This is a genomic window from Rhodococcus shunpengi (genome assembly GCF_048381395.1).
Classification (GTDB): domain Bacteria; phylum Actinomycetota; class Actinomycetes; order Mycobacteriales; family Mycobacteriaceae; genus Rhodococcus.
Genome location: NZ_JBLWIU010000015.1, coordinates 1 through 57671, shown reverse-complemented (window position 1 = coordinate 57671; position 57671 = coordinate 1). Strand labels below are relative to the sequence as shown.

Annotated in this window: 52 protein-coding genes and 1 pseudogene (1 of these 53 running past the window's edge); 35 read left to right on the top strand and 18 right to left on the bottom strand. The window is 63.5% G+C overall.

Going from position 1 to position 57671, the window contains the following annotated elements:
* The 4 genes from ACNJ7K_RS10810 to ACNJ7K_RS10795 all read right to left on the bottom strand — a co-directional run.
* Nucleotides 1-946 carry the 5' portion of a thiolase family protein gene (locus ACNJ7K_RS10810; RefSeq protein ID WP_487041668.1) on the bottom strand. Its footprint begins 197 nt before the window's first position, so 946 of the gene's 1143 nt are visible here — the first part of the coding sequence; its start codon is at nt 944-946; the stop codon falls past the left edge of the window.
* 44 nt (nt 947-990) lie between these two features.
* Complete coding sequence (locus tag ACNJ7K_RS10805) at nt 991-2778, bottom strand: acyl-CoA dehydrogenase (RefSeq protein WP_487041667.1); 1788 nt, start codon at nt 2776-2778, stop codon at nt 991-993.
* Nucleotides 2779-2842: 64 nt separating this feature from the next.
* Nucleotides 2843-3490 (bottom strand): TetR/AcrR family transcriptional regulator, encoded by a 648-nt coding sequence (locus tag ACNJ7K_RS10800; protein WP_487041666.1) that lies wholly within the window; start codon nt 3488-3490, stop codon nt 2843-2845.
* A gap of 235 nt (nt 3491-3725) precedes the next feature.
* Nucleotides 3726-4241 carry an enoyl-CoA hydratase/isomerase family protein gene (locus ACNJ7K_RS10795; protein ID WP_487041665.1) on the bottom strand — a complete coding sequence of 172 codons (516 nt, stop codon included), beginning with the start codon at nt 4239-4241 and terminating at the stop codon, nt 3726-3728.
* A gap of 442 nt (nt 4242-4683) precedes the next feature.
* Here ACNJ7K_RS10795 and ACNJ7K_RS10790 point away from each other — a divergent pair, with 442 nt between their 5' ends.
* On the top strand, nt 4684-4902 hold the full coding sequence (locus ACNJ7K_RS10790; protein WP_487041664.1) for a hypothetical protein: 219 nt from the start codon (nt 4684-4686) through the stop codon (nt 4900-4902).
* Between the two features lie 22 nt (nt 4903-4924).
* On the opposite strand, the pseudogene ACNJ7K_RS10785 reads toward ACNJ7K_RS10790, so the two are convergent.
* Both ACNJ7K_RS10785 and ACNJ7K_RS10780 read right to left on the bottom strand, forming a co-directional pair.
* Nucleotides 4925-5272: pseudogene (locus ACNJ7K_RS10785) on the bottom strand (transposase); the annotation flags it as partial.
* Nucleotides 5273-5474: 202 nt separating this feature from the next.
* Nucleotides 5475-6437, bottom strand: a complete 963-nt coding sequence (locus ACNJ7K_RS10780) for an alcohol dehydrogenase catalytic domain-containing protein (protein ID WP_487041663.1) — start codon at nt 6435-6437, stop codon at nt 5475-5477.
* A 302-nt stretch (nt 6438-6739) separates the two neighbouring features.
* On the opposite strand from ACNJ7K_RS10780, the gene ACNJ7K_RS10775 reads away from it, so the two are divergent.
* Entirely contained in the window at nt 6740-8020 is a 1281-nt protein-coding gene (locus tag ACNJ7K_RS10775) for a PucR family transcriptional regulator (RefSeq protein ID WP_487041662.1), read from the top strand.
* A 222-nt stretch (nt 8021-8242) separates the two neighbouring features.
* Nucleotides 8243-9904: an FAD-binding protein gene (locus ACNJ7K_RS10770; RefSeq protein WP_487041661.1), complete on the top strand. Its 1662-nt coding sequence runs from the start codon at nt 8243-8245 to the stop codon at nt 9902-9904.
* Between the two features lie 270 nt (nt 9905-10174).
* Here ACNJ7K_RS10770 and ACNJ7K_RS10765 read toward each other — a convergent pair whose 3' ends face one another.
* A complete protein-coding gene (locus tag ACNJ7K_RS10765) occupies nt 10175-11284 on the bottom strand; it encodes an ABC transporter substrate-binding protein (protein WP_487041660.1) in 1110 nt (369 codons plus the stop codon).
* A gap of 381 nt (nt 11285-11665) precedes the next feature.
* Here ACNJ7K_RS10765 and ACNJ7K_RS10760 point away from each other — a divergent pair, with 381 nt between their 5' ends.
* Complete coding sequence (locus tag ACNJ7K_RS10760) at nt 11666-13234, top strand: class I adenylate-forming enzyme family protein (RefSeq protein WP_487041659.1); 1569 nt, start codon at nt 11666-11668, stop codon at nt 13232-13234.
* A 51-nt stretch (nt 13235-13285) separates the two neighbouring features.
* Entirely contained in the window at nt 13286-14116 is an 831-nt protein-coding gene (locus tag ACNJ7K_RS10755) for an amidohydrolase family protein (protein WP_487041658.1), read from the top strand.
* A 217-nt stretch (nt 14117-14333) separates the two neighbouring features.
* Here the strand turns inward: ACNJ7K_RS10755 and ACNJ7K_RS10750 are convergent, their stop codons facing one another.
* The 6 genes from ACNJ7K_RS10750 to ACNJ7K_RS10725 form a co-directional block, all read right to left on the bottom strand.
* Nucleotides 14334-14459 carry a hypothetical protein gene (locus tag ACNJ7K_RS10750; protein ID WP_487041657.1) on the bottom strand — a complete coding sequence of 42 codons (126 nt, stop codon included), beginning with the start codon at nt 14457-14459 and terminating at the stop codon, nt 14334-14336.
* 1412 nt (nt 14460-15871) lie between these two features.
* A complete protein-coding gene (locus ACNJ7K_RS10745) occupies nt 15872-17050 on the bottom strand; it encodes a CaiB/BaiF CoA transferase family protein (protein ID WP_487041656.1) in 1179 nt (392 codons plus the stop codon).
* Nucleotides 17047-17793, bottom strand: coding sequence for an SDR family NAD(P)-dependent oxidoreductase (locus tag ACNJ7K_RS10740; protein ID WP_487041655.1), 747 nt, complete (start codon nt 17791-17793; stop codon nt 17047-17049). Before ACNJ7K_RS10740 ends, ACNJ7K_RS10745 begins: the two co-directional genes overlap by 4 nt.
* Entirely contained in the window at nt 17790-19040 is a 1251-nt protein-coding gene (locus tag ACNJ7K_RS10735) for an acyl-CoA dehydrogenase family protein (RefSeq protein ID WP_487041654.1), read from the bottom strand. The genes ACNJ7K_RS10740 and ACNJ7K_RS10735 overlap by 4 nt, the downstream gene beginning before the upstream one ends.
* Entirely contained in the window at nt 19040-20098 is a 1059-nt protein-coding gene (locus ACNJ7K_RS10730) for a phosphotransferase family protein (RefSeq protein WP_487041653.1), read from the bottom strand. The genes ACNJ7K_RS10735 and ACNJ7K_RS10730 overlap by 1 nt, the downstream gene beginning before the upstream one ends.
* A 7-nt stretch (nt 20099-20105) precedes the next feature.
* Entirely contained in the window at nt 20106-20879 is a 774-nt protein-coding gene (locus ACNJ7K_RS10725) for an SDR family NAD(P)-dependent oxidoreductase (RefSeq protein ID WP_487041652.1), read from the bottom strand.
* Nucleotides 20880-21083: 204 nt separating this feature from the next.
* Between ACNJ7K_RS10725 and ACNJ7K_RS10720 the strand changes: the two genes are divergently transcribed.
* Complete coding sequence (locus ACNJ7K_RS10720; RefSeq protein ID WP_487041706.1) at nt 21084-21683, top strand: TetR/AcrR family transcriptional regulator; 600 nt, start codon at nt 21084-21086, stop codon at nt 21681-21683.
* A 270-nt stretch (nt 21684-21953) separates the two neighbouring features.
* Here the strand turns inward: ACNJ7K_RS10720 and ACNJ7K_RS10715 are convergent, their stop codons facing one another.
* A complete protein-coding gene (locus tag ACNJ7K_RS10715; protein ID WP_487041651.1) occupies nt 21954-22403 on the bottom strand; it encodes a nuclear transport factor 2 family protein in 450 nt (149 codons plus the stop codon).
* A 360-nt stretch (nt 22404-22763) separates the two neighbouring features.
* Nucleotides 22764-23057: an FAD-binding protein gene (locus tag ACNJ7K_RS10710; protein WP_487041705.1), complete on the bottom strand. Its 294-nt coding sequence runs from the start codon at nt 23055-23057 to the stop codon at nt 22764-22766.
* Between the two features lie 89 nt (nt 23058-23146).
* On the opposite strand from ACNJ7K_RS10710, the gene ACNJ7K_RS10705 reads away from it, so the two are divergent.
* The 24 genes from ACNJ7K_RS10705 (at nt 23147) to ACNJ7K_RS10590 (ending at nt 47633) form a co-directional block, all read left to right on the top strand.
* Nucleotides 23147-24382, top strand: coding sequence for a CaiB/BaiF CoA transferase family protein (locus ACNJ7K_RS10705; protein WP_487041650.1), 1236 nt, complete (start codon nt 23147-23149; stop codon nt 24380-24382).
* A 12-nt stretch (nt 24383-24394) separates the two neighbouring features.
* Entirely contained in the window at nt 24395-25984 is a 1590-nt protein-coding gene (locus ACNJ7K_RS10700; protein WP_487041649.1) for a long-chain-fatty-acid--CoA ligase, read from the top strand.
* Nucleotides 25985-25998: 14 nt separating this feature from the next.
* A complete protein-coding gene (locus tag ACNJ7K_RS10695; protein ID WP_487041648.1) occupies nt 25999-26778 on the top strand; it encodes an SDR family NAD(P)-dependent oxidoreductase in 780 nt (259 codons plus the stop codon).
* Complete coding sequence (locus ACNJ7K_RS10690; RefSeq protein WP_487041647.1) at nt 26771-27937, top strand: acyl-CoA dehydrogenase family protein; 1167 nt, start codon at nt 26771-26773, stop codon at nt 27935-27937. Before ACNJ7K_RS10695 ends, ACNJ7K_RS10690 begins: the two co-directional genes overlap by 8 nt.
* A gap of 15 nt (nt 27938-27952) precedes the next feature.
* The gene (locus ACNJ7K_RS10685) at nt 27953-28723 is read left to right on the top strand and encodes an SDR family NAD(P)-dependent oxidoreductase (RefSeq protein ID WP_487041646.1); all 771 of its coding nucleotides are present in this window, start codon (nt 27953-27955) and stop codon (nt 28721-28723) included.
* Between the two features lie 46 nt (nt 28724-28769).
* Nucleotides 28770-30461 (top strand): FAD-binding protein, encoded by a 1692-nt coding sequence (locus tag ACNJ7K_RS10680; RefSeq protein WP_487041645.1) that lies wholly within the window; start codon nt 28770-28772, stop codon nt 30459-30461.
* A complete protein-coding gene (locus tag ACNJ7K_RS10675; RefSeq protein WP_487041644.1) occupies nt 30454-31263 on the top strand; it encodes an enoyl-CoA hydratase/isomerase family protein in 810 nt (269 codons plus the stop codon). Before ACNJ7K_RS10680 ends, ACNJ7K_RS10675 begins: the two co-directional genes overlap by 8 nt.
* Nucleotides 31260-32528: an acyl-CoA dehydrogenase family protein gene (locus tag ACNJ7K_RS10670; RefSeq protein WP_487041643.1), complete on the top strand. Its 1269-nt coding sequence runs from the start codon at nt 31260-31262 to the stop codon at nt 32526-32528. The genes ACNJ7K_RS10675 and ACNJ7K_RS10670 overlap by 4 nt, the downstream gene beginning before the upstream one ends.
* Nucleotides 32525-33406, top strand: coding sequence for a 3-hydroxyacyl-CoA dehydrogenase family protein (locus ACNJ7K_RS10665; RefSeq protein ID WP_487041642.1), 882 nt, complete (start codon nt 32525-32527; stop codon nt 33404-33406). Before ACNJ7K_RS10670 ends, ACNJ7K_RS10665 begins: the two co-directional genes overlap by 4 nt.
* An 11-nt stretch (nt 33407-33417) precedes the next feature.
* Nucleotides 33418-34155 (top strand): 3-hydroxyacyl-CoA dehydrogenase family protein, encoded by a 738-nt coding sequence (locus ACNJ7K_RS10660; RefSeq protein ID WP_487041641.1) that lies wholly within the window; start codon nt 33418-33420, stop codon nt 34153-34155.
* Nucleotides 34152-34931, top strand: a complete 780-nt coding sequence (locus ACNJ7K_RS10655) for an enoyl-CoA hydratase-related protein (RefSeq protein ID WP_487041640.1) — start codon at nt 34152-34154, stop codon at nt 34929-34931. Before ACNJ7K_RS10660 ends, ACNJ7K_RS10655 begins: the two co-directional genes overlap by 4 nt.
* Nucleotides 34928-35956 (top strand): acyl-CoA dehydrogenase family protein, encoded by a 1029-nt coding sequence (locus ACNJ7K_RS10650; protein ID WP_487041639.1) that lies wholly within the window; start codon nt 34928-34930, stop codon nt 35954-35956. Before ACNJ7K_RS10655 ends, ACNJ7K_RS10650 begins: the two co-directional genes overlap by 4 nt.
* A 41-nt stretch (nt 35957-35997) precedes the next feature.
* Entirely contained in the window at nt 35998-36258 is a 261-nt protein-coding gene (locus ACNJ7K_RS10645) for a hypothetical protein (protein WP_487041638.1), read from the top strand.
* Between the two features lie 161 nt (nt 36259-36419).
* A complete protein-coding gene (locus ACNJ7K_RS10640; protein WP_487041637.1) occupies nt 36420-38318 on the top strand; it encodes a flavin-containing monooxygenase in 1899 nt (632 codons plus the stop codon).
* A 69-nt stretch (nt 38319-38387) separates the two neighbouring features.
* Complete coding sequence (locus tag ACNJ7K_RS10635) at nt 38388-39278, top strand: alpha/beta hydrolase fold domain-containing protein (protein WP_487041636.1); 891 nt, start codon at nt 38388-38390, stop codon at nt 39276-39278.
* A gap of 164 nt (nt 39279-39442) precedes the next feature.
* On the top strand, nt 39443-40444 hold the full coding sequence (locus tag ACNJ7K_RS10630) for a Rieske 2Fe-2S domain-containing protein (protein ID WP_487041635.1): 1002 nt from the start codon (nt 39443-39445) through the stop codon (nt 40442-40444).
* Between the two features lie 37 nt (nt 40445-40481).
* Entirely contained in the window at nt 40482-41492 is a 1011-nt protein-coding gene (locus ACNJ7K_RS10625; RefSeq protein WP_487041634.1) for an acyl-CoA dehydrogenase family protein, read from the top strand.
* A 2-nt stretch (nt 41493-41494) separates the two neighbouring features.
* On the top strand, nt 41495-42643 hold the full coding sequence (locus tag ACNJ7K_RS10620; protein ID WP_487041633.1) for an acyl-CoA dehydrogenase family protein: 1149 nt from the start codon (nt 41495-41497) through the stop codon (nt 42641-42643).
* Nucleotides 42640-42855, top strand: coding sequence for a hypothetical protein (locus ACNJ7K_RS10615; protein ID WP_487041632.1), 216 nt, complete (start codon nt 42640-42642; stop codon nt 42853-42855). Before ACNJ7K_RS10620 ends, ACNJ7K_RS10615 begins: the two co-directional genes overlap by 4 nt.
* 29 nt (nt 42856-42884) lie before the next feature.
* On the top strand, nt 42885-43931 hold the full coding sequence (locus ACNJ7K_RS10610; protein ID WP_487041631.1) for a 2Fe-2S iron-sulfur cluster-binding protein: 1047 nt from the start codon (nt 42885-42887) through the stop codon (nt 43929-43931).
* 78 nt (nt 43932-44009) lie between these two features.
* A complete protein-coding gene (locus tag ACNJ7K_RS10605) occupies nt 44010-44768 on the top strand; it encodes a 3-hydroxyacyl-CoA dehydrogenase (protein WP_487041630.1) in 759 nt (252 codons plus the stop codon).
* On the top strand, nt 44765-45550 hold the full coding sequence (locus ACNJ7K_RS10600; RefSeq protein WP_487041629.1) for an enoyl-CoA hydratase-related protein: 786 nt from the start codon (nt 44765-44767) through the stop codon (nt 45548-45550). The genes ACNJ7K_RS10605 and ACNJ7K_RS10600 overlap by 4 nt, the downstream gene beginning before the upstream one ends.
* 101 nt (nt 45551-45651) lie before the next feature.
* Nucleotides 45652-46827, top strand: coding sequence for a thiolase family protein (locus ACNJ7K_RS10595; RefSeq protein WP_487041628.1), 1176 nt, complete (start codon nt 45652-45654; stop codon nt 46825-46827).
* A gap of 5 nt (nt 46828-46832) precedes the next feature.
* On the top strand, nt 46833-47633 hold the full coding sequence (locus ACNJ7K_RS10590) for an enoyl-CoA hydratase/isomerase family protein (protein WP_487041627.1): 801 nt from the start codon (nt 46833-46835) through the stop codon (nt 47631-47633).
* A gap of 108 nt (nt 47634-47741) precedes the next feature.
* Here ACNJ7K_RS10590 and ACNJ7K_RS10585 read toward each other — a convergent pair whose 3' ends face one another.
* The 3 genes from ACNJ7K_RS10585 to ACNJ7K_RS10575 form a co-directional block, all read right to left on the bottom strand.
* Nucleotides 47742-48572 carry a mycofactocin-coupled SDR family oxidoreductase gene (locus ACNJ7K_RS10585; RefSeq protein WP_487041626.1) on the bottom strand — a complete coding sequence of 277 codons (831 nt, stop codon included), beginning with the start codon at nt 48570-48572 and terminating at the stop codon, nt 47742-47744.
* Between the two features lie 795 nt (nt 48573-49367).
* Nucleotides 49368-50882: a 3-hydroxyacyl-CoA dehydrogenase gene (locus tag ACNJ7K_RS10580; RefSeq protein WP_487041625.1), complete on the bottom strand. Its 1515-nt coding sequence runs from the start codon at nt 50880-50882 to the stop codon at nt 49368-49370.
* A 125-nt stretch (nt 50883-51007) separates the two neighbouring features.
* Entirely contained in the window at nt 51008-51742 is a 735-nt protein-coding gene (locus tag ACNJ7K_RS10575; RefSeq protein WP_487041624.1) for a FadR/GntR family transcriptional regulator, read from the bottom strand.
* Nucleotides 51743-52187: 445 nt separating this feature from the next.
* On the opposite strand from ACNJ7K_RS10575, the gene ACNJ7K_RS10570 reads away from it, so the two are divergent.
* The 5 genes from ACNJ7K_RS10570 to ACNJ7K_RS10550 form a co-directional block, all read left to right on the top strand.
* Nucleotides 52188-53855: an AMP-binding protein gene (locus ACNJ7K_RS10570; RefSeq protein WP_487041623.1), complete on the top strand. Its 1668-nt coding sequence runs from the start codon at nt 52188-52190 to the stop codon at nt 53853-53855.
* Between the two features lie 241 nt (nt 53856-54096).
* On the top strand, nt 54097-55080 hold the full coding sequence (locus ACNJ7K_RS10565) for an NADPH:quinone oxidoreductase family protein (protein ID WP_487041622.1): 984 nt from the start codon (nt 54097-54099) through the stop codon (nt 55078-55080).
* Nucleotides 55081-55386: 306 nt separating this feature from the next.
* Complete coding sequence (locus tag ACNJ7K_RS10560; RefSeq protein ID WP_487041621.1) at nt 55387-56046, top strand: histidine phosphatase family protein; 660 nt, start codon at nt 55387-55389, stop codon at nt 56044-56046.
* Nucleotides 56047-56322: 276 nt separating this feature from the next.
* On the top strand, nt 56323-57432 hold the full coding sequence (locus ACNJ7K_RS10555; RefSeq protein WP_487041620.1) for a Re/Si-specific NAD(P)(+) transhydrogenase subunit alpha: 1110 nt from the start codon (nt 56323-56325) through the stop codon (nt 57430-57432).
* A gap of 144 nt (nt 57433-57576) precedes the next feature.
* The coding region (locus tag ACNJ7K_RS10550) for a proton-translocating transhydrogenase family protein (protein WP_487041704.1) at nt 57577-57671 on the top strand (95 nt) is incomplete at its 3' end.

Here is a 57671-nt window from a genome sequence, read left to right as displayed (position 1 = left end):
CGGCCCAGGCGAGGGTGACAGAAGCGAAGGCCTCGTTGACCTCGAACACACCGATGTCGTCGATGCTCAACCCGGACTTGGCCAGTGCCTTGTGGGTGGCGGGGATCGGGCCGGTGAGCATCGGCATCGGCGCGGAGCCGGCGACAACGGCGGTGTGGACACGCGCGAGGGGGGTCAGTCCGGCGCGGGCAGCGGCCTCGCTGGTCATCATCAGCAGAGCCGCGGACCCGTCGGAGATCTGGGAGGCGTTGCCGGCGGTGACGGTGCCGTCGTCGAGGAAGGCGGGCCTGAGGTTCGCCATCTTCTCGAGGGTGCCGCCGCGGCGGATGCCTTCGTCGGTGGAAAACAGAGTGCCGTCGACGTCGATAGGGGCGATCTCCTCGGTGAACAGACCGGCGTCGGTGGCGGCGGCGGCGCGGTCGTGGGAGGTCAGGGCGAACTCGTCGAGCCGGGTGCGGGTAAGGGCCCATTTGTCGGCGATCTGCTCGGCACCGAGACCTTGATTGGGGGTGTCGGGTCCGTAGCGGGCGACGTAGCGGGGCCCGAACGGGTTGCCGGTGGCCTGGGCCGAGCCCATGGGGATGCGGGACATCGATTCCACCCCACCGGCGACGGCGATGTCGTACTGGCCGGCGATCAGGCCGGCGGCGGCGAAGTGGATGGCCTGCTGGGAGGAGCCGCACTGGCGGTCCACCGTGGTGCCGGGCACGGATTCGGGCCAGCCGGCGGAGAGCACGGCGGTGCGGGCGATGTCGAAGGTCTGTTCCCCGACCTGGCTTACGCACCCCCAGACGACGTCGTCGACGATGACGGGGTCGATTCCGGTGCGTGCGACGAGCGCGTCGAGGACGTGGGCGGACAGGTCCGCCGGATGCACGGTGGCCAGGGTTCCGTTGCGCTTGCCGAGGGGGGTGCGGACGGCAGCGACGATGACAGCATCGGTCATGGCAGGTTCTCGCGTTTCTGAAGATGCAGGGATAGGAGAGGAGGTCAGAGGCAGTCGGGGTCGAGTTCGAGCAGCTGGGTGTCGAGGGCGACCAGCAGATCGAATTGTGTGTCGACCTTGGGGAGTTCGTAGGTGTAGAAGTAGCGGGCTGCGGCGCGTTTGCCGTCGAAGAACGCTCCGGTGCGTCCGTGTGCGGCGAGGATCTGGTCGAGCCAGATCCAGGCGAGGACCACATGTCCGGCTGCTTCGAGGTAAACCGTGGCGTTCGCTAGGGTGACCTCGGAATTACCGTGGTCCCAGAGTGTTTCGGTTACCTCGACGAGTCGGTCGAGTCGGACGGTGAGGTGGTGTGCCCAGGGCCGGTAGATCTCCGGGGTGCGGTCGATGGTGTCGCGGATGGTGCCGGCGAGCAGGTCGAGGCCGGCGCCGTTGTCGATGACGACCTTGCGGCCGAGTAGGTCCAGTCCGTGGATACCGTGGGTGCCCTCGTGGATGGGGTTGAGGCGGTTGTCGCGGTAGAGCTGTTCGACGTCGTGATCGCGGGTGTAGCCGGCGCCGCCGTGAACCTGGATGGCCAGGTCGTTAGCGACCAGACACCACTGTGACGGCCAGCTCTTGACGATCGGGGTGAGCACATCGAGCAATATCTGGGCGTTCGAGCGGGTGATGTCGTCGGCTGCGGTGGTGCTCTCGTCGAGCAGTTTCGCCGCGTAGAGGACCAGGGCCATCGATCCTTCGGCGTAGGCCTTCTGCGCGAGCAGCATGCGCCGTACATCGGCGTGTGCGGTGATCGCGACCTGCGGTGTCGCCGGGTCTTTCTGGCCGGGGCGGCGACCCTGGGGACGGGTGCGGGCGTAGTCGAGAGACTGCAGGTAGCCGGTGTAACCGAGGGCGGCAGCGCCGGCACCGACGCCGATGCGGGCCTCGTTCATCATGTGGAACATGTACTCGAGGCCGCGGTTCTCCTCACCGACGAGATAGCCGACCGCCCCGGCGCCACCCGCAGGGGTGTGGACACCATCGCCGAAATTGAGCATCGTGTTGGTGATGCCGCGGTAACCCATCTTGTGGTTCAGGCCCGCCAATGCGACGTCGTTGCGTTCGCCGAGTGAACCATCCTCGTGCACCAGGTATTTCGGGACGATGAACAGCGACAGTCCCTTCACACCCGGACGCGCGCCCTGTGCGCGCGCGAGGACGAGATGGACGATGTTCTCGCTCAGTTCGTGCTCGCCGCCGGAGATCCACATCTTCCGGCCGAAGATCCGGTAACGACCGTCGCCGTCGGGAACGGCGCGCGTGGTCAAATCGGAAAGGGACGATCCGGCGTGCGGTTCTGACAGGCACATGGTGCCGAGGAAGCGGCCCTCGAGCATCGGGGCGGCGTAGGTGGCGATCTGTTCGTCGCTGCCGTGGGCGAGGAGCAGATTCGCGTTCGCCATGGTCAGCATCGGGAAGCTGGCGGTAGCAATGTTCGCGGCCTGGAACCAGGCGAAGCACGCACGGTGGATTACGCGAGGGAGTTGGATGCCGCCGACCTCGTTGTCCATGGTGCCGGCGAGCAGTCCGGTCTCGGCGAAGGCCGTCAGGGCTTCGCGTACTTCGGGGATGATGTGGACTTCGGTGCCGTCGAAATGTGGTTCGTTCAGGTCGCCGGTGCGGTTGTGGGGGCGGAAGTACCGGGCGGCGATCGTCTCGGCGAGTTCGAGGGCGGCATCGAAGGTTTCCTTCGAATGGTCTTCGAAGCGAACGTTTTTCGTCAGCGATTCGACGTCGAGCCAGTCGTAGAGAAGGAAGGTCAGGTCGTCACGCGACAGTAGGATGGAACTCAATGCAGGGGACTCCTTGCAGGTGGCCCGACGCCGGCAGGGCGGTCGAGCGAGGCACCTCGGAGCGTCAGGACGGGCGGACGATGCCTGCCGTCCAGATCGCTGCGAGAGTGCGTGCAGCTTCTTCATGGGATACGTCCTTGGTCACGCCGTCGGACAGAACGAAACGTTGGAAGGCATAGAACTCGGTCATACTGCCCATCATCTCTGCGGCCACGTCGACATCGAGATCCAGACGCAGACGGTCGGATTCGATACCCCGCCGCAGCGCGTGGGCGATGCGGGCGTAGAACGCCCGGCGGGAGGTGGCCCAGATTTTTTTGACCTCCGGGTCGGTCTGGCCGAGTTCGACGAGGACCCCGAACAGGGCGCGGTGGGACTCGTAGAACGTGAAATACAGCTGGGTGGATCGCAGGACCGAATCCATCGGATCGGTTTGATCCCAAGGAACCCGGACGAAATCGAATGCTTCGTCGGTCAGTTGCCGGAGTAGGACCAGCATGATCTCGCGGCGGTCGGTGAAGTAGCGGTAGAACGCGCCGGCGGACAGGCCGGCGGCCTCGGTGATGTCGGTGATCCTCACCCCGGCGTAGCCGTGTTCGGCGAACAGGGCTGTCGCCGCCGTCAGGAGGCGGGAGCGGGTGTCTCGTCCTTTGGGGGTGGGGGGCCGTCGTGCGGCCCCGGTGGCCAGGTTGGTCGACTGTTCGTCGCTCATCTGGCCTCCTTGCCGTGGTGGGACGAGTGATCATCTGCCGCGTACGGATCTTACGTTAGTGCCTCGCGGCGGTTTTGTAAATGTGGCGTCACTTTTATTTCGTTGGCCCTGCCACTTCGGTGTGTGCTTCTCGACGAATGCGCGGGCTCCTTCACGGGTATCGTCGCTGGTGACGACGGCTTCGAATTCGGGGGCGTTCATCTGCCACATCTGCTCGCTCCAATCCGATCCGAAGTCACGGCGGCGAGCCATCACGCGTTTGCTGCCGCCACGGGAGGGGTGCGTTGGCGGCGATCTTTTCCGCGAGGCGGATCGCTTCGTCGAGAGCCTGATCCGCCGGAACGCAGGCGTTGACCAGGCCCCACTGCAACGTTGTCGAGGCAAGGATGGGCTCTCCCGTCAGGATGGCTTCGGCGGCGAGCTTCTGTGGGATCTGGTCGGGCAGCCGGAAGGCGCCTCCGGCGCCGGCGAACAATCCTCGTTCGACCTCGGGCAGTCCGAGGCCGGCGTCCTCGTTTATCACGGCCAGGTCGCATGCCAGGACGATCTCGGTGCCGCTGCCGAAGGCCGGTCCGTTGACGGCGGCAATCACGGGGATGTCGATGGGGTGGTGGACGATTCCGGCGAAGCCCCATTCGGGGTTGTCCGGTGTCAGGAACGAGAGGTTGTCGGCGAGTTCTGCGAGATCGGCACCGGCGCAGAAGGCGCGTCCGCTGCCGTGACCGCATAGGCGCGTACCTGGAATCGGCATCGAGTGCCTGCAGGGCGTGCCCGCTGCTGCCGAGAGTGCGCCGTTGAGGACGTCGGCCTGTTGAGCGTGAGGATCCCGGCCGGACCGGACCTGCGGACGAGGGCGGGGGAAGTATCGATGGTCTCGGTGGTCACTGGAGAACCCTTCGGAAGTGCCCAGTGCGTGCAGGGTGGGTGCAAGTGCTTCCAGCGTGCAAGAAAGAAAAGTGGCGCAGTATTTACAAAATCAGGAACGGTCGCTACCGTGTGACGCGACATTCTCCGCCAAGGAGTTCCGCCGTGCTTGCTCGGAGACTCGAATGCCCTACGGCAGATGGACCGCTACACAACAGATTCGAGTTCGGTACCTACGCGGATCCGTCGGCGGCGGTTCGGCTGCCCAGGTGGGTGCCGGGGCGGAATTCGCGGCCGATACGGTGTCGCCGGCGTTAACGTAGCGGGCGGTGGAGACGATGACCGAGCGGTTCGATGACCTGCCAGGAACGCGGAAGATCTTCACTCTGCTCGTGGACCGTTACACGATGAGCGAGGCTGTGGCGTCGCTCCGGAAAACGCCTGAGGACCCGACTCTATCGGCACGAGGCCCGGCGACCGGCGCGCAGCATTTACGGGTCGCGGTGGAGAAAGACGGGGTCGTGGTCAGCCTCGATCTGGCTGCTTGACTCTCGAGCCCCTGAGATGTCTTTTTTTCGCCCGCACGTGCGCGGCGTCGAGGATCGAGGCGGACCAGTCCAGGTCTCCGCGGGCACCGAGCCGATCGAAGACCTGGCGGTGCAGCTCGTCGAACACCCCGGCCCGAGTCCAGGTGGTGAAGCGACGGTGCGCGGTCGGGACGCTGACTCCGAACGATGGCGCCAGGTGCCGCCACGCGCACCAGCTGGTAAGCAAGTAGACGACCGCGGTGAGCACGTCTCGATCATCGATCGCTGCCCGTCCGCCACCCTGCGACCGGGGCGAGAACCCAGGTAGTAGCGGTTCGGCGATCTCCCACGACGCATCCGGCACCAGCGGTAAAGACAACGCATCGACCAGGATGGTGCATCATGCCGCACAGAAGATCCCAACCATAAGAGACATGCTCTTAGCAATTCGTGATGAGTTGACGAACCGGGCGAGTTCAGACGGTCGCCATGAACTCGCCGCGGCCCCAGACCAGCAATCCGGGGCCGCCGTACCGACGCCGTCAATTCGAGTACATCCACTATCGAGAATCGCTGTGGAAGCGGAGTAACCCTTACGCGTCCATCGTTGCGACGAGTCGACTACTGACGTTACCGCGCTGCAAGCGGTCCAGCCCGTTGCCGATCTCGTCGAAAGCGATGCGCTCGGTGCGCAAACCGACGCTGCCATTCGCCATCATGGCCATCACATTGGCGACGTCCTCAGCGGTACCGCCCGAAGTTGTCCTGATTTCGATCATCTTGGTCACCATCTGGACGACATCGATCGTTGAATACTGCTCTCCCAGTCCAGCACACACGATGCGACCGCCCTCCAGGGTCTCGTACGAGCCCGCCTTGATGGCTTCGACAGCACCGGCGAGGGTGTCACTGAAGCCGGCGAAGTCGATGATGACGTCCAGTTCGTAGGGCGCCAGGTCCTTGGCCCGCTTGACCGTCTCTGTGATACCGAGGTGGCGGGCGTTAGGCCAGACTGCTTCATTGATTTCTGCCGCGTAGACTTCGGCACCGCGCGCCTTGGCAATCTGCGCCCCGAGTAACCCGATACCGCCGAGTCCGACGATCCCGACCTTCATGCCGGCTTCCACGCCTCCGGCGACGACAACACCGCGGTAGGCGGTGCGACCACCGCATGTCGCAATGGCAGCCTGTTCGAAGGACAGGTCACCGGGAATGGGGATGAGGTCGCGAGTCGCTGCCACGGTGTACTGCTCGTAGCCGCCATTTCTGAAGGAACCGTATCCGCCCATGTTGTCCACAGCGACGCGGTCACCCGGGGCAAAACCGTCGACACCGTTGCCTACCTCGGTGACCACACCTGAGAACTCGTGGCCGAGGACAACGGGGAAATCGCGCAAGATTCCCGTAAGTGTGCCATCCAAGAAACCCACGTCCGTGTGGCAGAGTCCCGCGGCGCGAACCTGTACGACCACCTCACCCTCACCCGGACGGGGATCGGCGGCATTATCCTCGAGCCGAATCGGGCTGAGAGGGCTGTCATAGAACCACGCTCGCATTTGAATTCTCCTGACATGCACCGAAGCCGAAGTATTCACCAGTAGTGGGCAAGACGGCGACGGTCGTTTCAAACCTGCTGACGTGCGCCAGACTAACCGAACCATTGACAGTCACTCGACCGGGTTGTCGTGCCGCCCGGGTTTGCTCGGCAAGAACCGAACCCGTCCGTTGCAGGGAACCGGATTGCTACCTGCCTTCGAAGGGAAGGATGGCGGCATGGTCCGCGCCATCGTTCCGGCCCCCGGCATCGGGCTTGTGTGCCAGTTCTCGGTCACACCGAGAAATGAAGCAGAATCGACTTATGCCTCAGTTCGAGAACCCTCAACCCGTCGCGGCGCAACTCGAACCGGAAGACCACCAGCTTCTCGTGGACGTTGCCAACCGCCTCGTACCACGAATGGACGCGATCACTCAGAACATGACCGCGGTCTTGATGCGATTGGGACCGCTCGGTGAAGATCCGCCGTTGAAGGCACTGCTCGAGTCGAGCATCCACGCCAATCTCGGCATGATCCTGCATCTGTGGACCGAGGACCTGGAAATCGACGACCTGCGCCCGATGCCGGCATCCGTGACGTACGCCCGACGCTTGGCGCAACGCGGTGTCCCGTGGAATCTGCTCATTCGCGCGTATCACGTCGGGCACAATCGTCTCTGCGATCAACTCTGCCAGGAACTGCTCACCGTGAAGTTCCAGGAGAGTGGGCAGCTCCGTGTCCTGCAGTACGCCACAGATACTGCGTTCGCCTACGTCGACGCGATGACCAGCCAACTGCACGATATTTATCAACGGGAGATACGTCGAAGCAGCAGCTCATCCGTCTCCCGAGCTGGTGCGTTGGTGCACGCTGCACTGTCCGGCAGTGACGAGACCGATATCTTCGACCGGTTCGGCTATCCGATCAGGGCATTTCATATCGGACTCGTCATATGGAATCCGGAGCCGCAAGCTAATGCAGGACGTGCGCACGTCGAGCGCGAAGACGTCTGTCACTCGCTTGCCGCTGCACTCGACGGCGAGCATGTCCTTGCGGTGGACACGGACGAAGGAACCACCACGGCGTGGATTACGCGGAATGAACCGGCAGTACTGACAGCAGACCAGCTCTGCGCTGCACTCGGTGAACTGCCCCGGCTCCGTGTCGTAGCCGGGCAATCTCTGGCGGGCAGCCGTGGTTTCCGTGCGTCGCACCGCCAGGCATTGGCGGCGTACCGATTGGCCGGAGTCGCCGACCCTGCTCCCAGTGTCCTTTCTTTCTCTGATCCCGGTGTTGCGGTGGCGGCGATGGCAGCTCACGACGTCGAGTCTCTCCGGACTTGGATCGGAGCAGTACTGGGTCCGCTCGCGGCGGATGACGAGACGTCGGCGCGTCTTCGGGAGACAACCCTGGCGTTTCTTCAGGCATCAGGTAGCCATACCGTCGCCGCCGAAAATTTGTTCCTACATCGCAATACCGTCCGGAATCGGCTCGAGCAGGTCGCGCGGTTGCGTCAGCGATCTGTGGACGAGGACAGGCACGATCTCGAAACCGCGCTGCTCTGTGCCCGATGGGTGGGCCGTCCCGTGCTCGCTTCGGCATGAGTTCCACATGTAAGGCCTGCACAAGCGCAGGTGCTGCGCCTGTGCAATCGAGACATAGTTTCAGGCGTACGGGGTCGAGGGCAGGTCCATTCTGAGAAATATCCCTAAAGTGGCGCACGGTAGGTGATTTCCTGCCTTCGTCGATACCGCCACTGCGCACGTGTTCTGAGCGGCCATACCGTTCGGGACACTGCGCTGCGTCGGCGTGGAAAGGTGCGATTCGTGACCGACTGGGACCATGTCACAGACCTCCTCGTAATCGGCAGTGGTGCCGGCGCGGTGGGCGCCCTGCGGGCGAGTGCACTCGGCAAGGAGGCCCTCGTCGTCGAGAAGACAGACCTTTTCGGAGGTTCTACCGCTATGTCGGGCGGCGTCGTATGGATGCCCAACAACCCGTTGATGCAACGTGAGGGCATCTCCGATTCCTTCGACGAGGCCCAACGCTACTTCGAGACACTGGTGGGCGACGCGGGCCCGGCGTCCTCCCCGGAGCGTCGCACGGCATACCTCACCGACGGCAACGAGATGATCTACTTCCTCGAGTCCGAGGGAGTGGAGTTCATCCGGTGCCCCGGAATGAGCGACTACTACGCCGGCATGCGCGGCTTCGAAGGCGGATCACTGCCCGGCCGGTCACTCGAACCGAAGGTCTTCGATCGTAAGAAGCTCGGGGCATGGCGCAACAAGATGCGCCCCGGTTTCTCACCCGGTCTCAACATCTACACGGGTGAAGCTGCACACTTGCAGGCACTGCGAAGCACAGGTGGATACTCCACGGCGGCGCGCGTCGGTCTACGCACAGCCTGGGGTGTCGTCAGCGGCAAGAAATACGTCACCAACGGCGAGGCCTTGATGGCCCGGGTGCTGCATGCTCTGCTCCGGCGTCGCGTGCCGGTGTGGTTGAACTCGCCAGTGACCGAACTGATCGTCGATAACTCGCGTGTCATCGGTGCTGTGATCGCCAAGGACGGTCGTGCCGTGCGGGTGCGTGCCCGGGATGGTGTCCTGGTCGCCAGCGGGGGTTACGCGCGAAATATTGAAATGCGCAAGCGGTTTCAGGCCGACCTCGGGCCGGTGAGTGACCAGTGGACCTCGGCGAACCCAGGGGAGACCGGCGAGATGCTCCAGATGATGCTGGACCTGGGGGCCGCTACCGACTTGATCGACGAGGCCTGGTGGATGCCGACATGGTTCGCCGGAGGCAAAGCGATGATGTGCATGTCGGAGCGGAGCAAGCCGCACTCGATGATCGTCGACTCCTCGGGGGAGCGTTTCTTCAACGAATCGATCTCCTACCAGGAGGCCGGCCAGCAGATGTACAAACGAGAACGTGAGACCGGCGGTGCTATACCTGCATGGTTGATCATCGACACCGATCACCGCCGCCGCTACACCTTCCTCATGGCTCCGCCGGGGATGACTCCTCGGAGTTGGCTCAAGTCCGGCGCGTGGAAGAGCGCGGACACTATTGATGCTCTCGCTCGCGATTGCGGTATCGATCCTCAGGGACTGCAGAAGACGGTCGAGCGCTTCAACGGCTTCGCCAGGACAGGCGTCGACGAGGATTTCAATCGCGGGGAGGGTGGTTTCGAGCAGTTCTACGGCGATCCGGATCACGGCCCCAATCACTGCCTGGGGGAGATCGCCAGAGCACCGTTCTACGCTATTCCACTCTATCCCGGCGACATCGGTACGAGTGGCGGCGTGCTCTCCGATGAGCACGGACGGGTGCTGGACCGCGATGGCGCTCCCATCGAAGGGCTCTATGCCACAGGTAACGTGACTGCCTCGGTAATGGGACGGCGCTACCCGGGAGCAGGTGCCACCATCGCCGCCTCTGCAGTCTTCGGTTATACAGCTGCCAATCACGCCGGCAAACGCTGACGTTGCAATGCTTGCTCGGCTGGATGCTTCATCGACCGGTGTCGCATCCGGCCCTCTGAGATAAGTCGACGTCGCATCGCGTATAAAGAGTCGAACCGGGCGATCGGGTCGGCGGGGCACGCACGAACCGGCTGCACAACAGCCGAATACTCCTATAGGGGGGTCCGCGCCGTCGGGCGTCAGTCGATCGAAATGCCGAGGAACCCCGAGCCTGCACATGCAGGTTCGGGGTTCCTGTTCCGGGACGTGTTGTGTTTCAAAACGTTCGCGTTACTGAGCGCGAGTCAGCGTCCCGTCTGCGGCGGACATGACGAACGCATTCTCGGGCGCAGCCAGATAGCGTGAGTCGTTGGATGTGTAGTTGCCGCAGACACCCTCGTACTCCAGGGACGAATCGATGTATTCGATCCGCTCTTCGGGTGAATCGGCACTGGTCGCGATCTGCGCGGAGATGTTGACTGCGTCGAAGAATCGCGGTGCCAGGGGACTCTGGACGAGCCCGTCGCCGAACTCGTTCGAGAACGCCTCCAGATACGCCTTCGCTTTCTCGTTGTCCTGGGCTTCGAGCGGGACGGACGCAGCACAAATGGAGTTGATGTAGACATTGGCAAGTTGATCAGCCGGCGTGAGCTGGCTGGTTACCTGAAAGATGCCACCCAGGGACAGAATGACCGGGATGTCGATCGCATTCTGAGTCATCGTCCGGATCGTGATCGTATCGATGGCCGGCACTGCGGTCTGGAGGACGACATCGACATCTCTCATGTTCCGGACCTGCGGGGTGATGTCCGTGGCGGTGGGCGCCACGTTCTGGTCGACGGTGATCGGAAGACCGGCCTTCTGCGCTGCGTCGAGGATGTCCTTGGCATTGCTCATGCTGCCCTCGTCGCTGGTGGTGAGTGCTGCCGCATTTTGTGCCTTCAAGACGTTCTGTGCGAATCTCACGGTTGCGTCGGCCGAGGCCGTCTGGGGGGGATTGAGGTTGTAAGCGGTGTCGCCCGCCACGTTCGCCAGGTGCAAGTGCGGGATTTTTGCTCGCGCGATGATGGGCTCGATCGCCTTGAGTTGGGAAGTGGTGATGCCTCCCACCACGACGTCGGCCCGGTCGGAGACGGCGCGGTTTGCTGCATTCAGAGCTGTCTGAGGTTCGCTGCCTGCGTCGTATATGGTGACCTTCACTTGCTTGCCGGCGACACCGCCGTCGGCTTCGATCAGCTTCTCTGCCAGCTCGATTGCCTTGGGGTTCGAATCGGCGGCATAGCCCCCCGTCAAGGGGGCGAGCATGGCGATCTGAATCGTGGAGTCGTCGTCGGTTCCTGAACTACCACCGCAGGCCGTCAGGCCTGCCGTCAGTAGAACCGCCGCAGACGCCTGGGCCATGCGTGTGACGAAAGTGCTCGCCCGCCCAGTCTTTGAGGCCCGATCATCCATGGCACATCTCCCTCGAAGTTGTTCGCCGCGCTCTCATCCCAACGGGAGAGATCCTGATCACATGATCAGGTTATTTTGATCAGTCGGTTACGAATATGTCAACGGTGCAGATTTGTTCACCAGGTGTGGAGTAGGTCGGTGCATGCCGTTTCGTTGGGGCAGCCGCAGGCGGACGTGCGCGCTTCTCCTCTCGCCCCTCGCTCTGTCCTGCCAGGTGAGAGAAGAGGTAAATGACACGAATTGACAGCGTGTTAATATATGCGCCGATCGTGAATTTAGTGGCGGAGGTATGGCATGGTGTTGGCGCAGACTGACGGCTCGGACGCACCCGTGACGATCCCTGCTGCGGTGGCTGACGCTGCTGCAGCGTGGCCGAACGGTTTCTGGCTGGGACGGCCGGGTGAGGAGATCACCTTCGGGGAACTGGCCGAGCGGGTCGAAGTCACCGCACGTGCACTCGCGGCCCTGGGGGTCGAGCGGGGTTCACGGGTCGGGCTCTTCATGGGGAATCGTGCCTTGTGGCTGGAGATCGAGTACGCCGTGACCTCGCTGGGCGCCGTTCTGGTCCCCCTGAACACCATGCTGACTGCGCCGGAAGTGATCAATCTGCTGAACCACTCGCAGGTCTCGACTTTGGTCTGGGCGGATACGGTGGTGGGACGCAATACGATCGACAAGCTCGAACAGGTCCTGCGGTCGGTCCGAGTCGAACGACTCGTCGGCGTCGGTGACGGTCCGTGGCCGACGGATGTGCGCACCTGGGACTCGGTGCTCGAGGCTGCCGACACCATCGATCCGGACGATGTGGCCCGGCAGGTCGCGGCAGTACGACCCGACGACGTCGCGTTGGTGATCTACACGTCCGGAACGACCGGAGCACCCAAAGGGGTGATGCAGACCCATCGCGCAATCGTGACTGCTGGGCGACGCTTCGCCCGACACCTCGAGCTCGAGCCCGAAGATCGCTCCATCTTCTGGGCCCCGCTGTACTGGATCTACGGATGCTGGCTGCAGGCGATGATTCCACTCGCTGCGGGGTCTGGGACGTTGCTCGAGGAACGATTCAATGCCTCTGCGATCCTCGATCGAATGCGCAGGGAGGGTTGCACCCACTTGTCGGGGATCGCGGCCCAGCAGGAGCAGCTGGTCGATGAACTTGCAGGTGAGACCATGCCGCAGATACGCATCATCGGGTTCGGTGGCACGACGAGTTCACCCGAGTTCCCCAACCGTCTCGTGGCTGCGTTCCCCAAGGCGCGCCTGATGGCCGGCTACGGGTTGAGCGAGTCCGGAACTTCTGCGTACACCCCGCTCGGGGCGCCGTTGGAAGATGTCTCGACGACCGTCGGCAGGATTCATGAGGGTGGCGCTGCGAAGGTCGTGGCTATCGAGGACCCGACGGTGACCGTGCCGCATGGCACTGTGGGGGAACTGTTGATCCGGACCGACTGCCTGACCGTCGGATATCTCGACGATCCCGCAGCCACGGAGAAGGCGTTCGTCGACGGCTGGCTGCGCACGGGGGATCTGGCACGGATGGACGATCGTGAGTACATCACGATCCTCGGACGCAATCAGGACTCCTACAAGCGATCCGGCGCAACGGTGTACACCATCGACGCCGAGACTGTGCTCGTGTCGCATCCGGATGTCCAGACCGCAGCGGTTGTCGGCGTCTCCGACGAACTGGTGGGACAGGTCGGAGTCGCCTATGTCGAACTGTCACCGGGGGCGGCAGTGACGGACGAAGATCTCATCGCCTACTGCACCGGACGGTTGGCCTCTTACAAAGTTCCCTCCAAAGTGGTTGTTGTCGAGGAGCTCCCGAGAACACCCTCAGGAAAGGTCCGGAAGAACCAACTCAAGGACGCCTACACCGCGTCCGGCGCGAGCGCTTGACGCACTCCGACAGATCCGCAGAATCTTTTCCAGAACGGAAGGCATCTGACCATGGCCATGCCCACAGACATCGGGGTCATCGACACGCTCATCGGGTTCCCCTCGGACTTCGGGGAAACCGATGATCCCGACAACTTCCACGAGCACATCCGCTACATGTTCAAGGACATCCCCGATGAGAAGGAAGAGCCCACCGCCGAGGACCTGCTGAGGCGAATGGACGAACATGGTGTGGAAGTGGGACTCATTCCGGTCCACCTGGGCAACGCGCTGGAAGAAAAAGCCATATTGAACCACCCCGATCGCCTCGTCGGAGCGTTCGAGGTGGACCCGAACGACGGGATGAAGTCGGTGCGAGCCCTCCAGGAGGCCCGCGAACGTCTCGGCATCGTTGCTGCCCAGTTCATGCCCGCAATCTTGAACCCACCGCGCCCTATCAACGACAAGCGGTGCTTTCCGGTCTATGCCAAGTGCATCGAACTCGATATTCCGATCTTCGTCAACGGTGGCGTTCCCGGGCCGCGTGTGCCGTTCGATGTTCAGCACCCAGGACTCGTCGACGAAGTGTGCCTGCATTTTCCGGAACTGAAGTTCGTCTTCAGGCACTGCTGCGAGCCGTGGGTCGATCTGACGATCAAGCTGCTACTGAAGTATCCCAATCTCTACTACTCCACCAGCGGTTTTGCGCCCAAGTACTACCCTAAGGAAATCTTGGCGTACGCCAACAGTCGCGGCGCGGACAAGGTCATGTACGGCGGATACCATCCCTACGGACTCGACATCAGCCGCATCTTCGCCGAGCTTCCCGACCTGCCCCTCAAGGATGAGGTCTGGCCGAAGTTTCTGCGTGAGAATGCCGCTCGCGTCTTGAAGCTCGGCTGAACGCGTGTGGGGACCGACCCGCGGGTCCCTAGGAATATGTCTCGGGCGGTTCGAATCTGGGATGCGGCACAGGCACCATCGTGGCCGATGCGCTGTCTTTGCCGCTGGCGCCGGATGCGTCGTGGGATCGCGTCGAATTGCTGCCACTCGCGTTCTCGCGCCACTGCCGCAGGCGGCGGGCAGTGCTCGATGATCAGACAGTGTTCACCGCATTCGTCTATGCGCTGACCAGCGGGATGCGGGGCGGCAGCCGCCCCGCTCGTTCGGGGTCGATGTCCCGACCGCGTCCCGCCCGCTCGACCACCTGGATCGAAGCCGGGTGGTCGTCGAGCTGCACGGGCACGTCCTCGACCGGCTCGGCGCCCGCGGGACCTGGACTGGCCCATTGCGGTCGTCGCCGCCCCTACCCGTGCGGGCGAGAAGCCGGGATCTCTGATCGACCCCCCGGTCGATCGAGGAGAGAACGATTGGACGATCCACCTGCTTTGCGACGCCGATGATATACCCTTTGTTACCGCGGTGACCTCGGCGAGCACCGCCGACAACGTCCTGCTGCAACCTGTGGTCGCAGGATCACCGCCCTTCCTGCGGTGCGCTGGCGTCGCGGTTCGTGTCGTCAGCGCACCGGTCGGCCCTGGGTGGACATAGTCACGACTATTCCGTAGGTCGACGATGGCTGCCGGTCCGCGGCATCGTCCGACGGGTCGTCCGGTGCGGCGTGGGCAGCGGCGAGCACCTTGGTCGGTACGGGTGGAAAATTGGACACATTTTGGCCCGGCTCACGGGCTCGCGCCGGCTGATCAGCCGCTACGAACGTCACGGCGTGCACTTCGTTGCTTTTCTGTACTCGCAGTTGCTCCGGCGTGCTGAAAGAAGCACACGACATAAGGCAGGTCTCATTCGTAGCTGCGCGGACGAACGGGACGAAGTTCGCCGAATACGTGATGACCCTGCACAAGGCGGACGGCTCCGCTTCGGTGATCTCTAGATCATCGAAGCAGAGCCCTGGCAGGCCGATGCAGGGGGTATCGGTGTCTGCCCGTGCCCGGAGATGGAGGCACGCCGTCTCGCCCACGCTGTACGCGCACCGCTGGGTGGACATGTAACCTGCGGTGGATGCTTGCGGGACGAGCTGTCGACAGGTGTGGCGCCCTCCCCGGCAACCACGTCTGCTGTCGTCACCTATGGTAATTAATTTTGTTCTGTGACACCAGTACTCGCTCGGTCTATTATCTTGCCGTACTGCACTTTCGGAGAAAGTATCCGGAAACGGCGTTTCGGCTCAGCGGGGTACTGGCGCGCCGAAGCAACTCGGGGGGTAGGACACCGTAGACCTCGCTCACCCGGCGTGGAAGGGGTACGAGTTATCGACGCGGGAACGAGACGTATGGCTCTGCATCGAAGTCCAGTTCCTGCCGATGCCGCGATTGACAACCCCCAGGCGAGCATTTCGTACGGCGACGTGTCGTTCAGGGGCCGGTGATCGACCGGTCGGACCGCGTGGGCTTATCCCTTGGGGTCGTTTCGGCGTCGGCACGGATCGTATCCTCCGGAGCGTCTGCTGCGGTGTGTACGTAGAGATCGCTTGTTGCCGTTCACACTCGCATCATCGACACCGGCGTGACGGTGTGAGGTGCTCTCACATGCTCGATATCTGCCTTGGTGTCGCTATCTCCACACCGTGGCTCGAGTTCTCTTGCCCTACAGTCGAGCCCGAGTTACGCAGCACGTTCACACCGTCACAATGCCGGTGAATCAGGACTGAACGGTCACGCCACTGGCCACGAGTTGTTCGATTTCCTGAGGGTTGTATCCGATTTCCTGTAGGAGCCGGCGTGAGTCGCTCCCGACTGCGCCATAGGCAGGTGGAGTGGGCGCCGGCACACCGTCGAAACGTGGAGCAGGACGCGGCTCGGGAAATCCGCGGTACTCATAACTACGCGCACCGATTCCCCCATGGGCTTCGAGGACGTCCCACGGGGCGATCACCGGTGTGACACATGCATCGACGCCGTCGAAGATCTCGACCCATTCGGACTGGCTGTGACTCTTGAACCGGTCGCCGATGATGACTTTGGCCAGCTCCCAGTTGGCACTTGCGTACTGCTCGTCAGCACGGAGCACCTCGTCCAGCTGCAAGGTGTGTATCAATCGCGCATAGAACTTCGGCTCCACCGCCCCGACTGCCATCCACTGCCCGTCAGAGGTCTCGTACGCGCGATAGAACGGAGCCCCACCGTCGAAGAGGTTGGTGCCGCGGTGTTCCGACCAGCCACCTGAATTCCGCATTGCGTGGAGCATGGCGGTCTGCAGCGCGACGCCGTCGACGATGGCTGCGTCGACCACGCGCCCGACCCCGGTGGTCCGAGCTTCGAGCAGACCCGCCAGCAATCCGAAGGCAAGGAGCATCCCGCCGCCGCCGAAGTCGCCGAGCATATTCAACGGCGGACTCGGTACTCGATCGGCGCCGATCAAGGGATGGAGCGCACCTGACACAGCGAGGTAGTTGATGTCGTGACCGGCGACGTGCGCCATGGGGCCGTCCTGACCCCACCCCGTCATCCGCCCATAAACCACCCGGGGGTTTCGGGCATGAATGTCCTTCGGGCCTATGCCGAGGCGTTCGGCGACCCCGGGCCGAAACCCCTCGAACACCGCGTGGCTTGCAGCACTGAGCCGCAGCGCGATCTCCACACCCTCGGGCTTTTTGAGGTCCAGGGCCAGCGAGCGTCGTCCGCGTAGCAATACTTGGTGCGACAGCATGTCCTGTGATCCGTCGGAGCCGGGTCGATCAAGGCGGATGACCTCGGCGCCCAGATCCGCCAGCATCATCCCGGTGAACGGACCCGGTCCGATCCCGCCGAGTTCGACGACGCGTACCCCGGTGAGTGGGAGGGTCGGCTGTTCTGTGCTGAGGGAGGTCTCGCTGCTCATGACCAGCCTCCGTCTACCCGCAGGAGCGAGCCCGTGGTGTACGACGAGTCATCGGTTGCGAGATAGAGAGCGGCGCCCACGATTTCCGCAGGTTCGGCGCAGCGGCCGAGGCTTGCTCGGCGGTCGAGCCCGGCCTTGAATTCCGCGCTCCAAGCGCGCGAGATGTCGGTAAGGAAGGGGCCGGGTTGCAGGGTATTGACTCGTACCTGGGGTGCGAGCGCCCGTGCCAGGCCCTCGGTCAGCGCGTGTACACCGGACTTCGCCATTGCGTAGGGCAGTGCGTCCGGTTGCGGGCTCATCGCTTCGATGGATCCGATGTTGACGATCTTGCCGCCGCCGTCACGACGCATGCGGTCTCCGAACAGCACCGCCAGCCGGAACGGACCTTTGAGGTTGACATCCACGACCTTGTCGAAGAGTGCTTCTGTCACAGACGTGAGGTCGTCGTAGAGCGGAGACATGCCGGCGTTGTTGACCAGGACATCGACCTTGTCGAAGCGTGCGTAGACGGTTTCGACGAACTTGTCGCACTGATCCCACTTGCTCACGTTGACGTCGAGTGCGAGAGCCTCGACGCCGTACTCCTCGCGGACGCTCTCGGCGAGGGCGGCGCACGGCTCGAGTTTGCGGCTGGCGATCACGACGTCGGCGCCTTCGGCAGCGAAGGCCCGAACCATCTGTTCGCCCAGGCCACGACTGCCACCGGTGACGACGGCGACTTGGCCGTCCATCTTCTTGGTCATGAGTGCTGCCCCAATCGCAGATGGTGCGCCAGTGTCGGGTTTTCACCCTCCAGTGCGGCTTGGAGACGCTTGACTTCGGTGCGGGCGACAGCGCGACGGTGGACCTCGTCGGGACCATCGGCGAAGCGAACCGTGCGTGCCTCCACCCACAGCCGAGCCAACGGGAAGTCCTGGCTCAGGCCGGCGGCTCCACAGGCTTGGATAGCGCGGTCGATGACCCGGGTGGCCATGGAGGGGACTACGACCTTGATGCCCGAAATCTCGCTGGCGGCCGCTTTGTTTCCGACCGTGTCCATCAGGTGCGCGGCGTGCATGGTGTAGTGCCGCGCTTGGTCGATCTCGACGCGTGAGTCGGCGATCCATTCGCGGATCACGCCTTGGTCGACCAGCGGGACGCCGAAGGCGACGCGTGAAGAGGTCCGGTGAATCATGATCTCGAGGGCGCGTTCTGCCATGCCGATCAGGCGCATGCAGTGGTGGATGCGACCGGGTCCGAGCCGGGCCTGGGCCATGGCGAAGCCCTGGCCGGGTTCGCCGAGCAGATTGGAGGCAGGAACGCGGACGTTGTCGAAGGTGATCTCCATGTGACTGTCGTGCGGGTGATAGCCCATGACCGTGAGCTCGCGTTCCAGGGTGACGCCCGGAGTGTCCTTGGGAACCAGGACGACCGAGTGCCGTGCGTGCCGGGACCCTTCGGGCTCGGAGAGGCCCAGGACGATCAGCAGGGTGCATTCCGGTCGGCCTGCGCCCGAGATCCACCACTTCTTGCCGTTGAGCACCAGTTCGTCACCATCCCGCTCGATGGTGAGCGCGATGTTGGACGCGTCGGCGGATGCCACATCCGGTTCGGTCATGACGTAGGAGGACCGGATCTTTCCCTCGAGCAGGGGAGTGAGCCATCGCTCTTTTTGTTCGGGGGTGGCGAAGAGGGAGAGCAACTCCATGTTCCCGGTGTCGGGCGCCGAGCAGTTCATGGCCTCCGGGGCCAGGTGCAGACTGCGGCCGGCGATTTCGGCCAGCGGTGCGTAATCGACGTTGGACAGGGGGGTGTGACCGGGCTCGGCGTGAGGAAGAAAGAGGTTCCATAGTCCCCTTCGACGTGCCTCGGCCTTGAGCTCCTCCATGATGGGAGGTTGAGCGTGGGGATCGCCCAGCTCTTCGAGCTGGCGGGCGTAGACCGCCTCTGCGGGGTAGACCGATGAGACCATGAAATCGGTCATCGTCTCGGTCAGATGCTGGACCTGCATCAAAGGCTCCTTTCCTGAGCCTGCCATTGCAGGGCTCGGTCGAACAGTGCGCGGGCGTAGCCGTGCAACTGTGTGGTCTTGGGGGGGACGTGGCCGGAGCGAAGCGCAGCGGCGTATCCACCTTCGAGAACGACTGCGAACTTCAGTGCGGCCATGACCCGGAACCAGGGCAGGTCGACGAGGTTGATGCCGCTGACGGTTTCGTATTCGCGTGCCACCGCGGTTGCCGACGGTAAGTGGGGACGGCGTCCCAGAGCTGACCGGAACAGATCGTCCTCTCCTGGACGGTCGGGCCAGATGGAGAGCATCCAGCCGAGATCGAGCCGGGGGTCGCCCACTGTTGCCATCTCCCAGTCGATAATTGCGGTCGGGGCTCCGGCAGTGGGGTGGAAGAGAACATTTGCAACCTGATAGTCGCCGTGCATCAGGCTGGGGGGCACCGGGTCGGGGAGGTGGTCCTCGAGCCATGAGATGATCGGCTCTATCTGCGCGGGGCTGATCCCGTCCCATCCGGGTGTGCGCGCATGGTCTTCGATGGCGTTCATCCAACGGGTGGGCTGGCGGGCCAAGAAGCCTTCGGGTCGGCCCAAGCCCTGTAGTGGTCCGTCGTCCACCGTGACTTTTGTGAGCGCGGCCAGGGCTGAGGCCATCCCGAATGCCATGGCGTCCGTTGCGGCACGGTCGGTGTCCGGAGCGTGTAGACCGGTCACCATGAGGTTCACCCCGTCGACGTAGTCGACGAGATAGAAGGTCGGGCCGACTGCTTCGTCACCGTCCGGGGCGGATGCGACCAAGGGGGCATGGGGTACGTCGCTCTCGGATAGTGCTGAGAGCACTCGGATCTCACGTTGCAGGACCCGGGCCTCCGAGGACTCGGCCTCCGCGGCCTGGCGCAATACGTAACGCTTTCCACCTCGTTCGAATCCGATCATGAGGTGCTGGGTGCCACCGGTCAGGATCTCGGCTCGGCCGATGGGTCCGGACCCGACACCGGCCGCATCCATCCAGTCGGCGAGACCGAGGGGGAGAGGGGTGCTGGTCTGGTTGGTCGTGGGCATCACATGATCACCGACTGGTCCAGCCGCCGTCGACGAAGAGGGTAGTGCCGGTGATGTAGCTTCCGGCCGGGCTGGCCAGAAGCAGCAGTGCGCCGTCGAGTTCACCGGCTTCACCGCCTCGCGCCAGCGCCGTGTTGCGCTTGAGATAGGCGAGCGTCGAGGGTTCGCTCCACATCTGTGCGGTCAGTTCGCTCTTGAAATATCCGGGTGCCAGAGCGTTGACGCGGACACCGCGTCGTCCCCACTGGCCGGCGAGTTCGCGGGTGAGACCGATCAATCCGGCTTTCGATGCGTTGTAGCTGGCTTGGTTGATCGGCGCGGAGGAGACGGCTCCATGGATCGATGAGACATTCACGATCGAACCGCCGTGGTTGAGCATGCTACGACCGAGGTGCTGGCTCATGCTGAACGCAGAGACGAGGTTCAGGCCGAGGACGGACTCGAAGTCGCTGACGGTTTCGTCTTCGGCCCGCACGATGTTGCTGATGCCGACGTTGTTCACCAGGACGTCGACTGTCGGAAACAGTTCCAGGGCACGGCTGGATGTAGCTGCGCGGTCTTCCTCGCGTGAGAGATCGGCAGTGAATGCAGTGATGTTGGCATTCTCCTCGGCCAGGGTCGCCAGGAGGTCTCCGCGGCGCGCCACCGCCAGGACTTGTGCACCGGCTGCGGCGAGAACCTGGGCGAATCGGCGACCGAGTCCGGAGGACGCCCCGGTGACGACGGCGTGCTGCCCGGACAGGTCGAAAAGTTCGAGAGGAGTGGAGATAGTTGCGGTCATGGCGCCTGACGATAGCAGAAAATTCTTAAACTATGATCACACGATCACAAAAATATCTGCTGATGAGCATGGGTATTCGTTGATGAAAGAATCGACCGATCACATAGGAGCCCTGGGGACGGTTCATCTCGAGGAGCCGTACACTGGTCGTTCGTAGGTCCCAACACGCAGAGCAGGTGGGTGATGGCGGAGAGTCGGGTGAATATGCCTGTGGCGCGACGCGGCAACGTCCGTGGTGAGGCGACCAGGGCTCGGTTGCTTGCCGCCGCCCTGGATACCTTCGCGGCCCAGGGGTACCACGGCACGGGCACGCGCGATATCGCCGAGGCGGCTGGAACCAGCCAGGCTGCAATGTATGTCCACTACTCGACGAAGGAAGAGCTGCTGTTCCAGCTGGCGGTCGATGGTCATCGGACGGTCGTGGAGATCGTGCGAGAAGCTGCGGCCGGCAAGGGCACTCCCGCGGAGAAGTTGGGTGCTGTCGTGCGCGCCCATTGTCGCTACCACGCGCAGTTCCAGAAGCAGGCGCGGGTCGTCAACTTCGAGATCAATGCCTTGACACGTGAGCACCGCGAGGTGATCTCCCGCTATCGGCGTGAACTGGAATCGATTGTCCGTGGGATCCTGACCGAGGGAGTCGAAGCGGGTGACTTTCGGGTCGTCGATATGCCGATGACAGCGCTCGCTCTTCTGTCACTCGGGTTCGATGTTTCTCGCTGGTATCGCGAGGACGGGATCTGGACCATCGACGAGATCGGCGATCGCTATCAGGAGATGGCGCTACGCATCGCCGGTTGCTCGTGACCACAATCCTGATCAGCGGACGAGAACGGAGATCGGCACGCTCGCAATGCCCTCAGTTCGTAGGTATTTGATACCGACCGGCCTCGAGCTCGATCAGGGGTCCTCGACGAGGTCTCGGCATCGGTGCTGAATTTCCGGAAGGCCTCGTCCTCGTCGCAGGATTCCCCGATAAAGCCGGGGTGGGGCGCCGGTGTTGAGCCTGGATGCGGCCAGTGATCGAGTGCGAGTGCTGCCCCACGCCTGAGGTCGCCGACGGGCGATCTCAGTTGCCTACTCCGTGAACGTGACCGTCGCTTTCGAGCGGAACTCTCGTTGCGTGAATCGCCACTTGCCGTCGTTTCCTCGGATCATCTCGTCGTAGTACATGGCGAATCGCTGTTGTCGTGTGCCGTTTTCGAACCAGTAGATTGCCTCCATCGTCGAGCTGGCGGAGGCGCGTTCTCCATCGAGGTGGATGACGGGAGCGTGGTTCATCTGCACGAAGGCTTGCGTTGTCGCGGTGGAGTCCCTGAGGAATGCAAGGATGTTCTTCCCGCCTTCTTGTACGTATTCGACTTCACCGTTGGTGATGACTCGCCAGATTGCATCTTCGGTGAACAGGCTTGCCAGGACGTCCCAGTCGGTTGCGTTGAGCGCGTCGGTGTACTGATTCAGAAGTTGGCCGACCGCAATGTGGTCGGCAAGGTCGGCAAGGTTGTTCGTACTGTTTTCCGTGGTCATTCTCAGCCTTCCAATAGGTTTGGTTGCCCGGAGGGATCTCATACCCCCAAGGGCGAGGGTGCCGTCTGGGCGGCAAGACACAGATTCGTCTGCACTCGGAAAGCGACTGTGATGTCGCTACTCGTGCGGCGGACGTCCGACGGGCTACGACATGGGCTCTGCGATGACAGCCGCTCACGTACCGAGATGATGGACACCGCGAGAGTAGCCCGGCCGCCGCAAATTTCCCAGCGCGGGGGCGCTCACCTTCACGTGCGCCGGACCTGGCGGTCAGTGCCGTCCTGGGTGGCATGAGCTGCGACGAGATGGCCGGACACGATGCTGTTGGAGATGCTGCCGCCGGCACTCATGTAGGTGCGTCTAAGGAGGGGTGGCAGTGGTGTTGACCGTTGCGTAGAGACCGGAGATCGGCGGGTCGTCGATCCCCGGAACACGAACGTACTCGTCGGTCACCAGATCACCGCAGGTACCGAGATCGGCGGGGATCGGGTGGATTGCATAGAGCGGTGCATGTATCCGTGTCGAGTGCGGTACCCGCAGCGTTCCGCTTGCCCGCCGTTTCCTTCGTTCGCAGAGCCGCTGGCGCCGATGCTGTCCAGGCGTGCCAGGTCCCTCTTTTGGGGGAGGCGCATTCTGTAGGCATCCGCCCAGCATCTTGAACGCCGACATTGGCAACGTTGAACAAAAGGTCTCACGATGTAAATAGTTGACGTAGCTGTTCACATATGACTACCGTGGGAACGGTGACAGCTGAAGTGATTCCGGGGCCGCTCGCCGGGGTGAAGGTCGTCGACATGTCGACCTCCTACGCCGGACCGACCACCTCGATGTACCTCGCCGATCTCGGGGCGACTGTGATCAAGATCGAACGGGTTGCGGGCGACGAAGCCCGAGGTTGGGGCCCCCCGTTCGTCGACGGGAACTCGGCCTGGTTCGCCGCTGCCAATCGGAACAAGCGCTCGATCGCCCTGGACTTGAAGTCCGACAGCGGTCGTGAGGTCCTCCACCGCCTGCTCGCCGACGCCGACGTATTCGTCCAAAGCATGAACCCGGCGAAGTTGGCGTCGCTCGGCATCGACCCCGACACTCTGTGCGCATCCTTTCCGCAATTGATCTACTGCGCACTGTCCGGCTTCGGTTCCGATGGGCCGCATCAGGATCGCCCTGGATACGACCTCGTCGCGCAGGCACGCTCGGGACTGATGTCCGTCACCGGCGCACGGGGCGGCGCTCCCCAGCGTGTCTCCACCGCACTGTCCGACATTGCAACGGCCATGTGCGCGGCGTTGGCAATCAATGCGGCGCTGGTCAAACGCTTCCGCGAAGGCATCGGCGATGTGATCGACGTGTCCTTGTTCGAAACCGACTTGGCACTCATGGCGCCCCGGATCGCTTCGTTCCATGCCGGGGAAGCGGAGCCGGCGCCGAGCGGAGGAACCGATTCCGTCCTGGCGGTCTACCAACCCTTCGAAACCGCCGACCGATCGATCGTGATTGCCATCGGCAACGACGCCATGTGGCAGCGTTTCGCCCGCGAACTCGGACTCGACGCATTGGCCGACGACCCGGAACTGGCGACGAATGCCCACCGGCAGCGCGCACGCGAACGGATTCGGAAACACGTTGCGCACGTGTTGGCGACGGAGCCGGCGAGCGTCTGGATCGAGCGGTTGACGCGGGTGAACGTTCCGGTTTCGGCGGTGCAGACCCTCTCCGAAGTCGTGCAGGACGCGCAAGTGGGATTTCGTGGTTCATTGCTCCCGGTGCCGGGCAGCGACGGAGCGATGGTGACCGTGCGCAGCCCATTCCGTCTGGGGTCGATCCCGGAACCGAGGAACGAACGCTTCCCGGAATTGGGGGATCACACCTACGAGGTGATGTGTGAACTCGGATTCACCGACGCCGACATCGAACGGATGGCCGCCGAAGGATCCATCTATGTGCCGACCCGGACCGAGCCCGCGCGGGCACTGTCGTAGGAGATGAGGGACATGCCACCGCTGGAACACGGGCGGACGCCCCAATTTCCCGGAACGATGATGGACGAACCGCTCGTACTGAATTCCATCGTCACTCGAGCAGAGCAGCTCTTCCGAGACCAGATCATCGTCTCGTACGACGCTGACGGACGCAGTTCGAAGGTCGACTGCGCAACGTTGATGAAGCGCGTGCGCAAACTCGCCTCCGCTCTCTCGAATCTAGGCATCGGAGAGGGGGATCGAGTCGCCACCTTCGCCTGGAACACTCGAGAGCACCTGGAACTTTATCTCGCTGTTCCGTGCCTCGGAGCCGTCGTTCACCCCCTCAACATCAGACTGCACGAGGACGAGCTGGCCTTCATCATCGATGACGCCGAGGACAGTGTCGTCGTCGTCGAAGCCGACTTGAGCGACAGGCTTCCGACGCTTCCCGAGGGCGTACGTCGGATCGTGATCGGTGGCCCGACGACTCTCGGAGCCGGCGACCTGGACTATGAACACTTTCTCGACTCGGGCGATGAAGATTTCGAGTTTCCACGTTTCCCCGAATCGGCGGCCTGCACAATGTGCTACACCGGCGGCACCACCGGGCGGCCCAAGGGCGTGGTCTACACCCACCGATCGACAATGCTGCACACGGTGCTCGAGAGCTTGCCGGACTTCTACGGAATCTGCGAGAGCGACGTGGTGGTCCCGTTTGTTCCCATGTTCCACGCCAATGCCTGGGGACTTCCCTATGCAACGTTGCTGGCCGGTGGACGCCTGGTCCTACCGGGCCCACTGACCGCTCCGGAAGCAATGGCAGCTGTCCTCTCGGAGCAACAGGCGACGGTCTCTGCAGGTGTTCCCACGATCTGGCACGGAGTGGGCGAACTCGACGACCTGCCGGACCTGTCCACACTGAGGATGGTGGTGGCCGGCGGCGCGCCGCTGACCACGGCGCTTCTCAAACGGTTCGACGAATTGGGCATTCCCATGGTTCAGGGATTCGGTATGACAGAGGCCAACCCGTTGATCGCTGTCGGTCGCATTCCCCACCGCAGCACCGCCTCGGGTAAAGACCTGATGGATCTCCGCATGAGCCAGGGACGCCCCATGCCGCTCGTCGACGTGCGCATCGACCAGAACATGGGTGGTGAACTGCAGGTTCGAGGATCGACCATCACCGGTGAGTACTTCGGACGTCCGCGGGGCACAGAGTCCCAATTCACCGAGGACGGTTGGCTGCGAACCGGAGATGTCGCCGAAATCAGCGACGAAGGTGTAATTCGCATTGTCGACCGCACGAAGGACATGATCAAGTCCGGTGGCGAATGGATCCCCTCCGCCGAACTGGAGAACGCAATCGGTGAGCACCCGCTGGTACGCGAGGTGGCCGTCGTTGCCCGATCCGACGATCGCTGGGGAGAACGCCCTGTTGCCTATGTGACGACGACAGGGTCGTCCACGGCAATATCGGCCGCCGAGATCGCCGAATACCTGACTGATCGTGTCCCACGATGGTGGATCCCTGAGGACGTGATCGTGATCGACGCGATCCCAAGGACGAGTGTGGGCAAGTTCGACAAGAAGCGCCTGCGCGATGGACACAACAACCGATGACGGAGTGAGGAACCATGACCAACCGACGACCGATGTGGGCACCGGACGTGCTCGACGGCGTGACCGCGATCGTCACCGGTGCCAGCCGAGGCATCGGACGAGCCATCGCAGCAGCATACGTCGATGCCGGCGCGCGAGTGGTGCTCGTCTCGCGTTCTCAGTCATCGCTGGACGAGGCGTGCACCGCGATCGACCCGACAGGGGAGCGTGTACTCGCCGTCAGCGCCGATGTCAGTGAGGACGGTGCAGGCGACCACGTCCTCGAGCGGGCGATCGAACGCTTCGGTGAAGTCACCACTCTCGTCAACAATGCGGGGATCCATTACCCCACACCGTTTCTCGAGACAAAGGGTAGTGACTGGGAGAGAATCGTCCGCACCAACGTTGTCGGACTCGCGGATATGACGCGAGCGGTTGGTGCTCACCTTGTCGAGCGTGGCAGCGGAACGGTGATCAACGTGTCGTCCTCCTGGGCAGTGCGAGCGGTCCCGGGCCACACCGCCTATGTCACCTCGAAAGCCGCAGTTGCGCATCTGACCCGCACCTTGGCTCGTGAGTGGGCCTCACGCGGCGTCACGGTCAATGCGATTGCACCGGGATATTTCAACACCGAGATCACCGCCGAAGGCATGGACAACCCCGAGATGCTCAAGCAGATGCTGCGGAATGTGCCGCTCAAGCGGATCGCGGAACCCGAGGAACTCGGGCCGCTGGCAGTCTTCCTCGCCTCTCCCGCAGCGGCATACGTGACCGGTTCCTCCTACACCATCGACGGCGGGATGGAACTTGTCTGAGCCGCGCCCACACAGCCGGCCCGGGTATCGATCCGCGTGGACCGAGGCGGACGGGGTCCACGACGTAGCAGCCCTGGCCAGGACGTTCTTCACCCAGTCGGTGCTTCCCCATCAAGAACGCTTCGCCGACCAGCATCGTGTCGATGCGTCGACCTGGCAGGAAGCCGGGCGTCTGGGTCTGCTCCTGCCGAGCGTGCCGGAAGAACTCGGCGGCGGCGGAGGTACCTTCGCCCACGAAGCCGCCGTGCTCTGGGAGCAGGGCCGCACCGGTGACGACACGCTGGCGTATGCCATCCACAGCACGATCGTCCCGCATTACCTGGTGCATTTCGGCACCCCGGAACAACAACAACTCCTACCGCAGATGGCGGCGGGTGATCTGATCGGTGCGATCGCCATGACAGAGCCCGGAGCGGGCTCGGACCTGAAGGCGATCCGCACCACCGCACGCAAGGCGGAAGACGGTTGGATCCTGAACGGCTCGAAGACGTTCATCACCAATGGCTCCATGGCGGGTGTGGTGCTCGTCGTGGCCAGGACCGGCGGACCGGGATCGAAGGGACTGTCTCTGTTCGCAGTAGAGACAAAGGATCTGAAGGGTTTCTCACACGGGAAGCCGCTGCGGAAGATCGGGCAACAGGGGCAGGACACGCGAGAGTTGTTCTTCGATGAAGTGGCGCTTCCTGCGGGCGCTCTGGTCGGGGATGAAGGTGCTGCGTTCACCTACCTGATGCAACAGTTGCCCCAGGAACGCCTTGCAATCGCCATCGGGGCGGTAGCCCAGGCGGAACTCGCTGTCGAGCTGGCAATCGAACACGCACGGCAACGAAGTGCCTTCGGCGCAACGTTGTGGGATCTTCCCTCGTTGCGGCACGAGGTGGCATCCTGCGCAACCGAGGTTCTGAGCACCCGGACTTTCCTGGACCATTGCATCGGAGAGCACGTCGAGGGACGTCTCGACGCGACACTCGCCGCCCAGATCAAACTGGCGTCCACTGAGATGTTGTCCTCGGTCGCGGATCGATGCCTCCAAGTCTTCGGGGGTTACGGATACATCCTCGACTACCCGATTGCGCGCATCTTTGCCGGAGCCCGAGTCCAGCGCATCTACGGCGGCGCCAACGAAGTCATGAAGGAAGTCATCGCGCGAGCGATGTAGGACCAGGAGTAAGCAATGAGCGACGTGGCCACGAAGCAGCGGGTAGCACTGGTGACCGGCGGTACGGGCGGTGTAGGTAGAGGTGTGTGCCTTCGCCTGGCCGCGCAGGGATACCGAATCGGCTTCACCTACAACAGCAATGAGACCGGTGCGATCGAACTGGGCAAGGAAATCGAAGCGCTCGGTGGCGCAGCGTATTTCGACAACCCTGACATGAGTGATCCCGAGCAGGCCGATGGATTCGTGGCACGCGTGCTCGAAGAGTTCGGTCGGCTCGATGCAGTCGTGAACGCCGCGGGACCCTATGCCCACCAGCGATTCGTCAGCACGTTCACCTCGGAGCAATTCGCGCACCATGTGCGATATGAACTCATGGCCTTCTTCGAGCTGGTACGTGCGAGCCTGCCACACCTGCGTGAGAGCAGCGGGTCACTGACGGCGGTCTCCTCGATGGCGTTACGGCGCTATCCCGCACGCGACGCGCTGTCCTCGGTTCCGAAGGGGGGAATCGAGGCGCTGATCCATGCGGTTGCCGTCGAGGAGGGCCGCTTCGGGGTGCGGGCGAATGCTGTCGGACCCGGCGTGCTCGAAGATGGGATGGGCGTCAATCTCGCTGCCACGGGTGATGTTCCGCCGAAGATGCGCGAGGCCGTCGTCAAGCAGATCCCACTGGGTCGGCTGGGCTTGGGTGATGAGGTCGCCGCCATGGTTTGTTTCCTCGTCTCCGACGAGGCCGCCTACGTCACCGGCCAGAAGATCGACGTCGACGGTGGTTACGGACTGTGACACGCGCCGCTCGACATCATTTCCGACATATGGATCGAGGCTGAGAATGACTGAATGGGACCACAGCACTGACTTCCTCGTCATCGGCAGCGGTGCCGGCGCGGTCGGTGCACTCCGAGCGAATGCGTTGGGGAAGAGCGCGCTCGTTGTGGAGAAGACCGATCTGTGGGGTGGGTCGACGTCCATGTCCGGCGGCGTCATCTGGATGCCCAACAACCCGCTGATGCAGCGCGAGGGCGTGCCGGATTCTCACGAGAGTGCGCTGGACTACTTGGATTCGCTCGTGGGCGATGTCGGTCCGGCCTCATCGCTCGAGCGTCGCGAGGCGTATCTCACCGAGGGCAACGAGATGATCTACTTCCTCGAATCCGAGGGTGTGGATTTCATTCGTTGTCCGGGGATGAGTGACTACTACGCCGGGGTTCGGGGTTATCGAAGCGGGTCCATGGCCGGCCGGTCCATCGAGCCGAAGGTCTTCAACCGCAGGAAGCTCGGCAAGTGGAGCAAACGCATTCGTCCCGGGTTCTCACCCCTGCTCAACATCTACACCGGCGAAGGCTCTGCGCTACAGACCCCGAAGAGTTCCGGCGGCCGCTCCGCCGTCGCGCGGGTCGCTTTCCGCACGGCGTGGGGTGTGGCCAGCGGCCAGAGGTATGTCACCAACGGTGAAGCGCTGATGACCCGGATTCTCTACGCGTTGTTGCGGCGCAAGGTGCCGGTATGGCTGAATTCGCCGGTCGTCGAGTTGATCGTCGAGGACGATCGAGTCATCGGGGCAGTCGTCGAAAGGGACGGGATTCGGCTTCGGGTGCAGGCCCGCGACGGGGTGCTCATTGCGTCCGGTGGCTTTTCCCGCAACCTGACTATGCGGGAGGAGTACGCCGGGCACGTGGGACCGATGAGTGACGAGTGGACTTCGTCCAATCCGGGCGATACCGGCGAGGTCATCCGGATGGCCACCGACCTCGGGGCGGACACCGCGATGGTGGACGAAGCCTGGTGGATGCCGACCTGGATGAACGGTGGCAAGCCGGCCATGGCGATGACGGTCGGCGCCAAACCGCATGCGATCACGGTGGATGCCAACGGCGACCGGTTCTACGACGAGTCGATCAGCTATCAGGAAGCGGGACAGCGCATCTATGCGCACCACAAAGCGACGGGCGCGGCGATTCCGGCCTGGTTGATCATCGACAACACTCATCGCCAGAAGTACACCTTCGGCATGGCGCTTCCTGGCAAAGGCCATCAGAAGTGGATCGATGCCGGCGACTGGAAAACGGCCGATACTCTCGAGGAGTTGGCTGCACAGTGCGGGATCAATGCCGAGGGACTGGCGAAGACGGTCGATCGTTTCAACGGGTTCGCCCGCACCGGTATCGACGAGGACTTCCACCGCGGTGAGGGTGGATGGCAGCAGTTCTACGGCGATCCCGATCACGGACCGAACAAGTGCCTCGGCGCCGTCGAGACCGGCCCCTTCTACGCCATTCCGATCTATCCGGGTGACATCGGAACCAGCGGCGGACTGATGACCGACGAACACGGACGCGTGTTGCGTGCCGACGCCTCGCCGATCGAAGGATTGTTCGCGACCGGAAACTGCACGGCGTCGGTCTTCGGCCGCGGCTATCCCGGGGCAGGCGCCACGATCGGTGCCTCGGCCGTATTCGCCTACACCGCCGCCAACTTCGTCGGCAAGCCCGGCGTCCGCACGAAAGCACTTGTTCATGAGTGAGCTGAACGTATCCAGCGACGGAGCCGTGCGGGTCCTGGAGATCAATCGACCCGAGGCGATGAACGCGCTGAACGGTCGACTCATTCGCGACGTGCGCGACGAGGTGGTGCGGGCTGCCGCTGACCCGAGCGTGCGCGTTGCGGTGCTTACCGGCACCGGGACGCGAGCCTTCTCGGCCGGCGCGGACCTCGAAGAGCTCGACGGACTCGATGTGGCTTCGGCGCAACGGATCATGCACGAAGGACAGCAAGCCTTCTGTGACATTGCGTCAGCCGACGTGCCGGTGATCGCGGCTGTCAACGGCCTCGCACTCGGCGGGGGATTCGAACTCGTCCTGGCTTCGACTTTCGCACTGACGTCGGAGTCGGCAAGTTTCGGGTTGCCGGAGTCACGACTGGGGCTGATTCCCGGTTATGGCGGCACGCAACGCCTCGCACCCCTCGTCGGGCAAGCTGCAGCAGCACAGCTCATGCTCACAGGGGAGCGGCTGACGGCACAACGCGCCTATGAACTGGGTCTGACCGTTCTTCCGCCGGTGGCCCCCGAACTCCTGATGACGGAAACAATGAAGGTAGCGCATGTGGTCGCCGGAAACGGTCCCGCGGCGATCCGATCCATCCTGCACCTCGTGCGGCAGGCACACGGGTCGTCGTCGCAGGCCGAGCGACTCGCCGCCGAGACCGACGCCGCTGTCGAGGCAATCGTGGGCGCGGAGTCCACGGAAGGAATCCAGGCATTCCGAGAACGCCGTACAGCCGGCTTCCCGGACCTGGTCGCGGCTGGGAACGAGGAGATGCGATGACGGTGCTCACTCCTCTGGAAGAGTCCCTCGACGACTACCTGGGACTGCATCAGTCCCTGGACGAGCCCTCGATCGACGCTCAGCTCACCGAACGTGAACTCGAAGTTCGACGCCGGACACGGGAAGTCGTCTCACGTGAGGTGGCCCCCAGGGCTCGTTCGGCTGATGAAAACGGTGGATTCGTCGGTGAAGGGGTTCGTGCCCTCGCCGACGCCGGACTGATGGGATTGGTCTTTCCCCGCGAGCTGGGGGGCAGCGGCGACTCGAACGTCGCTTATGCCACGGCCATGGAAGAAATTTCCGCCGCCTGCGGTTCCACCAGTTTGGTGTTCATGACCCAGATGCACGCCGCCTACCCGATCATGACTTTCGGCAGTGAAAGTTTGGCGAAGCAATGGGTCCCGGGGTTGCTGGACGGGTCCATCCTCGGCTCGCTCGCCATCACCGAACCCGGCGCCGGCAGCGACGTTTCCGGACTGCGGACCCGAGCAGTCCACGACGCCGCGACTGGCGGATACCGGCTCAGCGGCTCCAAAACCTTCATCACCACAGGTGACCGTTCCGGCGTGATCGTGTGCTTCGCGACTACGGACCGGGCGAAAGGGCGAGACGGTATCGGGGCATTCGTCGTCGATGGCAGTCAGGCGGAAGTCCGCCGCGGCACCCCGTTCGCCAAGCTCGGCATGCGCGCGTCGAGCACTGCCGAGGTCTTCTTCGATAACGCTTTCGTTCCGTCTGATGCCCTACTGGGTGGTGTGGGCGGTGGATGGCGCGTCGTGATGCAATCGGTCGTCAAGTCCCGGATCAGTGCAGCAGCGCAGGGGGTCGGGTTGGCGCGAGCCGCCTATGCGCGGACCCTTCACGCGTTGCGGTGCGTGTCCCCGGGGCGACTGTCGGATGAGCACCTGTTCGCCCTTGCCACGCTTCGTGGTCGGATCGCTCAGGGTCGTCTCCTGTTGATCACCGTGGCCCGTCATGTGGACGAGAACCCGGATGTCCCCACGGGATTGATCGGGATGATGAAGCAGTCCTGCACCGATCTGGGGTGGGACGTTGCGGCCGAGTGCGCGCGCATTCTGGGGCCGCTCGGAGACTTGGCCGACGTCGGGGTCGAACGCTGCCTCCGGGATGCCAAGGTCACCCAAATCTATGACGGCACCAACGAGGTCCAACGACTTCTCATCGGTCGGGAGATCAATCGCACCGCGACTGCCAGGGACCGGGTCAGCCGTGCCGTGACGGTGAAACAGGAGGAAAGTGCATGAGCGAGGATGTTCGTAAGACCGTTGCGGTCCTGGGCGCGGGCACCATGGGGTCGGGCATCGCCGTGGTGATGGTCCGTGCCGGGCATCCGACGTTGCTCTACGACGTCAGCGAGGCCGGTCTCGAACGAGGAATCGACACCGTCCGCGGCTTCTTCCAGACGGGGGTTCGCAAGGGCAAGATCACCCAGGAGGACGCCGACGCTGCCATCGGGCGTCTGCAGGGCACCACGCAGATGTCCGACCTGGCTTCCGCAGAGGTTGTCGTGGAAGCAGTGTTCGAGGATCTGGCGCTGAAGAAAGAGTTGTTCGGCCAGCTCGACGAAGTCGTCTCCGATCACACTCTTTTCCACACCAACACCTCCACGCTGTCGGTGACCGGCATAGCCTCCGGTTCTCGGCATCCCGAGCGCGTAGTCGGCACGCATTACTGCAACCCCGCTCCTTTGATGAGTCTCGTGGAGGTGGCCGACGGCCGGCACACCGCCACGTGGGCCCATGAGGCCACCGTGAGCTTTTTGTCCGGGCTGGACAAGACCTCGGTGGTCACCAAGGACCGACCGGGATTCATCGTGAACCGCTTCCTCATCCCGTGGGAGAACCGGTGTATCGATGCACTCGAGTCCGGACTGGGAACGCGTGATGGAATCGATGCCGCCGTCAAGTCGCGTCTCGGTCACCCGATGGGCCCCTTCCAGTTGTTGGACATCGTCGGGATGGACATTCACCAGCAGGTCGCCACGCGACTCTACGAGCAGTTGCGAGAGCCCCGGTTCTTCCCTCCGCCGATGGTGGAGCGGATGGTCGCTGCCAATGACCTGGGCCGCAAGACCGGCAGAGGCTTCTACGAGTACGACGACACCAGGCTGTTCGGATCATGAAGGGACGACTCGTGACAACCACCCGATCGGTTGCAGTGGTCGGCGATGCCCACGGGGCATCCGGACTCACCGACCTGTTTTCCGAACACGGCTTCGACGTGCAGGTGATCGACCCGAAGGAACTCGAATTCGCCGAGTTCGCAGTCGATCTGATTATCGAAGTGGTGGCGGAGGACAACAAAGCCGAGGCGCTGCGAGCGATATCCGCGGCGGCACCGGCGGAGGCGATCGTGGCGACGACCACCTCCACCCAGTCCGTGACGGCCCTCGCGACAATGGTCTCGGATCCCGGCCGACTGATCGGCCTGCATTGGGGGCACGAGGGCACCGCTGCAGGACTCATAGAGGTGATTGCCGCCGAGCAGACCGACGTGGCCGTCGTCGAAGAGGTCGGCACGATCGTCGAACGTCTCGAACGGGCGTCGGTGGTTGTGAAGGACAACCCGGGATTTCTCGTGGACTGGTTGTTCTTGCCCTACCTGAACGATGTCGTTCAGGCGTACGACGAACAACTGGCCACGGCGGAGGACATCGACATCGCGGTCAAACTCGGGCTCGGGTACCGCAAGGGACCGTTCCAGATGCTCGAAGAGATCGGAATCGAGCGTCATCTCGCCGCAACCACAGCGGCCTACGAGGCGACGCACGACGGTCGGTTCGCACCACCCCCGCTCCTGCGCCGCCTCGGCAGCGTCAACCAACGCCCCAGCACCCCTGCCCCAGCGGAGAAAGAAAGCATCCAGGCATGACTGATTACCAGGACATCATCGTCGACGTCGACGGACCTGTCGTCACGATCACCATCAACCGTGAAGAGGCAGGCAACAAGCTCCGCGCAGAGACCTGCCTCGAGCTCAGTGACGCCCTGCAGCGGTTCCGGATCAATCCCGAACTACGGGTTGCCATCCTCACCGGTACCGGAAGCAAGTTCTTCTGCATCGGCGGAGAACACGACGAGATGAAGTCGCTCGACCAGTCTCAGGTGCTCCCCATCGTCGACGTCTACCAGGCGATCGACACCATCCCGAAACCCGTGATCGCTGCCGTGAACGGCTTCGCGGTCGGCGGCGGCAACGTCCTGCACACCGTGTGTGATTTGACCATTGCGGCCGAGCACGCAATCTTCCGCCAGGTCGGTCCCATGGTCGGCAGCTTCGACGCTGGTTACGGCACGTGGTATCTCGAGGACACGATCGGCCGCAAGCGCGCGAAGCAGATGTGGTATCTCAACCAGAAGTTCACGGCGACGCAGGCCGTGGAGATGGGGCTGGCGAACGAGGTCGTGGCGGGAGAGGAGCTCCTCGCTCGCGCCGGTGAGATCGCACGAGAGATCGCTACCCGCAGTCCCATGGCGCTGGCGGGTCTGAAGAGTGCCTTCTCCGCTCGGCACAACGGGGTCTCGGGTCAGGCACGTATGGCACACGACCAGATGCTGACCTTGTATCTGTCGACTCAGGAGGCACACGAGCTCAACGAGGCGTTCGCTGCCCGGCGTGAGCCCGACGCAGGCCGGTTCTGGTCATGACCTGGCGAGGCCCACGCCTGCGCGCCGAGGAGGAGGCGATCGTCGATCTCTTCGCTCGGCTTGCAGGGGACCGGGAGCAGATCCACGACGATCAGCCGGCCATCGCCGATGCGCTTCGCGCCGAACTGGGCGCGCTCGGACTCTGGATGATCGATGACGACGAGGATGACGCGAACCCCCGGCGGGTCCCTCAGCTTGTGCTCCATCTCATCGGCAGGAACTGGCCGGCGCTGGGTTGGGCGTGTGCCCAATCCCGTGCTGCGCTGACGGCGCTGGCCGGCGGGCCGACGGAGGCTCGCGAGTACGCCGAGACGGTCCGGTCGGGCAACCGGGTCGTGGTGATCGTCGATGCCGCCGCGATGTCCGTCCGGTTGGAGCGCAGCGGCACGTCGTATGTCGGCGCGATCGACCGTGTCGATCCTGCGAGTGAACTCGACTCGATCGTGCTCCTCGACGGTGATGAGGCGGTATGGCTGCCTTCCGAGGCGATCCAGCAGACTTCGCCGGTGCGGCGATCCGGATTGGACGGGGCGCGGACGGTCGGCGTTGACATCAACGGCGCCGGCATTTCCCTCGGCACGGTCGCGGACGAGATCCGTAGCAGTATGTGGATCGGGGCCGCGGCCGTGGCTGCAGGCATTGCGAGTGCCGCGGTGGACCAAGCCGTGGACTATGCCCGCGGGCGTGAGCAGTTCGGTGGGCCGCTGACCGACTTGCCGGTCATGCGTGCCACGCTGCAGCGACAGGCCGCGCTGGTCGCGAGTTCCACGGCAGCTGCTCTGGAGGCCGATGGATCCGACGTCTCGCAAGCGGCCGGTGTTCTCGCCATTGCATGCGATGCGGCGGTGGAGGTCAGTGGCGCGGCACTTCAGGTTCACGGTGGTTACGGCTATCTCACCGAATATCCGGTGGAGCGGTGGGTGCGTGCCGCGCTGTCTCTTCGCGCCGCAGCGGATGCCATGCAGGCGGGCATCCGGGCAGGTCGTGTTCTGACAGATATGGACAACCAGGAGGTCCCAGCATGAGTATCCAGCGACTGACGGTCCTGGCGAAGGCTCGTTCGGGCATGTTCGACGAGTTCGAGCGGTGGTACGACGAGGTGCATATTCCGGAGATTCTCGAACGTTATCCGGAGGTTGCTTCGGTGGTTCGTTATCGGTTGAGTCCTTCGCTGACGCGCGATGTCGAGCATCTGCACGACTCTGCCGCTGTGTATGAGGTTCGGGGCAGTGCCGCGGAGTTGTGGGACCGTCTCGCAGCGGACAGGAGCCTGACGGTCGGGCAGGGATTCGACTACAAGCGCACCGTTGCGACGTTTTCGGCGTAGGCCAATCACACCCCAAAACTTACAAGGTGCAGAATTATTACTACTTGCTCAACTTGTAACGTGTTGATACTTTGAGTTGGTCGCTCGGTTGTCGAGCCGAGAACTCCACCCCGTCACCGACCCTTCCGGCGGTGACCCGTCCCCGTTTGGACGCGATGATCTTGACTACTGACGATTTGATTAAGACCGCCGTCGAGAAGGCGGATGCAAACGCGCTGCGGTTGGCGCTCTACCAGGCCACCGGTGACCCAGAACTCGCAGAGATGCCGGTCGAATGGGTCGCCCTCCGCGGAGGCGTCTTCCAGTGGCCGTCCCTGTCCGACGAGGACATCGCGACAGTCCGGACCAAGGCCGTCGACTTCCTGTCCGATCCTGCGAACCATGGTCCCCGTGCCGACGTTCCCAGCGATCCCGAGATGCGGCGCCTCATGGAGCTGTTCCAAGGTTCCCCGCTGACGGACAGCGAGTTTCAGGCATATCGCGGCGAGGTCGCCCTGGAGGAGTTCCCGCGCGATCCGCGATGGAGCACCCCTGCAGCACCGGGATCGCTCGACAACTTCAATGTCCTCATCGTCGGCGCCGGGGCCAGCGGCATCGCCATGTCGATCAAGCTCAGCCGTCTCGGCATCAAACACACGATCCTCGAACGCCTCGACGATCTGGGCGGAACGTGGCACCGCCATCGCTATCCCAATGTGCGTGTGGACACGAACTTCCTGCTCTACCAGTACAAGTTCGAGAAGCGCTATGTATTCGACGAGTACTTCCCGACCCAGGCGGCGATCAAGGACTATATGGACTTCGTCGCGCGCAAGTTCGGCGTGGACGAGCATATCGTCTTCGGCCAGGAGGTGGTCGATGCCAGATGGGACGGTACCTCCTCCACCTGGCGTGTCACGGCGAACAATGCGGCCGGCGAGCGGACCGAGTACTCGGCCAACGTGCTCATCACCGCGACCGGACTCTTCGCCACGCCCAAGATGCCCGACTTTCCCGGCCTCGAGAGTTTCGCCGGCGATGTGGTGCACACCGCCGACTGGAACCAGTCGCTGGAGTTGGACGGCAAGCGCATTGCGGTGATCGGGAACGGCTCCACGGGCACTCAGATCCTCCCGAAGATCGCCGAATCGGCCAAGCATGTGACGGCCTTCCAGCGGACTCCGAGTTGGATCGTAGAGACGCCGGGACTTCAGCGCCCCGTGAAGGAACACACCCGCTGGTTGTTGGAGAACATGCCCTATTACTGGAACTGGGCAAGTTACAGCCAGTTCATCGCCACGCTGGCGATGCAGGAGGTGCAGGTCACCGACCCCGCCTGGCAGGCCAGCGGCGGTCTGATCAGTGAGAAGAACGACAGCCTACGCAAACTGCTCTCGGACTACGTCGCGGAGAAGGTCGGACACGATCCGGAACTCGTGGCGAAGCTGGTGCCTACCTACGCACCGCTGGCCCGACGGATCGTGGTCGACAGCGGCTGGTACGACGCGCTCATGCGCGACAACGTCGATCTGAACACCGACGGGGTCCGGGAAATCGTCCCGGAAGGAATCGTGACGAATGCAGGAGAGCTCATCGAACTCGACCTGATCGTCGCTGCAGCCGGGTTCGAGGTGTCGCGCTACTTCTACCCGGCGGAATTCCATGGCCGGAACGGAACGAATTTCGACGATCTGTGGAGCAAGGACGGTGCTCGCGCCTTCCTCGGCATGAGCATCCCTGGCTTCCCCAACTTCTATTCGATCTACGGACCGAACTCCCAGGGGCGCGGCGGCGGTGGCTTCCTCATGTACGTCGACCTGTGGACCCAGTACGTCGCCGAGATGCTGATCGCCCAGATCGAGGGCGGTTTCCGCGAGGTCGAGGTCAAGAAGTCCGCCTACGACGCCTACAACGAGGAAATCGACGAGGCCGTACGCGGGCTGATCTACGAGTCCGAGGGCAAGGGCGGATATTTCGTCAACGAACATGGCAGGTCGGGAGTTCAGATGCCGTGGACCGTCGACGAGTACTACGCGCGTCTGCTGCCGGCCGACATCTCGGACTACGACGTAAGGCGATGATTCCGCAGACTGACCCGCAACCCGGGACCCCGATGGACGGTGCGGGTGAAAAGACACGAGGAGTACAACATGGCTTCTGATGATGTCGTACGGGCAGTCAAGGAACTCAATGATTCGCTCGATTTCGGGGTGAAGCCGTCGATCGACCGGATCCGAGCCCAAGTCGATGCTATGTGGCCCGAACCGAGTCCGGACGTTCAGGTGGAGCCGGCCACGATCGGTGGGGTTCCGGGACGGTGGGTCACCGCCCCGGAACCCCGGAACACCGTGGTGATCCATCTGCACGGAGGGGGGTTCGCCAACGGATCGTCGGTGAGCCATCGAGACCTCGCGGCACGGATCAGCCGGGTTTCGGGCAGTCGAGTCTTCCTGCCCGACTTCTCCTTGAGTCCCGAGCACGCTCTCGGTCGGGCCCTCGACGAGGTCGTCGCGGTATTCCGTGCACTTACGTCGGGCAATATCGATCCGGTCTTTCTCTCAGGAGACTCGGCCGGTGGGGGGCTCGCCCTTTCTGCGGCGCTGCGGTTGCGCGACGAGGCACCGTGCGATGGGCAACGCCTGCCCGCCGGCGTCATCGCGATGTCGCCGTGGGCCGACCTCACTCTCGACTCCGAGAGCTTCAGACGAAACGCCGACATCGACCCCATGGGCAACCCTGCCGCCTATGCATCGCTGGCCCGGGGATACCTGCAGGGGCATGATGCGCGGGATCCGCTCGCGTCGCCCTGCTTCGCCGACTTCACGGGATTTCCTCCGCTGCTGGTGCAGGCCGGGAGCAGTGAGTTGATCGTGGACGACGCAATTCGCGTTGCGGCGGCTGCGCGTCGTGCCGGGTGCGAGGTCGATCTGCAGATCTCCTATCAGATGTGCCATGCCTTCCAGTTGTTCGGTGAGTTCCCCGAGACCGAGCACGCGCTCGAGGAAGTGGGCCGGTTCGTCCGGCGCTGGGCCACACCTTGATTTGTACGCATGCTGTTAAAAAACTTACCCATTGACAATTTTATTTCGCAAAGGTTAACGTTGCCGGACCCGCACTTTCGTAGCCACCGTGGGCTCGGTACACATCCCCGGGGAATCAGGGCCGGCGACGACGTGACCCGCCGCAGATGCAGGAGACGAAAACGATGACATCGCAGGAGATCCTTACTCCGTCGCCGTACCCCGCCACGGGCCTGACCACCGCCGAGCGGATCAAGCTCCCGTCGTTCCCTTCGAGCTGGTACCGCGTTGCGGCGTCCGACGACGTCGAGCCCGGTGCGCTGCACCGGATGCGCTGGTTCGGCCAAGAACTCATTTGCTGGCGACCCGCGAACGGTGGTGAAGCCCGAGTTTTCGACGCGTACTGCGCGCACATGGGCGCAAACATCGGACAGGGCGGCTTCGTGGACGGCGACCGATTGGTGTGCCCCTTCCACCATTGGAAGTACGACTGCGACGGCCGCAACGTCGAGATTCCCTACCGGGACAAGCCGCAGCGAGGTGCTCGCCAGAAGGTGTGGACCTCGGTCGAGCGCAACAACCAGATCTTCGTGTGGTACGACGCGGAAGGCCGTGAACCCCATTGGCTCCCGCCGCAGTTGCCCGAGGCCGACGACCCCGAATTCGTGTGCGTGGTGTCCGAGCAGAGTTGGACGATCCGAACGCACGTCCAGGAGATCCTCGAGAACGCGGTCGACGTCTCGCACTTCCAGTTCGTGCACGGCGTGCCGGGCTTCGGCGCCGTCGAAGTGGTCGAAGGCGGTCCGATGTTCCGGGCCACTGCCTCGGTCACCATGCAGACCGGACGTGGAAGCGTCGAGGGTGCGGTCGAGTCCGAGTTGTGGGGCCTGGGCATCAGTCTGGTCCGGCTCGTAGGGGTGGGGGGAGCGCGCACCCTGTTCACCGTGACCCCGATCGACGACGAGACACTTTTTGCCCGCCATATCTTCTTCGTGCCGGGTGACGAGTCCGGTCCGTCCCGTTACGGCCAAGCCTTCATGAAGGAGTTCAGCAGCCAGATCGTGGAGGACATCCCTATCTGGGAGACCAAGCTCTACCGAGCGAAGCCCCGGCTCGCAACCGGGGAGAATGCGGTGCTCGACTTCCGCCGGTGGGCAGATCAGTTTTATCCGGAAGGCGACGAATGATGCAGTCGATGTTGCCCGGACGAGAAGGAGCACTTCGATGGACCTGCGCCTGACGGAGGACGAGGAAGCCGTCCGCAGCGCCTTTGCCACCCTCTTCGAGAAGGAAGCCGAACGTCGCGGCTCGACGAACGGCACCGATGAGGCGTTCGATGAGCAACTCTGGCAGCTGCTCGTTTCGTTGGATTCACTCGGCATCGCCAATGACACCGAGGACGGGAACATCGTGTGTCTGGCGCTCATGGCGCGCGAGGCCGGTCGGTACCTTGCCGCCGTCCCGATCATCGAAGGGGCGATCGCGCTGCGGGCGCTCACAGCAGTGCCCGACGCCACCGAGCTCGCCGCCGACGTGAGCGCCGGTCGTCTCATTGCGACCGTCGCGCTCGAACCTGTCCGCGACGGAGTTGCCCGGCACGTGGTTGCCGGCGGGATTGCAGATGTCGTACTCGTGCTCGACGGTGACGACTTCGTTGCCCTGCGGGCCGAGCCTCAGCGACGGCCGAGCGGTGACCTCGGATTCCTGGCGCTGGCCGACCGCGCGGTCGACGCCGGTTCGCGGACCGTCCTTGCCACCGGGGAATCCGCCCGGCGAATTTTCGACGATGTCCGCGGGTGGTGGCGTGTCGCCACCGCTGCCGGCCTGGTCGGGCTCGGTGATCAGGCCATCCGTATCGGGGTGGACTACGCGAAGGTGCGATATCAGTTCGGTGTGCCGATCGGTACGTTCCAGGCGGTCCAACACGGTCTGGCGGATGCGGCGACGGACGTCGAGGGCGCAGAGTTGCTTGTCCTGGAGGCGGCATGGGCAGCCGATCAAGGCAGCGCGAACTGGCAGGCGCTGGCTGCGATGGCCTATGCCCAGGCAGCTGACGCTGCCCAGACCGCTGCGTCGGTGAGCTTGCACTACCACGGTGGGTACGGCGTTGCTCTCGAGTATGCGATCCATCGCTATGTCCGACGGGCCAAGGGATGGGCCCTGGCCGGCGGTGACCCGGACGTGTTGTGGGAGCAGATCGGTCAGCAGTTCCTCGAGACAGCGGGAGGTCGGTAGCCATGGACTTCACCCCGAGCGTGCGGACCGAGAAGGTCCGGGCACAGGTCCGCGCCGTCATCCGTGAGCACTTCACGGATGAGGAGCGCCGCAAGGTCGCCGAATCAGGCACCCTTCACAGTTGGGCTTTCCATCGAGGCCTGGCGGCCGCCGGCATTCTCGGCGCGGCTTGGCCGGTCGAGGAAGGTGGGCAGGACTTCAGCCCCCACGAGATGGATGTGGTCACCGAGGAGGCTGCGCGCGCCGGTGTTCCGCTGGCGGCGTACTCGACGACGATGCTTGTCGCCGAGACGATTCGCCGGATGGGTTCGCAGGAACTTCGCGACCGGGTGCTTCCCGGTGTGGTGGCAGGGGAGACGATCATCGCACTGGGCTACACCGAGCCGGGCGTCGGATCCGATGTCGCCGCGGTGCGCACGCGTGCCGACAGGCGCGAAGACGGCAAGTGGGTCATCAACGGGGAGAAGGCGTTCACCACCTCGGCCGAGGTCGCGACTTATGTCTTCGTTCTGGCCCGCACGAACCCGGACGTGCCGCGCCACCGTGGGCTGAGCCTGTTTCTCGTTCCGACGTCGACTCCCGGCTTGTCGTTCTCACCGGTCCCCACCCTCGGTGGCGAGAAGTCCAACATGTCGGTCTTCGACAACGTCGTTGTAGGCGACGACGCGTTGGTCGGCGAGGTCGATGGTGGCTGGCAGACAATGATCGTGGCGCTGGACTTCGAGCGTGGCGGCGAGTTCGCGGCCGAGGTGCAGCGGCTGCTCGACCTCGTCGTCGAGTGGGTCGGCAAGAACCCGGAAGCGGTCACACCGCACATGCTCCGCCGGCTCGGGCGGGCAGCAGCAGCCACGGAAGTCTCGCGTCTGTTGGGCATCCGGACGACGGGGCTGCGCGCGGAAGGCCGTCCGGCCAACCTCGAAGGCACCATGGCCAAGCTCTACGGCACCGAAACACTGCTGAAGCACTCTTCTCGACTCCTCGACTCGCTCGGCACCCGAGGTGCGGCCCGCGCAGACGGTCTGGACCGTGAGATCGAGCATGTGTATCGACATTCGTTCGTTACAACCATCTACGGCGGCACCAGCGAAGTGCTTCGCGGAGTCCTGGCCGAACGCCGCCTCGGACTGCCGAGAGCCGGGTCGAAATCGTGACCGTCGATCCTGACACCGAACACGGACCGGGGACCGCTGACAAGTCGTTGGTGTGGTCGAACGTCTATCTGTCGTTCCCGCTGACGCAACGTGAGCGGACAGCCCTGGATTCCTACCTGCGCTCCCAGCAGTCCTCGCTCAGCATGCGATTGCGGGCAGCACTGGTCGAGACATTCCGTGAAGCCGGAGTCGAGCTCCCACAGATCGAGTGACCACCCATATTACGCAAGGCAGGATACCCATGTCCGACAGTACAACTCACGAACTGGCCCTCCTGGGACACAAGCTCGAGGTCTCTGCGGTGTCTCGTGAGACTGCCGACGCGGTTTCCATCACCTTCGAGATTCCAGCCGAACTGGACATCACCTTCTCCCACCGCGCGGGACAGTTCATCACGGTGGCAGTGCCCAGTGAGCGGGTTCCGCACGTAGCTCGCTGCTATTCCCTTTCGAGTCCGCCCGGCGGCGGTACGACGATCACGGTCAAGCGAGTCGAAGGCGGATATGCCTCCGACTGGCTCAACCGAAACGTGGCGCAGGGTGCTTCACTTCGAGTGCTGCCACCGAGTGGAAGCTTCACGGTGCCCGACTCGAGCGCCGATATCCTGCTCGCCGCAGCAGGCAGCGGCATCACTCCTGTCATGTCGATCCTGCGGTGGATGCTGCAGTCCGGCGACGGTCGAGTTGCGCTGTTCTACGCCAATCGTGACCGCGAGTCGACGATCTTTGCGGACGAACTCGACCGCCTGGCGCACGAACACCCTGATCGGCTCTCCGTGTCCCACTGGTTCGAGGACGGGCGTGGATTGCCGACCGCCGAGGCGCTTGCTCAATGGGCCGACGACCACCACGACGGTGACGTCTGGACTTGTGGGCCTGCTCCCTTCATGGAGGTCGTTGCTTCGGCAGTGACTCCGAATCGCCGTCTTCACCGCGAGGAATACCGCTCCCTCACCACGGACCCGTTCGCACCGGAACCGTCTCTCTCCGACACCGGCGAACCCGGTGATGAGGAAACGGCGGATGTGGAGGTCGAACTCGACGGCGAGACGCACCATCTGGCTTGGCCTCGCAGCAAGAACCTTGTCGAGGTACTGCTCGAGCACGGAATACAGGCACCCCATGCCTGCCGGGAAGGCTGGTGCGGGTCCTGCACCGCTCATCTCGACAAGGGTGAAGTGACCATGACCACCTCCGAAGGGCTCGATCCTGACGACGAGTCCGACGGTTACGTCCTCGGATGTCAGGCATTGCCCGTGACGGACAACCTCAAAGTCACCTTCGACTGATTTCTCCACCACTGCTGCGTACACCGAATTTCGGTGGTCAGCGCCGCACCAACTCTCGAACTGATGAAGGAATAACGAATGCAGATTCACGGCAAGACAGCACTCGTAACCGGCGGAGCGTCCGGTCTCGGGCTGGCAACAGTCCGGCGACTGGTGGCGGACGGAGCAAGAGTGGTTGCGGTCGATCTGCCCACCGCTGACCAGACTTCACTGGCCGAACTCGGCCCCGCTGCGCGCTTTGTGCCGGCAGACGTAACCGACGAAGCCGCGGTCACCGAGGCGGTGGACGCTGCCAACGACGAAGGCTCGCTCGCCATCGTGGTCAACTGCGCAGGCATCGGGAAGGCGATCAAGACAGTCGGCAAGCACGGTCCGTTCCCTCTGCCCGACTTCACGAAGACCATCGCGGTCAATCTCATCGGCACGTTCAACGTCATCCGGCTCGCCGCGGCGGCAATGGCAGACAACAAGATCGACAGCGAAGAGCGAGGCTGCATCATCAACACCGCCTCTGTCGCCGCTTTCGACGGCCAGGTGGGCCAGGCGGCGTACTCCGCGTCCAAAGGCGGGGTCGTAGGCATGACCCTTCCGGTCGCGCGCGATCTCGCCTCCCTCGGAATCCGTGTAATGACCATCGCTCCCGGCCTGTTCGAGACGCCACTGCTCGGCCTGTTGCCGGAGGACGTACGGACGTCGCTCGGCGCCCAGGTGCCGCACCCGGCCCGCCTCGGATCCCCGGACGAGTACGCGGACCTCGTGGCCTCCATCGTCGGCAACCCGATGCTCAACGGGGAGACGATCCGTCTCGACGGTGCGATCCGGATGGCGCCCCGATGACACAGGATGCCGTTCTCTATGCGGTCGACGCCGGGGTTGCCCGCGTGACGCTGAACCGACCGAACCGTCGCAACGCGATCGACCTGGCGACGATGAAACTCCTGGACGACCGGATCGAGCAGGCGGCGTCGGACACTTCGGTGGGATGTATCGTGCTCGACGGCACGGGGGACAGCTTCTGCGCCGGCGGTGATCTGGGTGCGGGCATGGACGAGATCGTCGGCGCCGCCGATGAGATGCTCGCGGCCGCGTCACGCACAGTGTCCGGATTGGTGCACGCCCCGCAGCCGGTGATCACTGCCGTCGATGGACCCGCTGTCGGCGTGGGAGCCTCATTGGCTCTTGCCAGCGATCTTGTGATCGCGACCACGCGAGCGCATTTCATTCTTCCTTTCGCAGGGATGGGGCTGATTCCGGACGGTGGTGCCACCGCGACGCTTGCCGCTTCCGTCGGACGCGCGAGAGCTATGCGGATTCTGCTGCTGCGCGAGCGAGTGACAGCCGAGGAGGCTCTGGCTGCGGGGCTGGTCTCCGTGGTGTGCGATCCGGAAGACCTCGAGGTGACGATCACCAAGTGTTCGTCCGATCTGGCTGCCGCCCCGTGGACCGCCCTTTCACGGACGAAGGCGTTCGTCAACGAGTACGCGCTCGCGGGTCTCGACCGCACACTCGAACGGGAAGCGGAAGAACAGGCGGACCGGCTTGCCTCACCGGAGTTCCGCGAAGCGATAGAGGCATTCACCGGCCGCCGTGTCGGTGCCGCAGGAACGGACAGTGCCTGATCGACCGCCACGTGAAGCGTTCGTTCGCATCACCGGCGCAGTCGATACAGGCGACCGAAGAACTGCATCCAAACGAAACATCGAAGTAGGGAGCGTCCGGCATGACCAATGCCGTCATCGTCGACATCGTCCGCACCGCGTCGGGCAAGGGTAAGCCTGGAGGGGGACTGTCGGAGGTTCACCCGGCCGACTTGCTCTCCACCGTTCTCACCGCCCTCATTACGCGTACCGGGCTCGATCCCGTCCTGGTCGACGACGTGATTGCTGGCTGTGTCAGCCAAACTCGCGACCAGGCACTCAATATCGCCCGCACCGGCCTACTCGTCGCCGGTTTCCCCGAATCCGTGCCCGGCACCTCGCTGGACCGCCAGTGTGGTTCCAGCCAGCAAGCAGTCCACTTCGCAGCCCAAGGCGTCATCGCGGGTTCATACGATATCGCCATCGCCTGTGGGGTGGAATCGATGAGCAGGGTGCCGATGGGCGCATCCTCGGCCGGGGGCGACCCGTTCGGCCCGCTCGCGAAGCGGTTTCCGAGTCTCCCGCACCAGGGCATCGGTGCCGAGTTGATCGCATCGCGGTGGAAGTTCGACCGAGAGCAGCTCGATGAGTTCTCTGCTCGTTCACACCGTCTTGCCGCCGAGCATGCAGCCTCCGGCGCGTTCGACAACGAAATCGTCCCGGTCACGCTCCCGAACGGGGGTCAGCACACGGTCGACGAGACCGTGCGCGCGAACACGACCGTCGAAGGACTCGCAGGTCTGCGGCCGGCCTTCGAGGACCCGGCCATGGGCGAGCGCTACCCCGAGATCAACTGGGTGATCACGCCCGGCAACTCCTCGCCGCTGACCGACGGCGCCTCGGCTGCGTTGATCATGAGTGAGGAGAAGGCAAGTGCGCTGGGTCTGACCCCTCGGGCTCGCCTGCACTCCTTCGCCGTCGTCGGCTCCGATCCGGAGATCATGCTGACCGGACCGATTCCGGCGACCGAGAAGGTGCTGGCACGCTCCGGCTTGTCGATCGACGATATCGACGCCTACGAGGTCAATGAGGCTTTCGCGCCCGTGCCGCTCGCGTGGGCCGCCGACCTCCACGCCGATCCTGCGAAGCTGAACCCGCGCGGTGGAGCGATTGCACTCGGCCACCCCCTCGGTGGTTCCGGCACCCGTCTCATGGCGACCCTCATCAACCACCTCGAGGCTACCGGCGGCCGTTACGGCCTCCAGACCATGTGCGAGGGCGGCGGCATGGCCAACGCGACGATCATCGAGAGGATCTGACAGAAATGACGCGGACATACGGCGACTTGGGTCAACTCGAGATCACCAACGAGAACGGTGTCTTCACTATCGAAATCGGTGGTCTCGACGGTCCCACGCACGCGGCCTTGGGCAAGGTCTTCCGGATGGCGCACGAGTCGGACGCCAATGTTGTGGTGGTCACGGGCAAGGATCGCACGTTCCTCAACCCCAAGATGTACGACCAGGAATGGCTGCACAGCCATGCGGGCAACATCGAGCAAAGTCTCCTCACCCTCAAGGAGACCGAGGATCTCAACCGAGACCTCATCGCGTGCGAAAAGATCACGATTGCCAAGGTGTACGCCCCCGGTGCACACAGCCTCGGTGCCGCGATCGCCCTCGGATGCGATTTCGTCGTAGCCGCGGACGATGCGACTTTCAGCGACCCGCACATGTCGAAGTGGGGTAGCCCTCCCGGTGACGGCGGATCGGTCGTGTGGCCGCTGCGGATCGGACTCGGGCGTGCCCGCGAGTTTCTGCTGTTGGACCGCGTATGCACCGCCAAAGAAGGCGTGGAGATGGGCCTGATCGACCGGGCCGTGCCGGCCGACCAGGTAGAGGCCGAAGTCGATACCATGGTGCAGAAGTTGCTGTCCTACAATCAGTTCAGCCTGCGGTCGTCGAAGAAGTGGTTGAACAACTACGTGCAGCACGCCCAGATGCTGGTCGGAACTGGGGCACTGTTCGCCGAGGGCATGGCAGGCCGGGTGCAGTCCGCGCAGAACATCGCCCGGAACTTCGACGAGTACGGCAAGGAATTGAAAGAGCGCGACTACGGTGCGTGATCGCGTTCTGTAGATGCGATGAACCCCGGGCAGGAGATCAGGTGCAACCCACCTCCTGCCCGGGGTTCTTTCTATATACGGCTTATCGTCCCGGGAACTGTCAGCTTGTCAGTAGACGGTCGTGCCGCCGTCGACGGCCATCGCGAGACCGGTCGTCCATGTGGACTCGTCCGAGACCAGGTAGAGAATCGCATTGGAGATCTCGCGGGGCTCCATGAAGGAGGGGTTGCCCTTCTTCCAGTTGCTGTACATCGCGAGGAGTCCGGGGTTCTCTGCATCGAGTTCTTGAATGCCGCCGCCGGCTCGATTTCCCAACGGCGTGTCGACCGGGCCGGGGTGGATGGAGTTCGCGCGGATACCGTGGTCGGCCAACTCCATGGCGAAGGTCTTTGCGAGAGCGGTGACGCCCGCCTTGGACGCGTTGTAGGGGGCCGCGAAGGGGCCTGCCTTCATCCCGTTGGTGGAGCTCACCAGGACGATCGAGCCCCCGTTGCCGGCGTCGACCATCGCGGGGGCAGAGGCCCGCACGGTGTTCCACACCCCTGTGAGGTTGATGTCGATCGTGGTTTGCCATTCGTCCTGGGAGTAGCCGTGCCAGTGGTTGCCGATCGCGATTCCCGCGTTGGCGATGATGGCGTCCAGACGTCCGCCCAGCGCGGCCACGCCCTGCTGGACAACTTCTTCCAGCCGAGCGATATCTCGCACGTCGGCTTTCTCGGCGACGATGCGACGGCCGGTCTTCTCCACCAGTTTGACCGTTTCGGCCAGGTCGTCCTCTGTGGCGCCGGGGTAGTAGCCCTCGATCTGGGGGATCGTCTCGCAGATATCCACGGCGATGATGTCGGCACCTTCCTCGGCCAGGCACACCGCGTGACTGCGGCCCTGTCCTCGAGCGGCGCCGGTGATGAAGGCGACCTTGCCTTCCATGCGACCTGTCATCTCTGACTCCTTTTGTTGTGGGCCGCTTTTCGGCCAACAGACCATGGTTGACCGCGACCGATCAGGGTGATCCATACCATACAACCATTACGTATCAATGCAAAGTGTATAGAAAGAAACAAGGTGCAGAATGGTGCGGTTGGCGGTCGGTGCGCCTTCCGCGTTGTCCTCGTAGGCTGGCCGCAATCGCGAGCGCCGCGCAGCAGCAGCGACGGACCATCGCATGAGGAGCATCCGCAACAGTGGGGGTATCGCGCCGCTGCAGAACTGGTCGGCTTCCTGATCAACACGGTCATCGACTCGGGCGGACCCGATAACTTCCGTACATCGGCCGCCGCTGAGGGGTGTTCCCGTGGCCGACACTGTCGAAGGGTTCGACCGTGGTAGTCGAGTGCTTGTGTTCGAGAGTCTCTCGTCAGGGCCGAAACGCCAGTTCATCCCGACGCTTTTCGGTGCCGCACGGGCGAGCTGCGGCAGTGAACGAGCCGAACGATCGTGCCGCAAAATGCGATTCGCAGTTGTCAGCGGGGCGCATGGAAATCGGCAAGGATCCACCAGGGCTCATCATGGCAGGGGTCTTCCCATCTCCGCCGCTTCCGAGTTCCTCACGGCGCACGCGCGCAGGCCTCGAGTCGGCGCTGCGCAGTAGAGGATCGTCTCGTGAGTTTCATCGCCCGGAGGGCACTGCGATACCCGGCGCAGAGCCCCTGATACACAGGCCTCGCGCTCTGGGTCGTCTGCCGCGCCCGGCACCGCGCTTCCTCCGGCGAGTCATCAGGCAAGGGCAGGGTCGGGTCAGGGACAGCTGACCAGATCGTGCGCTCGCGTGCCCATCGCTGCCAGGGGGATGCCGAGTTCTGCGCGTGCCCGCAGCCACCCGCTCGCCCGATATCGGGGGTCCGCGGTGTACTCGAGGATCCCGTCCAGAATGGTCCTGATCTTCTCCGGGCCGTACTTCTCGCCGAGCTCGAACGGGCCGGCCGGATAACCCAGCCCCAGCCTCGCACCGAGATCGATATCGCGTGGGGTCCCGATCGACTGCTCTGCAAGGGCACACCCCAGATTGACGATCGCCGCAAGGATGCGCTGCGCAACCGGAGCAGGACCGTCCGAGGTGACCGTCACCGAGGGGCTGGCAGCGGCGATCGCCTGAATGGCCGCCTTGCCCGCGGCGACGTCCAGGGACGGCGGCACGATGACGACGGTCCGCTCGGTGCCGATGCTCAGCGGATCTATGCCGATGGTGCGGCAGGGGTCCGTTCCGGCGGCCACTGCAGCTCGATGAACCGGCACGCCGAGAGGAGTGACGACCGAGACGGCCTCCGCCGTGGCTTCTCGGCTCAAGAGAACTCCTGCTTGCTGCAAGGATTCGATCAGTGCTTCGTTTTCGACCGGGTGAAGGGGGACTGCTGTGGCGCATGGCGTGATCACTTGTTCTGGCGGTGTCAGCTGCCGCCCGTCTGCGTAGCTGTAGAAGCCTTCACCGGTTTTGCGGCCGAACAAGTGCGCGGAGACTCGTCCTGCGGCGAGAGGAGACGGCCGCAGGCGGGGGTCGCCGTAGAAGCCGGTTGCGACGTTTGTCATCACGGGGTGGGAGACATCGAGTCCCGTCAGATCCATCAGTTCGAAGGGGCCCATCTTCAGTCCGAGTACGTCACGGACGATGCGGTCGATGTCTGCCACAGGGGCGACGTTCTCCGCGAGCGCGGCGAGTGATTCGGTCAGTAATGCGCGGCCCAGGTGGTTTACGAGGAATCCGGGGGTGTCGCGGGCAATGATCGGGGTGTGGCCGACACGCTCGGTGAATTCACGGCATGCGGTCACCACTTCCGCGTCTGTTCGAATGCCCGGAATGATCTCCACCAGCTTCATCAAGGGGACCGGATTGAAGAAGTGAAGTCCGATGAGCTTTTCCGGGCGGGACAGGCCTCCACCGATGGCGGAGATCGGAATCGAGCTGGTGTTCGACGCCAGCAGGGCGTGCGGCGCCGCCGATTCGAGGTCTCGGAACAGGCGCTGTTTGACCTCGAGGTTCTCGACAACGGCTTCGATGACGAGGTCGACGGTGTCGGTCGGATCGGTCGGTTGGATGCCCGTGCGGATACGCTCGATCACGGCTTGGGCATCCGAGGCCGTCCGTGTTCCTTTCTCGACGGACCGTAGCAGTATCGAGGTGATGAACTCGACGGCTTCGTCTACGGCTTCGGCTGAGACGTCGGTGAGTTCGACGGTGATTCCTGCGGTAGCTGCGGTCTGAGCGATTCCGCGTCCCATCGTTCCAGCGCCGATGATGCGAATAGTGTTGATCACGTCCTGCGTCCTTTTCTGGCTTCTGATGCCGGTTGCGACGTCGTCATGGTCCGGCGGTTCGGGCAGTTGATGCGTGATTGGCGGTATATCCGGACGTGCCTCTGCTTCGGGTCCGTCCCTGCCTGTCAGGTCTGCTGATGGGTCAGACGGTAACGACGAAGGTATGTGAGGTGCTCGATGATCGCTGCTTCCCCTGCGTCCGGGTCCTGACCCTTGATTGCGCGCAGAATGGAAGAGTGTTGGCGGACGGTTTCCCGTCCCACGTCGGGGGATGGATCCAGTTGATGTACGGGTTCGGTGGTGTGATGAAGAGCCGCGACACAGGAGGCAAGGATTCGGTTTCCTGACGCGCGTGCAATGAGCGTGTGGAAGCGGCGAGCGAGGTCGAGCATGTCGGGATCGGCCACCGATGCCGACTGCTGCTCCTGAACGATCCGGGCGAGTTCCGCCAGTTGCGATTCGGTTCGATTGACTGCCGCCAATCTCACGGCGGGCACTTCCAGGTGTTGTCTCATGTCGGCAACTTCTTCGAAGTCGATCTTGCCAAAGGCCAACAGATTGGTGACCGTCTCTGCCATGACTGTGCCAAGCGAGTGGTAGTCGACCGATTGAACGAAGTTGCCGCCTCGTGCGCCGGGCACCTTGGTGATCAAACGCTGCGAACTCAGCACTCGTAGGGCTTCACGGAGTGTCGTTCGGCTTACGTTGAACTGGCGAGCAAGTTCGGCTTCGGCCGGAAGCATGTCGCCGCTTTTCAATTCGCCGGAGAGGATGGCGGTGCGTAACGCGTCTTCGACCTGTTCACGTGGCCGTCGTACGGCTTCGCCGATCACTGTGCGCCGCCTGCTGCCCTCAGTCATGCCCATCCCGTGCGTATTGCCGTTAATGTTCGACCTTTTCAGATCGGCCCACGGTATCACCGGAGGAAGGCGGTGTTCAGGTGGAACACCGCGTGAACCGTACCATGTGTAACATTTTGCACGCTATGTAAATATCATTTAGGATCGGATCGTCGATGTGGTACGCGCAACATTCGAATCCCATCGCATGGTGTTCGGCAACGGGCGTGCACCGAACTCGAGGGAGGGACGAACGGCCGGTGGATCCCGAACGGATCACGACTGCGGAGGCATCGGAAACCGTCCGGTGCTGCACGAACGAGGATTCATCGAGGATGATGTGGGCGAACGCCTCGTGGCATGGCATCGCCGCGAGCTGCTGCCGACCTTCGAACGGTCATCGTCGCCCTGAACGCGGTCTGTTCCGTGTTGCACCGGACTTCAATGTGCTCAGAAGGGAATCGTCATGACCGCGCGCATTCACGCTCCTCTGGCGGAGATTCTCGTCGGGCAGTACACACCGATCGACGACGCCACCGCTTCGGCGTGGAGAACAGCGGGGTACTGGGCAGGCGAGAGTGTCCGGTCGTTGCTCGGCGCCGCTGCTCGGAAACACCCCGAACGTGTGGCGTTGGTAGGTCTGCGCAGCGACGGGACACGGACGACACGTACGTACCGCGAGTACCACCAGAATGCGCATCACGCCGCCGGCGTCTTTGCGTCACTAGGTGTCGGTGCGGGCGACTCGGTCGTCGTAATGCTCCCGAACTGGATCGAATATCCCGAGATGGTGCTGGGAATCAATGAGATCGGCGCTATCTATACCGGGATCCCTGTCGCCTACGGTGAGATGCAGGCCGCAGCGATTCTGCGGCGAAGCCGGGCCAGGGTGCTCGTCATTCCCCGCAGATGGCGCAGCAACGACCATCTGGCGTTGTCCCGCAGGCTCCGCACCGCGATCCCGACACTCGAACACGTGATCATCGTCGATGGCGACGGCACCGATCTGCGGGATGGGGAGTCGTTGTGGTCCGATCATGCCGACGTTCCCCTCCGTGAGTTCGCAGATCCGGACCCGGCTGCTGTGTGCTATCTGGGTTTCACCTCCGGTACGACCGGAGAGCCGAAGGGGGCCATGCACAGCCATGACACTTTGCTGTACTCGGTGCGCGCACTAGCCGAGCACGTAGGCCCGGCAGTGTACGGCGAGCCGATGGTCCAGCTCGTCGCTTCGCCGGTCGGTCACCACACCGGGTTCGTCTGGGGAATCGTCCTCACCCTCCATCTCGCCGGTACTGCCGTCCACGTGGATCGGTGGGAGCCGGAGTGGGGCGTCGAGGTCATTCGCAACGAAGGTGTCACCACATTCTTCGGCGCGCCGACATTCCTGCAGGACATGATGCGCACCGATCTCGCCGGCGATTCCAGAAGTCCTTTGAAATGCCTTGTCGTCGCCGGATCTTCGGTCCCTCGGAACCTGCCCGCCCAAGCGCAGGCCGCGCTCGGAGGGTACGTCTGTCCGGCGTGGGGTATGACGGAGTGCAGCATCGTCCTTTCGTGCACCCCAACAGAACCCGCAGAGATCCAGCAGACCGATGGAGCGGCGGTTGCCGGGTCGGAGTTCCGCATCATCGACGCGGCCGGGCATGATGTCCTCGCGGGTGAAGTCGGCGAGCTCCTCGTGCGTAGTCCGGCTCTCCTGTACGGATACTACGATCGACAGGACGCCACCGAGGCCTCCTACCTCCCTGGCCTGTGGTTCCGGACCGGGGACCGTGCCAGCATGGACGAACGCGGTTGGGTTTCGCTTCGAGGACGCGCCAAAGACATTGTCATTCGCGGTGGGGAGAACATTCCGGTCACCGATGTCGAATCGGTGATCTTCGATCATCCCGATGTGGCGAACGCCGCCGTGATCGGTGTTCCTGATGACCGGCTCGGTGAACGTGTCTGCGCCGTGGTCGTGCTCGAGGAGGGGCGGGAAGACCTCACCGTCGAATCCCTGGGCGAATTCCTCATGTCCCACGGCCTCTCCAAGCACTACCTACCCGAGCGAGTGGTGATCTTGCCGGCGCTGCCGATGACGCAGAGCGGCAAAATTCAGAAGTTCAAACTTCGGGAGATGACGGCATGAGCGCATCTGCGTATTCTCTCGACGCAGCCTCGTCACCCTCGCCGAATGCCGTACGCGCTGAACCGGTCGAGACAACACGTGCGAAAACGGTGTGGACTCTGCTCGCGCGGCGAGCTCCTCACATTCATCGGATTCGTCGGTCCGGCGCATTGCCACGTCGGCGGATCGGTTTGTGCTCCGGTTGCGGGGCTCGGCCCGAGATCTCCCCTCCATCCGACTTCCAGCACTGAAAGGAAGACCTATGCGCGCAGCGCTCGTCAAGGAATTCGGTCCCCCGACCACTCTGGTGGTGGAGGACACTGCCAATCCGGTTGCGGGGCCCCGTGAGGTCGTTATCGAAGTCGGTGCGGTGAGTGTCAATTTCCCCGACATTATGCTGGTAGAGGGCACCTACCAACATCTCCCGCCGCGACCGTTCAGTCCCGGCAAGGAAGCCGCCGGGCGCGTGATCGCTGTCGGCGATGAAGTCGAGCGCATCTCTGTGGGCCAGCGCGTTCTTGCACTCGTCGAGGTCGGTGGGTACGCCGAACAAGTTGTGGTCCCTGAGGACCTTGTCATGGAGCTGCCGGACGACATCGGTTTCGAGGAGGCCGCTGCGGCAGGGCTGGTGTACTCGACTGCTTACTTCGGCTTGAGGCGGCGAGGCCGACTCGAACCGGGGGAGACGGTGCTGATCACCGGCGCCGGCGGTGGGATCGGCTCCGCGGGTGTGCAACTTGCCAAGGCTTGGGGCGCCCGGGTCATCGCGCTCGCGCAGGACGAGGCCAGGGGTGAGCTCGCCAGGAAACAAGGCGCCGATATCGTGCTGATTTCTACCCCGGACACGTTACGGGATGATCTTTTGGCTGCCACCGAGGGCCAGGGAGTAGATGTCGTTCTGGAGACACTCGGCGGTGAATTTCTGCTACCGATCATTCGGGCCACCGCATGGGAAGGTCGAATCGTCGTCGTCGGATTCGCTTCAGGAGGACAGAACCCGGTCAAGCCCGGCCACGTTCTCGTCAAGAACATCAGCATCATCGGACTACAGAGCAGCGACTATCACGATCGCTGTCCTGACCTCGTGCGATCGGCCATGGCCGAAGTCTTCGACCTGTTCGGTCGAGGAAAGTTGAACGCTGCAGTGGACACGATCTTCCCACTCGAGCAGGCAGCTGACGCACTGCAATACCTCAAAGACGGCAAGGCACGCGGAAAGATCGTCATCACCACCGGGCTGGGGTAGCCATCTTTCGGGACGACGGGTCGTCGCACACGGCACTGTGTACTCGCGAGCCGGTGCGACGATCTCGTGAACTCGGTCCCGGCGTTGAATCTGTTCGGGACGCAGGATCGGCCGGATCCGAGGATCGAGGAGCTGTCCGCGCCGCAGCCTTGACTCCGCACCGAGGGAACCATGGCCACTGGAAGGGCGAGTCCTTCAACCAAGACGTGAGCTTTCGACCGCGTCAGCGTCTGAATCGAGATCGGCACGTGGACCGGTGAGGGCGCGGAGCAGTGCCCCCTTACGAAGAACTGACGGAGTGATCGTATGCAACTACTCATGATTCGACACGCGCAGCCGGAACGATCGATCGACACGGCCGACCCGGGCCTGACCGACCTGGGACGCAGGCAGGCGGCAGAGTTGTGCCACGCGACAGATTCAGGCCGGGTCGCACGGATCTTCGTCAGTCCTCAGCGACGAGCTCAGCAGACCGCGGAGCCTCTGAGTCGGTTATGCGGCATCGTTCCGGAAATCGAGCCGGGACTCGCAGAGTACGACGTGGACCATCATTACTACATTCCGTTTCACGAGGCGGCTCAGAAGGATCCGGATACATACGAACGAATCCGAGCGGGACTGCTGCCCCGGTACGTAGACCAGACGGCGTTCCGAACCCGAGTGGTGGATTCCGTGCAACGGGTCGCTGCAGCGGCATCCCATGATGAGACCGTCGCGGTGATCTCACACGGAGGTGTGATCAACGCTTTGTTCCAGCAGATACTCGGTCTGGAAAAACCGATGACGTTCGCGCTGGAATACGTCTCCGTCTCACGTGTCTTCATTTCTCGAGACGGAACCATGAAGGTGGCCTCGATCAACGAGACTTCCCATGTGCGGGAAGAGCTCCGTGACCGACCCCGGTTCATCGGAGATGCGTTGGCGCGCGCGGCAGCTCGTGAGAAGCGGGATGGGGACAGGGTGTAGAAGGTCGAGTGGCCCAAGCACTTCGGATCCTAGGAACCACTGGGGGTCCTGGTCGAGATGGTGGGACTAACGACCCCGAGGGGTCGGGTTCGATCCGCAGACTTGAGATTGGTAATAGACAAAGCGTTGAATGTCGGACATTATGATCCGAGATATACATGCTGCGGGACTCAGCTCATAAGTCCACTCCTATAGCAATGTTCGCCAGGAATGACTGGCCTTATCGAGGAGTTGAGAGGTGTGAAAGCCGAAAGCACTCCAGTCCATGGCGTTGAGATGAGGCGTCCGACCGTCGGCGTGGTTCGTGAGACGAACGACGGGGAACGGCGGGTCGCGCTCGTACCGAAGATCGTGCCCTCCTTGATCGGCAAGGGCCTCGACGTCGTCGTCGAGTCCGGTGCCGGCCAGGGCGCGCTGATCCCGGATGCGGCGTACAAGGAAGCCGGCGCGAGTGTCGGCGACGCCTGGTCGGCCGACATCGTCGTCAAGGTCGCTGCGCCGAGCGACGCCGAGATCGCCCACCTGACCTCCGGTCAGCGGCTGATCGGCTTTCTCGCCCCGCGCAACGCCGACAATCAGATCGGCGCTCTGACCCGCGCCGGAGTCGAGGCGTACGCCGTCGAGGCCATTCCGCGTATCTCCCGCGCCCAGGTCATGGATGCCCTGTCGTCGCAGGCGAACGTCGCCGGCTACAAGGCCGTGCTGGTCGCGGCGAGCGAATCGACGCGCTTTTTCCCGATGCTCACCACCGCTGCCGGCACCGTGAAGCCGGCGACCGTGCTGGTGCTCGGTGTGGGTGTGGCGGGTCTGCAGGCGCTGGCCACGGCGAAGCGTCTCGGTGGCCGCACCACCGGGTACGACGTGCGTCCCGAGGTCGCCGACCAGGTCCGCTCGGTCGGTGCCCAGTGGCTCGACCTCGGTATCGACGCCGCCGGTGAGGGCGGCTACGCACGCGAGCTCACCGAGGCCGAGCGGGCCCAGCAGCAGCAGGCGCTCGAAGATGCCATCAAGGGCTTCGACGTCGTGATCACCACCGCGCTCGTGCCGGGCCGCCCGGCGCCGCGCCTGGTGACCGCCGCCGCGGTCGAGGGGATGAAGCCGGGTTCGGTGATCGTCGACCTCGCCGGCGAGACCGGTGGCAACTGCGAACTCACCGAGCCGGGGCAGACCGTCGTCAAGCACGATGTGACCATCTGCTCGCCGCTCAATCTGCCCGCGACGATGCCGGAGCATGCCTCCGAGCTCTACTCGAAGAACGTGTACGCGCTGATCGAGCTGCTGCTCGACGAGTCCGGTGCCCTGGCCCCGGACTTCTCGGACGAGATCCTCGCGGCCGCCTGCGTGACGCGTTCGGACTCGTTGGTAGCGGCAGGGGCAAGCCGATGAGCACTGTGATCGACAAGATCTTTACTACGCCGATGTCGTGGTTGCTGGCGATTCCTGTTGTCCTTGCGGACCGACTGCTGTCGACGGATGTGTCCGACGCCCCGTACTGGGACCACGCGCCTATGCCTGGATCGAGGTTCTGACATGTACAACGAACTACTCGCGAACATCGCGATTCTGGTCCTGGCCGGATTCGTCGGTTTCGCCGTCATCTCCAAGGTGCCGAACACGCTGCACAC

What these genes read in the sequence shown, in the direction of transcription:
- ACNJ7K_RS10800 (WP_487041666.1), bottom strand. Translation starts at nt 3,490, where the DNA reads ATGAGCGACGAACAGTCGACCAACCTGGCCACCGGGGCCGCACGACGG.
- ACNJ7K_RS10795 (WP_487041665.1), bottom strand. Translation starts at nt 4,241, where the DNA reads ATGCCGATTCCAGGTACGCGCCTATGCGGTCACGGCAGCGGACGCGCC.
- ACNJ7K_RS10780 (WP_487041663.1), bottom strand. Translation starts at nt 6,437, where the DNA reads ATGCGAGCGTGGTTCTATGACAGCCCTCTCAGCCCGATTCGGCTCGAG.
- ACNJ7K_RS10775 (WP_487041662.1), top strand. Translation starts at nt 6,740, where the DNA reads ATGCCTCAGTTCGAGAACCCTCAACCCGTCGCGGCGCAACTCGAACCG.
- ACNJ7K_RS10765 (WP_487041660.1), bottom strand. Translation starts at nt 11,284, where the DNA reads ATGGCCCAGGCGTCTGCGGCGGTTCTACTGACGGCAGGCCTGACGGCC.
- ACNJ7K_RS10755 (WP_487041658.1), top strand. Translation starts at nt 13,286, where the DNA reads ATGGCCATGCCCACAGACATCGGGGTCATCGACACGCTCATCGGGTTC.
- ACNJ7K_RS10745 (WP_487041656.1), bottom strand. Translation starts at nt 17,050, where the DNA reads ATGAGCAGCGAGACCTCCCTCAGCACAGAACAGCCGACCCTCCCACTC.
- ACNJ7K_RS10740 (WP_487041655.1), bottom strand. Translation starts at nt 17,793, where the DNA reads ATGACCAAGAAGATGGACGGCCAAGTCGCCGTCGTCACCGGTGGCAGT.
- ACNJ7K_RS10735 (WP_487041654.1), bottom strand. Translation starts at nt 19,040, where the DNA reads ATGCAGGTCCAGCATCTGACCGAGACGATGACCGATTTCATGGTCTCA.
- ACNJ7K_RS10730 (WP_487041653.1), bottom strand. Translation starts at nt 20,098, where the DNA reads ATGCCCACGACCAACCAGACCAGCACCCCTCTCCCCCTCGGTCTCGCC.
- ACNJ7K_RS10725 (WP_487041652.1), bottom strand. Translation starts at nt 20,879, where the DNA reads ATGACCGCAACTATCTCCACTCCTCTCGAACTTTTCGACCTGTCCGGG.
- ACNJ7K_RS10720 (WP_487041706.1), top strand. Translation starts at nt 21,084, where the DNA reads ATGCCTGTGGCGCGACGCGGCAACGTCCGTGGTGAGGCGACCAGGGCT.
- ACNJ7K_RS10715 (WP_487041651.1), bottom strand. Translation starts at nt 22,403, where the DNA reads ATGACCACGGAAAACAGTACGAACAACCTTGCCGACCTTGCCGACCAC.
- ACNJ7K_RS10710 (WP_487041705.1), bottom strand. Translation starts at nt 23,057, where the DNA reads ATGCTGGGCGGATGCCTACAGAATGCGCCTCCCCCAAAAGAGGGACCT.
- ACNJ7K_RS10700 (WP_487041649.1), top strand. Translation starts at nt 24,395, where the DNA reads ATGCCACCGCTGGAACACGGGCGGACGCCCCAATTTCCCGGAACGATG.
- ACNJ7K_RS10695 (WP_487041648.1), top strand. Translation starts at nt 25,999, where the DNA reads ATGACCAACCGACGACCGATGTGGGCACCGGACGTGCTCGACGGCGTG.
- ACNJ7K_RS10685 (WP_487041646.1), top strand. Translation starts at nt 27,953, where the DNA reads ATGAGCGACGTGGCCACGAAGCAGCGGGTAGCACTGGTGACCGGCGGT.
- ACNJ7K_RS10680 (WP_487041645.1), top strand. Translation starts at nt 28,770, where the DNA reads ATGACTGAATGGGACCACAGCACTGACTTCCTCGTCATCGGCAGCGGT.
- ACNJ7K_RS10675 (WP_487041644.1), top strand. Translation starts at nt 30,454, where the DNA reads ATGAGTGAGCTGAACGTATCCAGCGACGGAGCCGTGCGGGTCCTGGAG.
- ACNJ7K_RS10670 (WP_487041643.1), top strand. Translation starts at nt 31,260, where the DNA reads ATGACGGTGCTCACTCCTCTGGAAGAGTCCCTCGACGACTACCTGGGA.
- ACNJ7K_RS10665 (WP_487041642.1), top strand. Translation starts at nt 32,525, where the DNA reads ATGAGCGAGGATGTTCGTAAGACCGTTGCGGTCCTGGGCGCGGGCACC.
- ACNJ7K_RS10655 (WP_487041640.1), top strand. Translation starts at nt 34,152, where the DNA reads ATGACTGATTACCAGGACATCATCGTCGACGTCGACGGACCTGTCGTC.
- ACNJ7K_RS10650 (WP_487041639.1), top strand. Translation starts at nt 34,928, where the DNA reads ATGACCTGGCGAGGCCCACGCCTGCGCGCCGAGGAGGAGGCGATCGTC.
- ACNJ7K_RS10645 (WP_487041638.1), top strand. Translation starts at nt 35,998, where the DNA reads ATGTTCGACGAGTTCGAGCGGTGGTACGACGAGGTGCATATTCCGGAG.
- ACNJ7K_RS10635 (WP_487041636.1), top strand. Translation starts at nt 38,388, where the DNA reads ATGGCTTCTGATGATGTCGTACGGGCAGTCAAGGAACTCAATGATTCG.
- ACNJ7K_RS10630 (WP_487041635.1), top strand. Translation starts at nt 39,443, where the DNA reads ATGACATCGCAGGAGATCCTTACTCCGTCGCCGTACCCCGCCACGGGC.
- ACNJ7K_RS10625 (WP_487041634.1), top strand. Translation starts at nt 40,482, where the DNA reads ATGGACCTGCGCCTGACGGAGGACGAGGAAGCCGTCCGCAGCGCCTTT.
- ACNJ7K_RS10620 (WP_487041633.1), top strand. Translation starts at nt 41,495, where the DNA reads ATGGACTTCACCCCGAGCGTGCGGACCGAGAAGGTCCGGGCACAGGTC.
- ACNJ7K_RS10610 (WP_487041631.1), top strand. Translation starts at nt 42,885, where the DNA reads ATGTCCGACAGTACAACTCACGAACTGGCCCTCCTGGGACACAAGCTC.
- ACNJ7K_RS10605 (WP_487041630.1), top strand. Translation starts at nt 44,010, where the DNA reads ATGCAGATTCACGGCAAGACAGCACTCGTAACCGGCGGAGCGTCCGGT.
- ACNJ7K_RS10600 (WP_487041629.1), top strand. Translation starts at nt 44,765, where the DNA reads ATGACACAGGATGCCGTTCTCTATGCGGTCGACGCCGGGGTTGCCCGC.
- ACNJ7K_RS10595 (WP_487041628.1), top strand. Translation starts at nt 45,652, where the DNA reads ATGACCAATGCCGTCATCGTCGACATCGTCCGCACCGCGTCGGGCAAG.
- ACNJ7K_RS10590 (WP_487041627.1), top strand. Translation starts at nt 46,833, where the DNA reads ATGACGCGGACATACGGCGACTTGGGTCAACTCGAGATCACCAACGAG.
- ACNJ7K_RS10585 (WP_487041626.1), bottom strand. Translation starts at nt 48,572, where the DNA reads ATGACAGGTCGCATGGAAGGCAAGGTCGCCTTCATCACCGGCGCCGCT.
- ACNJ7K_RS10575 (WP_487041624.1), bottom strand. Translation starts at nt 51,742, where the DNA reads ATGACTGAGGGCAGCAGGCGGCGCACAGTGATCGGCGAAGCCGTACGA.
- ACNJ7K_RS10570 (WP_487041623.1), top strand. Translation starts at nt 52,188, where the DNA reads ATGACCGCGCGCATTCACGCTCCTCTGGCGGAGATTCTCGTCGGGCAG.
- ACNJ7K_RS10565 (WP_487041622.1), top strand. Translation starts at nt 54,097, where the DNA reads ATGCGCGCAGCGCTCGTCAAGGAATTCGGTCCCCCGACCACTCTGGTG.
- ACNJ7K_RS10560 (WP_487041621.1), top strand. Translation starts at nt 55,387, where the DNA reads ATGCAACTACTCATGATTCGACACGCGCAGCCGGAACGATCGATCGAC.
- ACNJ7K_RS10555 (WP_487041620.1), top strand. Translation starts at nt 56,323, where the DNA reads ATGAGGCGTCCGACCGTCGGCGTGGTTCGTGAGACGAACGACGGGGAA.